Genomic DNA, 56,397 nt, shown 5'->3' on the forward strand with positions numbered 1-56,397 from the left:
CCCGTCCTGCATCCAGTCCCCCAAGTGCGGCAACGGCAACGATCCGCTGCACAAGAGGGGTGCCGTACGCCTCCTCACGGCGCTGCTGCGCGGGGCGCCCGAGGAGGCGGCGAGCGGTCCGGCGGCTCCGGCGCCCTCGGCTCCGCCGGCCCGGCCCTCGCCCTGACCTCGGTGGTGAACGGCCCCGCGGCCGACGCCGCTGTGACGTCGGAGACCGCCCCCACGAGCGCGCACCGCACGAGCCTGCTTCCCTGGGCCCGGGCCACCCGGGCCGCCGTGGCGCACGCCTTGCCGCCCCCGTCGACCCAGTGGTCCGCGGCTGCGAGCGCGGCGAGGTCGGCCGCACCGGCCGCACGGTGCCGGGCCAGCACGACCTCGCCCTGGGCCAGCAGGACGCCGAACACGGCACACATCGCACCGAGCAGACACACGACCCAGACGGTGGCGGAGCCGCGATCCGAACGGGCCGCCGCCAGCCGGGCATTGAGAGCAACCAAGAGCTCCCGGACGCCGGGCGGTTCGAAGCCCCTCACTGCTTCACCCCGACCGTCTCCTCCGCCAACGCCACGGCTTCGTGGCGCAGTTCGAGAGGGAACACGTCCGGGCCCGGAGGATGCGCCACCACCAGGACGTGTACCAGGTCGCCCTGCCGGCTCACCGTGATCCTCGCGCCGTCCGGAGCCGCCTGCCGGGTCATGTCCCGGACCACGCCCGGCGGTTCCTGCCGAGCCGCCGCCCGGGCCCCCGCGCGGGCCGCGTCCACGCACCGGATCTGCGCGGACGCGGCCGACAAGGCCCAGACGAGGGCCATCGCGAAGAGCACCAGGGCGGGCAGCACGACCGCGGTCTCCGCCGTCACGAAGCCCTGGTCCCGGCCACGGCCCGCTCCCCGGCGTCCCATCACGCCGCTACATCCGGACACTGAGCGCCCGTTTCACGATCGCCTGCAGTTCCGCGCTGACCTGCCCGCTCGTCAGCACCTTGTAGAGGACCGCCGCGAAGGCCACCGCGGCGATGATCCCCACCGCGTACTCGGACGTGACCATGCCCGCATCCTTGCGGACCACCGCCCGCAGCCGGCGCACCAGCGCACGCGCCCGGGCTCGTACTCGTACCGCCTTGCTCATATCGACCCCCGTGGGTTCTCGTTGTTGTCTGGTCGTTTGTCTGGTCGTTTGCCTGGTCATTTGCCTGGCCGTTCGTCCGGTCGTTCTCTGTCCGGCCGCGGCCGTTCTCCGGTCCGCCCGTTCATCCGGTCCGTCCGATCCGCCCATGCGGTCCGCCCATGCGGTCCGTCCATCTGGTCCGTCAGTCGTCACCGGATGCCGTGCACCCTCATCTCCCACCCCCTCCCAGCAGCCCTCCCGCCAGCCCGATCACCACGGGCAGCACCCCGACCGCGATGAACGCGGGCAGGAAGCACAACCCCACCGGGGCGGTGACCAGGACGCCCGCGCGGCGCGCCCGCGCCGTCGCCCCTCGGGCCCACTCGGCCCGCGCCTGAGCCGCCAGGCGGCCGACCGGTGCGGCCGCCGGGGCCCCGGAATCGCCGGCCCGTTCAAGGAGCCGCGCCAGTGCTCCCGCGCCGGGGAGCGTGGCGAGCCGCTGCCACGCATCGGCCGGTTCGCCGCCGAGCCGCACCTCGGCCGCGCCCCGCGCCAGCCGCTCCCCGACCGGCCCCGCCAAGGCCTCGCCCACCGCCTGGGCGGCCGACACCGGGCTCGCGCCCGCCGCGATGCACGCCGCCAGCAGGTCGGCCGCCAGCGGGAGCTGACGGGCGGCCACGACAGGGTCGTACTCCTCGGTGCGGCGGTCGCGCTCCTGCCGGGCCCGCCACCGCGCCACTCCGAACCCGGTGACCAGTCCGGCCCCCAGCCCGACGAACCCTCCGATCACCACCCAGCCGGCACACAGCGCCCCGGTGACCGGCAGCCACCGCCGCACGGCGTCCCGCACCTCGGGCCGCCACAGCACTCCACCCGGCACCCGCTCGCGCGACCGCTCCTGCGCCGCGGCCGAACCCGCGCCCGCACCCGCACCCGCCAGGACCGCATCCACCCGCCGCCGCACCCTCCGCTTCCGCCGCGCGGCGACGAGCGTCCGCGCCGTCCACCACAGCGCCAGCACCGCGCACAACATCCCCAGCCTGTGGACAACGCTCACGCTCACGCCGCCTCCGCCCCGCGCACGATCCGCAGCGCCCACCACAGCCCCGCCCCCTCCAGCACGCCACCGGCCACCAGACACGCCAGTCCCGCACCGGTGTGCAGCAGCACGTGCAGCGGGTGAGCGCCGAGCGCGGTGCCCAGCAGCAGTCCGAGGACCGGCAGCCCGGCGAGAAGGACCGCCGTCGACCGGGCGCCCGCCAATTGCGCCCGCAGATCGGCGCGTTGGTCGCGCTCCGCACGCAGTGCCGCCTCCAGCCGATCCAGCCCGGCCGCCAGTCCCGCACCCCGGTCCACGGCCACCCGCCAGCACGCGGCGAGCCCGGACAACCCGTCGGCCCCCGGCTGCCGTGCCGCATCCACGAGCGCGCCCGCGACGTCCCCGCCGAACCGCGCAGCCGCCAGCACCGCCGCCTGCGCCTCGCCGAGCCCGCCGGAGTCACGAGCCGCCCGCAGCAATGCCTCGCCCGGCTGACGCCCGGCGCGCACCTCCCCGGCGAGCGCGCCGCACAGCGCGATCACTCCCTCGCCACGCGCCTCCCGTGCCTGCCCCGCCTCCCGCGCCCGTCGGACCCGACGCAACACCGGCACGCCGGCGGCTCCGGCCACCAGGGGCAGAAGAGATGTCCCGAGCACCGCGATCACCGCACCCACGGCCATCGACCACCACTCCACGGGCAACCGCCGCACCCGCAGCACGAACCGCTCCCAGGGCGGTGGAGCGCCCCGCGCCGCGGCGCCATCGCCCGCGAACAGCAACCGGGCACGGCGGGCCGCCGTGTTCGAGCCGCTCACCATCCAGGCCGCAGTCCCGGCACACACCAGGCCGACACCGACCGCCAGATGACCGATCCCCGTCACACCCCCGCCCGTCATCTGCCCGAGCCCCGTCCCATCGACCGCCACCCGACCGACCCCGCTCACAGCACCTCCACCTCACTGCCCTCGCTTCCGTCCCGGAGCAGCTCCCGCAGCCGCTCCCACCCCCGCTCGCGCGTGAACGCCCGCGGTCCCCACCGCAGCGCGGGCACCGTCACCACGAGCCCCGACGCGTCCCGCTCCAGCACATGCACCTCCGCGATCCGGCGCCGCCCGGTCCGGTCGCGCACGAGGTGGAGGACCACCGACAGCGCGGCCGCCAGCTGGCTGTGCAGCGCGGCCCGGTCCAGGCCCGCCGCCGTGCCGAGCGCTTCCAGCCGGGCGGGCACCTGGGCCGCCGCGTTCGCGTGGAGCGTGCCGCAGCCGCCTTCGTGGCCCGTGTTCAGCGCGGCCAGCAGGGACACCACCTCGGGGCCCCGCACCTCACCGACGACGAGCCGGTCGGGTCTCATGCGCAGCGCCTGCCGCACCAGGTCCTGGAGCTCGACGAGCCCCACGCCCTCCTGGTTCGCCGGCCGCCCTTCCAGACGCACCACATGCGGGTGGTCGGGGCGCAGCTCAGCCGAGTCCTCGGCGAGCACGATCCGCTCGGCCGGCCCCACCACGCCCAGGAGCGCGCTCAGAAGCGTGGTCTTGCCCGAACCGGTTCCGCCACTGATCACATAGGAGAGCCGGGAGGCGATCAGCGCCCGCAGCACCCGGTCCCCGCCCGGTGGCACCGTGCCCGCCGCCATGAGTTCGTCGAGGGTGAACGCCCGGGGCCGTACGACCCGCAGGGACAGGCATGTCGAGCCGACCGCGACCGGCGGCAGCACCGCGTGCAGACGGGTGCCGTCCGGCAGGCGGGCGTCGACCCACGGTCGGGCGTCGTCGAGCCGCCGCCCGGCCACGGCCGCCAGCCGCTGCGCGAGGCGCCGCACGGCCGCCGCGTCCGGGAAGGACACCTCAGTCAGCTCCAGCCCGGCGCCCCGGTCCACCCACACCCGGTCCGGCGCGGACACCAGCACGTCCGTCACGGACGGGTCGGCGAGCAACGGTTCCAGCGGGCCGCTGCCGACCAGTTCGGACCGCAGCTGCCGGGCCGCGCCCAGTACCTCCGCATCCCCGAGCACCCGCCCCTGCTCCCGCAGCGCCTGCGCCACGCGCGCGGGGGTCGGCTCGGCCCCGCTCTCGGCCAGCCACTGCCGCACTCCGTCCAGCAGCCGCGCCCGCTCGCCGGGCCCCACCGCGCCACCGGGCCCCACGTCCGCCCCGGCGCCGGGCCCCGCTGGGCTTGCCACGCCCCAGCCCGTGCTCATACGGGGTCACCCGCCTCGGCCAGCGCCCGCTCCCAGAAGACCGAGCAGAACCGGGCGAGCGGCCCCCGCGCCGCTCCCCCGGGCGGTACGGAACCGTCCGCCGGTGATGTCTCGTACGGCACCTCGCCGACCAGCGGCAGCCCCAGCAGTCGCGCGACCTCCCGGTCGTCCAGTCCGGGCGTGTACGGCCCCCGTACCGCGATCCGCAGGTCACCGAGGACCATGCCGACCGCGGACGCCACCCGCCGCGCGGCCGCGACCCCCCGCAGCTCTCCGGGGACCACCAGGATCCCGACGTCCAACTGCGCGAGCACCTCGGCGACCCCCTCGTCGACACGGCGCGGCAGATCGACGACGACAGCGCCGCCGCGTCGCCGGGCCGCGGCGAGGACCGCGCGGACCGCCTGGGGCGGGACGGCCACGGTGTCGCCACGGTCCCAGCTCAGCACCCGCAGCGCGTGCACCTGCGGCAGGGACTCCTCCAGGGCGCCGCTTCCCACCCGTCCACGGGAGGCGGCGAACGCCGGCCAGCGCAGCCCTTTCGTGGTCTCGCCGCCGAGGAGTACGTCAAGTCCGCCGCCCAGCGGATCCGCGTCCACGAGCAGGGTGCGCCTGCCCTCACGCGCGGAGGTGACGGCGAGGGCGCAGGCGAGCGTGGAAGCGCCGGCCCCACCACGCCCGCCGATGACGCCGACGGTGAGAGCGGGCCGGCCGACGCCCTCGGCCACATCGGCGATGCGGTCCACCAGCCACTGCTCGCCGTCCGGCAGCAGCAGGACGTGGTCGGCGCCGATCTCGACGGCGCGCCGCCAGACTCCGGGATCGTCCTGATCCCGGCCGACCAGCACCACTCCCCGTCTGCGCACGGCCCCGCGCACCCGGCGCGCCGCGTCGTCGCCGACCAGGACCAGGGGTGCCGCCTCCCAGCCGCCCCGCTGCTCGGGCACTCCCGGGTGCACCTCCGCTCTGGCGCCCGCGGCCGCGCACAGGCGCAGCAGGTCGTCGAGGAGCTCGGCGTCCTCGGTGACGATCAGCGGTCCGTTCCGCCGCCCCTCGGCGGCGGCCGGTCCGTCGTGTGTGATGGCTCCCGCCACGGTTTCCAGCCCCCTTCGCTGCTTCCTTCGGGCGCGTCGGCGGGCCTGTTCGGCCCGCGCTTCCCGCCCGGGTGGAGAACCGGCAACCGGCCTCCATATGACCGGCCGATACGAACCGGCCATACGCGCCCGACAAACGGAACCGGCCGTGCACGGACCATGAACTGGCTGCCGTGAACCGGCGGGAAGTCACCGTCGGCCGGACGCGCTGGAATCAAGGTGCAGCGATCCCGGAAATCGTGTGGATCTTGGTCGATAACTGTGGACAACTCGGCGGTTGTGAATATCGCCTTCACCCATACCGGTGAGGGCTGGGAGGCATCCGCACAGCAGCGCCAAGACTACGGAGGGTCACCAGGTAGGGGAGGGCCGATCGCGCGTCGCAGCGCCACACAGGGCCGGAGAACCGCGTCGAAAAACAGAAAAACCCACCCGGACATGCGACGACCCCCGCCGGGGGGGAGAGCGGGGGTCGTCCCCACGGCCGACTCGGGGGGGGGAGGAGTCGGACCGGGTTAGCACGGTCGCGAACGATCCGTGACTTCCATGGTGTACCCGAGAGCCCTCTCAGGCAAACCCACACGCCCCACCTTACGCCGAATGGTGGGCCCCTATGCTCAGGCTCGTGGAAAACCACTCCTTGCCCCGCACAGCGGCCTTCTTTGACCTGGACAAGACGGTCATTGCGAAGTCGAGCACTCTCACCTTCGGCAGGTCCTTCTACCAAGGCGGACTGATCAACCGCAGGGCGGCGTTGCGTACCGCATATGCCCAGTTCGTGTTCCTGGTCGGCGGCGCCGACCACGACCAGATGGAACGGATGCGGGAGTACCTGTCCACGCTGTGCCGCGGCTGGAACGTCCGCCAGGTGAAGGAGATCGTCGCCGAGACACTCCATGACCTGATCGACCCGATCATCTACGACGAGGCCGCGTCCCTCATCGAGGAGCACCACGGCGCCGGGCGCGACGTGGTGATCGTGTCCACGTCGGGCGCCGAGGTCGTCGAGCCGATCGGCGAACTGCTCGGCGCGGACCGGGTGGTGGCGACCCGGATGGTCGTGGGCGACGACGGCTGCTTCACGGGCGAGGTGGAGTACTACGCCTACGGGCCGACGAAGGCGGAGGCCGTCAGGGAACTCGCGGAGTCGGAGGGCTACGACCTGGCGCGCTGCTACGCGTACAGCGACTCGATCACCGACCTGCCGATGCTGGAGGCCGTCGGCCATCCGCACGCCGTGAATCCCGACCGGGCGCTGCGCCGCGAGGCGCTCGCGCGAAGATGGCCGATTCTCGACTTCCACCGCCCGGTGCGACTGAAGCAGCGGCTGTCGGTACCGCCGCGCCCCGCGCTCCTCGCGGTGGCGGCGATAGGCGCGGCGGCGGCCACCGCAGGACTCGTCTGGTACGCGAGCCGACGCCGCGCACCCCTCGTGTGAACCTCCGGACGCCACGGAGAAGCACATTCCCGCCCGATTCACACCTCTTTGAACCTAAAAGTAAAGAACTGCATCAAGGGCTTCCGCTTGTCCGCGCCCTGGAGTACAAAGGGGTTAGCGGCCCGCGAGACCAAAGGACATCCGAAAGGATCACCTTTTAAACGCAATTGGCCACACGGACCGAGCATGAACACCGGGCACCCACGCGACGTCGACCCGTCGATTACGGGCCAGCCGCACCAGGTGACGGGCAAAGTTCCCGACCTGATGGGCGACCATCGAGGACGCTTGGTAACTCGGTGAACATGCCAGCGGCGGTACGAGACTTCGTACCGCCGCAACCATTGCGAAAGGCCCCCGAGGGGGCCTTTCCCCATCTCTAAGCGGCTCCGCGCTGCAGCGCCTCGCAGACTGCCGTCGACTCTCGGACGCCGAGTTCGACCGCCTTCGCGCAGTGGGCGATCCAGGCCGCCATGCCCTCCGGGGTGCCCGACACATAGCCGTCCAGGGCGGCGATGTAGGCGGCCCGCCCCAGTTCCGCGTGGCCCACCTCCGCCGGGCAGATCGCCTTGGGGTCGAGTCCGCTCCCCACCAGGACGATGCGTTGCGCCGCACGGGCGACGAGGCCGTTGTGGGACACGAAGGGACGCAGGGCGAGCAGTTCGCCGTGCACCACGGCGGCCGTCACCAGGGCGGGCGCCGAACTGCCCGCGATGATCAGATCGGACAGCCCCTCGAGGCGGCCGGAGACCTCGGCCGCGTCCGGCAGCGGCAGCTCGACCAGCGACTCGTCGACGCCCTCACCGTCCTGCCGGGGGCGCCCCACGCGCGGGTCGGGGTCCGCCGCCGCCACCAGATGCAGCCGCGCCAGCACCCGCAGGGGTGACTGCCGCCAGATGGACAGCAACTGCCCCGCCTCCGCGGTCAGCCGCAGCGCGGCGCCCACCGTACGGCCGCCGTCGTCACCACCGAAGTCGGTGCGCCGCCGCACCTCCTCCAGAGCCCAGTCGGCGCCGGACAACGCGGCCGAGCCGCGAGCGCCACGCAGCGCCGCCTCGGAGGTGATCTCATTGCTGCGGCGCCGCATGATCCGGTGCCCGTAGACCCGGTCCACGGCCTTGCGCACGGATTCCACGGACTCGGCGACCCCGGGCAGCTCCCCAAGGGCCGCCAGCGGGTCGGCGGACGCACCTTTCGTACTCATGGGTACGACCCTACGCACCCCGAGGCACCTCCTTCGAAGGGGTGGTCTTCTTTCCACAGGTGTGCCACGGACAGCTATCACGACGCTACGCTTCGTGAATATGAAAATTGCTTTCGTAGGGAAGGGCGGCAGCGGCAAGACGACCCTGTCCTCCCTGTTCATCCGCCATCTCGCAGCCGCCGGTGCGCCCGTCATCGCCATCGACGCGGACATCAACCAGCATCTCGGGCCCGCGCTCGGGCTCGACGAGGACGAGGCCGCGGCGCTGCCGGCCATGGGCGAGCGTCTGCCGCTGATCAAGGACTATCTGCGTGGCACCAATCCGCGGATCGCCTGCCCCGAGACGATGATCAAGACCACGCCGCCCGGGGAGGGGTCGCGGCTGCTGCGGGTGCGGGAGGACAACCCGGTCTACGACGCCTGCGCGCGTCCGGTGGATCTCGACGGCGGCACCGTCCGTCTGATGGTCACCGGTCCCTTCACGGACGCCGACCTGGGGGTCGCCTGCTACCACTCCAAGACCGGAGCGGTGGAGCTGTGCCTGAACCACCTGGTGGACGGCCGCGACGAGTACGTGGTGGTCGACATGACGGCGGGCTCGGACTCCTTCGCCTCCGGCATGTTCACCCGCTTCGACATGACGTTCCTGGTCGCCGAGCCGACCCGGAAGGGGGTCTCCGTCTACCGCCAGTACAAGGAGTACGCGCGGGACTACGGGGTCATCCTGAGGGTCGTGGGCAACAAGGTGCAGGGCCGCGACGACATCGACTTCCTCCGCGCCCACGTGAGTGACGACCTGCTCGTGACGGTGGGGCACTCGGACTGGGTGCGGTCCATGGAGAAGGGCCGCCCGCCCCGGTTCGAGTCCCTGGAGGACGCGAGCCGCCGCTCCCTTCACGTGCTCCGGGCGGCCGCCGACGCGACGTACGAACTGCGCGACTGGGAGCGGTACACACGTCAGATGGTGCACTTCCACCGGAAGAACGCGACCAGTTGGGGAAACGAGCGCACGGGTGCGGACCTCGCCGCCCAGATCGACCCGGGCTTCGTGCTCAGTGAGGCCCTGACGGCCGCGGTGTGAGCGACGGCCGCCCCGTCTACCGCTTGGCCGGCGGTGCCCCCGGCACCCCCCTCGGTGCCGGGGCCGGTGACGAGGCCAGGAAGCTCTCCCAGCCCTCGGCCGGGGCCTGCCCCACCTTCAGGGTGCGCAGTTTCTCCAGGACCTGCGGGTCCTGTGCGTCCAGCCAGTCCACGAGTTGGCGGAACGAGACGCAGCGCACCTCGGGCTCGTTGCAGACGCGCTCGACGACCGCCTGGACGGCACGCATGTAGGTGCCGCCGTTCCAGGACTCGAAGTGGTTGCCGATGATCAGGGGCGCGCGGTTTCCGTCGTACGCCCGCCGGAAGCCCTGGTAGAGGCCGTCCCGCATCTGGTCGCCCCACTCCTCGAACTTGTCTGGGTCGCCCTGGGTCTGGGTGCCCGACTGGTTGACCATGAAGTTGTAGTCCATGGTCAGCTGCTCGTAGGTGTGTTCAGGGAACGGCACGAGCTGCATCGACAGGTCCCACAGCCCTTCCTTCTTCTTCGGCCAGACCTGCTCTTCGACGCCGGAGCTGTCGTAGCGGAAACCCAGCTCCCGGGCCGCCTTCATGAAGTTCTGCTGCCCCTCCAGACACGGGGTGCGACCACCGATGAGCTCCTTGTCGTAGTCGAAGGGCAGCGAAGGCTCCTGTTTCAGACCGGAGTTGGTCCTCCAGGACTTCACGAACGCCTTGGCCTGGGCGATCTCCTCCTTCCACTCCTCCACCGACCACTGGCCGACCCCGCCTTCGGGGCCGCAGAAGTGTCCGTTGAAGTGGGTGCCGATCTCGTTGCCCTCGAGCCAGGCCAGCCGCAGTTGCTCAACGGTGTCCTTGATTCCCTTCTCGTCGTTGAAGCCGATGTCCGAGCGGCCCGGCGAGTGCTGCGGCGGCCGGTACAGGTCGCGTTTCTCCTCGGGCAGCATGTACACACCGCTCAGGAAGAACGTCATCGTCGCGTTGTTGGCCCTGGCGACCTCGCGGAAGTGCGAGAAGAGCTTCTGGCTGTCCTCACCGGCCCCGTCCCACGAGAAGACCACGAACTGCGGGGGCTTCCGGCCGGGTTTCAGCCGCTCCGGTCTCGGCAGATGCGGCTGGGCGCCCGTGTAGGCGGTGGAGCCGTCGCCGATCAGGCGGACCGCGCTGCCCGGAGCGCCGGCACCGGAACCGGCCCCCTTCCGCGTGCCCTGCTCGGAACCGGGCCCCTTCCGCGTGCCCTGCTCGGAACCGGGCCCCTTCCGCGCGCCCTGCTCGGAACGGGCCGGTCCGAGGGAACAGCCGGCCAGCGCGGTGGCACAGACGGCGGCCAGGACGACGCCCGTGGCGGCCCTGCGGGAGGGTGTTCCGGTTCTCGAGGTGGCGGTTCTCGAGGTGGCGGTTCTCGGGATGGCGGTTCTCGGGGGGGCGGTCATCTTCCACCCACCTTCTTCCTTCGGTCGGGCCACGCTGAGCAGGTGTGGTGCGACGCGGCAGACACAAACGGAAGCCTGTGCCCCCGCGCGGCCAAATCAAGGTCGCACGGAACACGGAAGGAATTTGTATGACAAGCCGATGAAATAGCCGCTTCACCCTTTTGAGTGATTTACTGCCCCATTTGCTCCTATATCAGATACCTTTCCTTTACTGTCCATTACGATCCATTTACCGAAGCAGTGAGACATCCCGCCGCTTACGCCGTGACCCACGGCCGCGCCCGACCCCTGGCCCCCGCCGGGGCCACCATTCCGCGACCGCGCCGCACCGGAGGAGACGGGACCATGCCCGCCTGCATCCCCGCCCGCGCTGCCGACTCGACTCGGACGAAGCGCGTACACCCGCCCCACAGCCCCCCGCCCGCCCCGCCCCATCGCTTCCGCGTCGTGGGCGCCGATCTGTCCGCCTCCCTCGCCGTCTTCCTGATCGCCCTCCCCCTGTCCCTGGGCATCGCCCTCGCCACCGGCGCCCCGCTCCGGGCCGGCCTCGTCGCAGCGGCCGTCGGCGGAATCGTCGCCGGCCGGTTCGGGGGCTGCCCGCTCCAGGTCAGCGGTCCCGCCGCCGGCCTCACCGTGGTCACCGCCGACCTCATCCACCGCTACGGATGGCGTACGACATGCGCCGTCACCGTCCTCGCCGGCCTCGCCCAACTTGGCCTGGGCTGCCTGCGCGTGGCTCGCACCGCGCTCGCGGTGAGCCCCGCGATCGTGCACGGCATGCTCGCCGGCATCGGCGCCACCATCGCCGTCGCCCAGTTGCACATCGTCCTCGGCGGCACTCCGCAGAGCGCCGTCCTCGACAACCTCCGGGCGCTGCCCGCCCAGTTGGCGCACCTGCACCCGGCGGCCGTGTCGGCGAGCATGCTGACCCTGGCCCTGCTTCTGGCCTGGCCACGGCTTCCCGGACGGACCGGGCACCTGCTGCGCCGCGTCCCGGCCCCGCTCGTCGCCGTGGCGGGCGCCACCGCGACCGCCTCGCTCGCCGGGCTGACCCTGCCCAGGGTCGGCCTGCCGTCCTGGAGCAGCCACGCCCTGGCCGGGCTGCCCGAGGGCCCGGCGCTCGGCATCGCCACCGCCGTCCTCACCATCACGCTGGTGTGCAGCGTGCAGTCCCTGCTCGGCGCCGTCGCCGTGGACAAGCTGGCGGCCCGGCGCCATCCGCACCTCGGCCGCTCCGACCTGGACCGCGAACTGCTCGGACAGGGCGCCGCGAACATCGTCTCGGGAGCGCTCGGCGGACTGCCGATCGCGGGCGTCGCCGTGAGAAGTACGGCGAACGTCAACTCCGGAGCCGTCAGCCGGAACTCCACGATGTTGCATGGCGTTTGGGTGGTAGTGGCCGCGCTGCTGATGGTCCCGGTGCTCGAGCTGATCCCCCTCGCCTCGCTCGCCGCACTGGTGATGGCCGTCGGCATCCAGATGGTGTCCCTGCACCACATCCGCACGGTCACCCGCCACCGAGAGGCGCTGGTGTACGCCGTCACCACACTCGGCGTCGTCCTGCTGGGCGTCCTCCAGGGCGTGGCGCTGGGCGTGGCAGCGGCCGTCGCCGTCGCCCTGCACCGCCTCACCCGCACCTGTATCACCCACGAGCAGCGGAAGGGAGTCCATCACGTACAGGTACGAGGCCAGTTGACGTTCCTCGCGGTTCCCCGGCTCAGCCGGGCACTGCACCTGGTGCCCGCCGGGGCGGAGGCCGTCGTGGAGCTGGACGGGTCGTTCATGGACCACGCGGCGCACGAGTCGCTGCAGGACTGGCAGCGCACCCACCGCGCGCGGGGCGGCACGGTCGCCCTGACCGGCCGGGACGGCTCCCCGGTCGCGATGCCCTCGCTGAGCTCGGATCGGGCCGGCTCGGGCGCGGAGTCCGCCGGGCCGTCGGCATGCCGGTGCCGGCCCTGGACGCCGTGGCGCAACCACCAGTGCGAACGCCCACCGACCGCGCCCGCAGGCGACGGCCCAGAGGCACCGGAGGAGGCCCCCGGACCGAGCGGGCGGCAACTCGCGCACGGCATCAGCGCCTTCCAGCAGAACACCGCCCCGCTGGTCCGCGGGGAGCTGGCCCGTCTCGCGCGTGAGGGGCAGCGGCCGTCGCACCTGTTCCTGACCTGCGCCGATTCCCGGCTCGTCACCTCGATGATCACATCCAGCGGGCCCGGCGACCTCTTCGTCGTCCGCAATGTCGGCAACCTGGTACCGCTGCCCGGCGCGGAGAACGGGGACGACTCGGTGGCGGCCGCCATCGAGTACGCGGTGGACGTGCTCCAGGTGCGCTCCATCACGGTGTGCGGGCACTCCGGGTGCGGCGCGATGCAGGCCCTGCTCACCTCGGACGCGCACGGCGCCCGGACCCCGTTGAGGCGGTGGCTGCGGCACGGCCTGCCCAGCCTGGAGCGGATGGCCGACGACGAGCGGCCGTGGGCCCGGATCGCCGGGCGTGAGCCGGCCGACAGGGTCGAACAACTGTGCCTGACCAATGTGGTGCAGCAGTTGGAGCATCTGCGTGCTCACGAGTCCGTGGCCCGGGCGCTCGGTGAGGGCGCGCTGGAACTGCACGGGATGTACTTCCACGTCGGCGAGGCCCAGGCGTATCTGCTTGCCCCGTCCGAGGGCGGCTGCGACGTCTTCAGCCGAGTGGGCGCGGCCGGGGACCTCCGCCACCCGGCATGACACGACGGTGCTGCGCGGCCCGGGCGGAACCGGCCCGCGCAGTACCGTGACGGCACCCCCTCCGGGCCCACTCCGGGCGAGTGTGAGATACGTCGCCGAACGGGCCCGCCGGGTGAACCGGGAGGGCGACCCGCACGTGACCTGGGGCGTACCGTTCCGGCCACCGACCACAACAGGTCTAAACCAATTTCCGGTCGGCCCTTGTCACCGAGCCCTCCGGTCTGGTGAGCTGTGGCCTGGGACACAACGGACACCCTGGGAAAGGGAGATGTCGTGAGCAACGAAAGCCTGGCCAACCTGCTCAAGGAAGAGCGCAGGTTCGCGCCCCCTGCCGACCTGGCCGCGAACGCCAACGTCACGGCGGAGGCGTACGAACAGGCCAAGGCTGACAGGCTCGGCTTCTGGGCCGAGCAGGCCCGTCGGCTGACCTGGGCCAAGGAGCCTTCCGAGACGCTGGACTGGTCGAACCCGCCGTTCGCCAAGTGGTTCAAGGACGGCACGCTCAACGTCGCGTACAACTGCGTCGACCGGCACGTCGAGGGCGGTCTGGGCGACCGCGTCGCCATCCACTTCGAGGGCGAGCCCGGCGACAGCCGCTCGATCACCTACGCCGAGCTCAAGGACGAGGTCTCCAAGGCCGCGAACGCCCTCCTCGAGCTGGGCGTCCGCAAGGGCGACCGGGTCGCCGTCTACATGCCGATGATCCCCGAGACCGCGATCGCGATGCTGGCCTGCGCCCGCATCGGCGCCGCCCACTCCGTCGTCTTCGGCGGCTTCTCGGCGGACGCGCTCGCCACCCGCATCCAGGACGCCGACGCGCGGGTCGTCATCACCGCCGACGGCGGCTACCGGCGCGGCAAGCCGTCCGCGCTCAAGCCGGCCGTCGACGACGCGGTCGCGCGCGTGGACAACGTCGAGCACGTGCTCGTGGTCCGCCGTACGGGCCAGGAGGTCGCCTGGAGCGAGGGCCGGGACATCTGGTGGCACGAGCTCGTGGACCGGCAGTCCGCCGAGCACACGCCCGAGGCGTTCGACGCGGAGCACCCGCTGTTCATCCTGTACACCTCCGGTACGACGGGTAAGCCGAAGGGCATCCTCCACACCTCCGGCGGCTACCTCACCCAGGTGGCGTACACCCACCACGCCGTCTTCGACCTCAAGCCCGAGACCGATGTGTACTGGTGCACGGCGGACGTCGGCTGGGTCACCGGGCACTCGTACATCGTCTACGGCCCGCTGGCCAACGGCGCGACCCAGGTCATGTACGAGGGCACGCCCGACACCCCGCACCAGGGCCGCTTCTGGGAGATCGTGCAGAAGTACGGGGTCACCATCCTGTACACGGCGCCCACCGCGATCCGTACGTTCATGAAGTGGGGCGACGACATCCCCGCGAAGTTCGACCTGTCCTCGCTCCGGGTGCTGGGTTCCGTCGGCGAGCCGATCAACCCCGAGGCGTGGGTCTGGTACCGCAAGCACATCGGCGGGGACCGCACGCCGGTCGTGGACACCTGGTGGCAGACCGAGACCGGCGGAATCATGATCTCCCCGCTGCCCGGGGTGACCGAGACCAAGCCGGGCTCCGCGCAGCGGCCGCTGCCCGGCATCTCCGCGACCGTCGTCGACGACGAGGCGAACGAGGTGCCGAACGGGGGCGGCGGCTACCTGGTGCTCACCGAGCCGTGGCCGTCGATGCTGCGCACCATCTGGGGCGACGACCAGCGCTTCATCGACACGTACTGGTCGCGGTTCGAGGGCAAGTACTTCGCCGGTGACGGCGCCAAGAAGGACGACGACGGCGACATCTGGCTGCTCGGCCGCGTGGACGACGTGATGCTGGTGTCCGGGCACAACATCTCCACCACCGAGGTGGAGTCGGCCCTCGTCTCGCACCCGTCGGTCGCCGAGGCGGCCGTCGTCGGCGCGACGGACGAGACGACGGGCCAGGCGATCGTCGCCTTCGTGATCCTGCGCGGTACGGCCGCGGAGACCGAGGACCTGGCGGCGGAGCTGCGCAACCACGTCGGCACCACGCTCGGACCGATCGCCAAGCCCAAGCGGATCCTGCCGGTGGCGGAGCTGCCGAAGACCCGCTCCGGGAAGATCATGCGCCGTCTGCTGCGGGACGTGGCCGAGAACCGTCAGCTCGGCGACGTCACGACGCTGACCGACTCGACGGTGATGGACCTGATCCAGGCGAAGCTCCCGGCGGCACCGAGCGAAGACTGAGGTCTCTGCCTACAGGGCGCCCGGCCATACGCCGGGCGCCCTGCTGTCACGCCCCCTACGCGCATCCCACGAGCGCCCGCGTGTAATGATCAGGTAAAATGGTCCATTCAGGGTGTGCCGGGAAGTCTGGTCGGCAAGCGGTCCTCACGTTCGTGACGGCCGTCCGTCCGCCGTACCGACCCGGAGGTCCCCACCGTGGCCGCGTCCCGCACCCGCACCTTTCTCGGACGTCTGTCCCTGCCCGAGCGCACTTTCGTCGCGGACGCGCTGCGCACCGAGACCGTCGGCGGCGTGCTGCTCCTGCTCGCAGCGGTGGCCGCGCTGGTGTGGGCGAACACACCCGGCCTCCACAGCAGCTACGAGAGCATCGGCCACCACCACCTCGGCCCCGCCTCCCTCGGCCTGAACCTGTCCGTCCAGCACTGGGCCGCCGACGGTCTCCTCGCGATCTTCTTCTTCGTCGCCGGTATCGAACTCAAACGGGAACTGGTCGCGGGCGATCTGCGCGACCCCCGCGCCGCCGCCCTGCCGGTGGTCGCCGCACTGTGCGGCATGGCCGCACCCGCCCTCGTCTACGCCCTGACCAACGCGGCCGGCGGCGGATCCCTCGCCGGCTGGGCCGTCCCCACCGCCACCGACATCGCCTTCGCGCTGGCGGTCCTCGCGGTCATCGGAACCTCCCTGCCCTCCGCCCTGCGCGCCTTCCTGCTCACCCTGGCCGTCGTCGACGACCTGTTCGCCATCCTGATCATCGCGGTCTTCTTCACGGACGGCCTGGACTTCGCGGCCCTCGGCGGCGCCGTCGCCGGCCTCGCCGTGTTCTGGGTGCTGCTGCGCCTGGGGGTGCGCGGCTGGTACGTGTACGTGCCGCTCGCGCTGGTGATCTGGGGACTGATGTACAACAGCGGCATCCACGCCACCATCGCCGGTGTGGCCATGGGCCTGATGCTGCGCTGCCACCGCCGGGAAGGTGAGGAGCACTCCCCCGGCGAGCACATCGAACACCTTGTACGCCCCTTGTCGGCCGGACTCGCGGTGCCGCTGTTCGCCTTGTTCAGTGCGGGTGTCGCGGTCTCGGGCGGGGCGCTCGCGGACGTGTTCACCCGGCCGGAGACGCTCGGCGTCGTGCTCGGCCTCGTCGTCGGCAAGGCGGTCGGCATCTTCGGGGGCACCTGGCTGACGGTCCGCTTCACCCGGGCCTCGCTGAGCGAGGGCCTCGCCTGGGCCGACGTGTTCGCGGTCGCCTCCCTGGCCGGTATCGGCTTCACCGTCTCGCTGCTCATCGGCGAACTGGCCTTCGACGGCGATCCGGCGCTCGGGAACGAGGTGAAGGCCGCCGTCCTCACCGGATCGCTGATCGCGGCCGCCGGCGCGGCGGTGCTGCTGAAGATGCGCAACGCCAAGTACCGCGCCCTGTGCGCGGAGGAGGACCGCGACGACGACCTGGACGGCATCCCGGACGTCTACGAGGAGGACGACCCGGGGTACCACCTGCGCATGGCCGAGATCCACGAGCGCAAGGCCGCCGAGCACCGCAGGCTCGCGGCGCTGAAGTCGGCCGGGCGCGGCCCGGACGCCGGCCTGCCTGCCGAAGGCGCTGACGGCGCGCTTGCGGAAGTGGCAGGCAGGGCAAGCGAGGAGAACGAGCGTCCGGCATGATCTGACACATCACCACACTCCGCAGCGTCCGCGGAGCCCGTACGCAGAGAGCAGGGAGATCGCGATGAGCGCACCCGACGGCAGCCCGGTCGGCGCCGAACGCAGCATCGGCCAGCTGTTCGCCTCGGCGACGACCGAATTGTCCGCACTGGTGCACGACGAGATCGCACTGGCCAAGGCGCAGCTCAAACGGGACGTCAAGCGCGGTGCGATGAGCGGCGGCGCGTTCTCGGCCGCGGGCGCGGTCCTGCTGTTCTCGCTGCCGATGCTGAACTTCGCGCTGGCGTACGGCATCCGGACGTGGAGCGGCTGGAACCTGGCAGTCTGCTTCCTGCTCTCCTTCGGCGCGAACGTGGTGGTCGCCGGCCTGCTCGGTCTCATCGGCCTGGTGTTCGCGAAGAAGGCGAAGAAGAGCAAGGGCCCGCAGAAGGTCGCCGCGTCGATGAAGCAGACCGCCGGTGTCCTGCAGAACGCCAAGCCGCACCCGCGTGAGCCCCAGCAGGCCGACAAGGCGGTCGAGCCTGTGGCACGCTCGTCCTCATGACGGACCCCGCCACCCCTTCGGCGCAATCCCCCTCGGTCGTACGACTTGACGTCCCCGGCGGGAAAAAGGTGACACACCGGGACGTAGCAGCCAATGGTGCACGCTTCCACATCGCCGAACTGGGCGACGGACCACTGGTCCTGCTCCTGCACGGCTTCCCGCAGTTCTGGTGGACCTGGCGGCACCAGCTGGTGGCGCTGGCCGACGCGGGCTTCAGGGCCGTGGCGATGGACCTGCGCGGGGTGGGCGGCAGCGACCGTACGCCGCGCGGTTACGACCCCGCGAACCTCGCGCTCGACATCACCGGGGTCGTACGGTCCCTGGGCGAGCCCGACGCCGCGCTCGTCGGCCACGACCTGGGCGGCTACCTGGCCTGGACGGCGGCCGTCATGCGTCCCAAGCTCGTACGGCGGCTCGCCGTCGCCTCGATGCCGCATCCACGGCGCTGGCGCTCGGCGATGCTCGGCGACGTCAAGCAGTCGTCCGCGAGTTCCCACATCTGGGGACTCCAGCGGCCCTGGATCCCCGAGCGCCGGCTCACCGCCGACGGTGCCGCTCTGGTGGGGCAGCTGATCCGGGACTGGTCGGGACCGCGGCTGCCGGACGACGAGGCGGTGGAGGTGTACCGGCGCGCCATGCTCATCCCGTCGACGGCGCACTGCTCCATCGAGCCGTACCGGTGGATGGTGCGCTCCCTGGCCCGGCCCGACGGCATCCAGTTCAACCGCCGTATGAAGCGGCCCGTACGGGTCCCGACCCTGCATCTGCACGGCTCGCTGGACCCGGTGATGCGGACCAGGAGCGCGGCCGGGTCCGGCGAGTACGTCGAGGCGCCGTACCGCTGGCGGCTGTTCGACGGTCTCGGGCACTTCCCGCACGAGGAGGACCCCGCGGCGTTCTCCTCGGAGCTGATCAACTGGCTGAAGGACCCCGAACCCGACCGCTGATCCACCGACCAGCCACCCGGAATCGGCCTGTCGGCCGTAACGCGCACGGACTCGGCCGGTGACCCGGCGCATCCGCCCGGTATCCGGACGAGAACACCTGTTCCACGAACGGCCACATGCCCGCCGCATAGGCCAATTGGGCGGCCCGGAAGCGGTTATCGACCTTGGGGCGGGGGCAGACGTCCGGGTATGGGCTGGACGCACGACTACAGTGACGTAGCACGCAACCGCCGCTCGGCCACCGCGCCGGGCTCCCACCAGAGGGGCACCCCGCAACTGGCGGGCACGGACACCCAGGTGGGGATCCCCCGCATTCTGCGCCGCCGGGCCCGCTGGGTCTCGGTCCGTCTGCGCCACCCGCGCGGCTGAGCCGGCGCCCGTCCACGGCCGCTCCTGGCCCGCCGGGCCTCACAGGGCGCAGCTGTCGCTGTCCACCTGCTGGTTCGCCGCACGCCCCTGGGCGATGTCCTGACGGACCTCGTCCGCCGTCAGCGCGTACCCCGTGTTGGCGTCGTCCAGGGACTTCGCGAACACCACCCCGTAGACCCTGCCGTCGGGGGTGAGCAGCGGGCCGCCGGAGTTGCCCTGGCGGACGGTCGCGTACAGCGAGTACACGTCGCGGCGCACCGTGCCGCGGTGGTAGATGTCGGGGCCGTTGGCCGTGATGCGGCCGCGGACGCGCGCGGGCTGGACGTTGTACGACCCGTTCTCCGGGAAACCCGCGACGATCGCGCCACTGCCTCCGGTCGCGTCCGCGGACGCGAACTTCAGCACCGGGGCGTCCAGGTCGGGCACGTCCAGTACGGCGATGTCGCGCCGCCAGTCGTACAGGACGACCTTGGCGTCGTACTTCCGTCCTTCGCCGCCTATCTGGACGGTGGGCTCGTCAACGCCGCCGACCACGTGCGCGTTGGTCATCACACGGCGGTCGCCGAAGACGAAACCGGTGCCTTCGAGGACCTTGCCGCAGCTCTGCGCCGTGCCCATCACCTTCACGATGGAGCGCTGTGCGCGCACGGCGACCGCGCTCCTGGCGAGGGCCGGGTCGGGCGGCTGGACCTCGTTGATGGGTTCGTTCGCGAACGGGCTGAACACCTGCGGGAAGCCGTTCTGCGCGAGGACCGAGGAGAAGTCCGCGAACCACGTGTCCGCTTGGGCGGGCAAGGCCCGCGACACGCCGAGGAGCACCTTGGAGCCGCGGACCTCGCGGCCGAGCGTCGGCAGCGTCGTACCGGCCAGGGCGGAGCCGATCAGCCAGGCGACCAGGAGCATCGCCATCACGTTGACGAGGGCGCCGCCCGTGGCGTCCAGGGCGCGCGCCGGGGACCAGGTGATGTATCTGCGCAGTTTGTTGCCGAGGTGAGTGGTCAGAGCCTGGCCGACGGAGGCGCAGACGATCACCACGACGACGGCGACGACGGCGACGGTCGTGCTCACCTTGTGGTCGCCCGTCGCCCGGTCCCACAGGAACGGCAGCAGATAGACCGCGACGAGACCGCCGCCCAGGAAGCCGATCACCGACAGGATGCCGACGACGAAGCCCTGGCGGTAGCCGACGACCGCGAACCAGACGGCGGCGACCAGCAACAGGATGTCCAGCACGTTCACTGCTTCAAGCCTCGCCTCGCCTCGTCACGTTCCGGTCGCCGTCGTACGGCCGGGGACACGGCTCGCCGCGCGGCGGCACGCCGCTCCCCGGGAGAACACAGCACGGGGGTCACCTTGTCATGCGCGCCAGTCGAGCGGGACCTGCTTGTCGCGGTCCCAGGGGCGCTCCCAGCCGGCGTAGTGCAGCAGACGGTCGATGACGCCGGCCGTGAAGCCCCAGACGAGGGCTGATTCGACCAGGAATGCCGGACCTCGGTGGCCGCTGGGATGGACCGTGGTGGCTCTGTTGGCCGGATCCGTGAGATCCGCCACGGGCACGGTGAACACCCGCGCCGTCTCGTTCGGATCGACGACACCCACCGGGCTCGGCTCGCGCCACCAGCCGAGGACCGGCGTCACGACGAAGCCGCTGACCGGGATGTAGAGCTTGGGGAGCACGCCGAAGAGCTGCACGCCGGCCGGGTCGAGCCCGGTCTCCTCCTCGGCCTCCCGCAGGGCCGCCCGCAGCGGTCCCTCACCCTTCGGGTCGCCGTCCTCGGGGTCGAGGGCGCCGCCGGGGAACGAGGGCTGCCCGGCGTGCGAGCGCAGCGAACCGGCGCGCTCCATCAGCAGCAGCTCGGGGCCGCGCTCGCCCTCGCCGAAGAGGATCAGCACGGCCGACTGGCGCCCCGCGCCGTTCTCCGGCGGCAGGAAACGGCTGAGTTGGAGGGGTTCGACGGTCCGTGCGGCCCGCACGACCGGGTCGAGCCAGCCCGGCAGGCCCTCCGTGCTCAGCCGCAGCCGCCCGCCGTCCGTGTCGTGCCTGTGGCCCGTGTTGCTCGCGTGCGTCATCGCCACCCCCGTTCTGCCGATCCCAACGCCCGCGGTGCCACGGATCGTTCCGCGCATCCCTCGTGTGGGTGTCGCGCCCCGCGGCCCGTCGCGGCACGTCCCTCCCCCGGGTGGCGTGCCGCACCGCGCACGGCCCTCATCCGGCGCCCAGCGGCGGGGCCGGCTTTCCGCCCGCGTCCAGGTACGCCTGCGGGGGCTTGAGCCGCTGGCCGGGGAAGCCGCCCTTCTCGTACTTCAGCAGCTTCCTCGCCTTCTCCGGGTCGGTCTCGCCCTCGCCGTAGGCCGGGCACAGCGGGGCGATCGGACAGGCGCCGCAGGCCGGCTTGCGCGCGTGGCAGATACGGCGGCCGTGCCAGATCACGTGGTGGGACAGGTCGGTCCAGTCGCCCTTCGGGAAGAGCGCGCCGACGGCCGCCTCGATCTTGTCGGGGTCGGTCTCGTCGGTCCACTGCCAGCGGCGCACCAGCCGCTGGAAGTGCGTGTCGACGGTGATGCCGGGATGGCCGAAGGCGTTGCCCAGCACCACGAAGGCGGTCTTGCGGCCGACACCGGGCAGTTTGACGAGGTCTTCGAGACGGCTCGGGACCTCACCGCCGAACTGCTCCACCAGGGCCTTGGAGAGCCCTATCACCGACTTGGTCTTGGCCCGGAAGAACCCGGTCGGGCGCAGGATCTCCTCGACCTCCTCCGGATTGGCCGCCGCGAGGTCCTCCGGGGTCGGGTACTTGGCGAAGAGCCCCGGGGTGGTCTGGTTCACCCGGAGGTCGGTGGTCTGCGCGGACAGGACCGTCGCGACGATGAGCTGGAAGGGGTTCTCGAAGTCGAGCTCCGGGTGGGCGTACGGGTACACCTCGGCGAGCTCGCGGTTGATACGCCGGGCACGGCGGACGAGGGCGGTGCGCGACTCGCTCGTCGGGGGCTTGGCGGCGACGGTCTTCGCGGGGACGTTCTTGACGGCGACGGTGCCGTCGGCCGCGACGACCTCGGCGTGGGCGGGTTTCCTGGGGGCCCTCTTGGCCGGGGCCTTCTTCGCGGGGGCCTTCTTCGCGGGGGCCGTCTGCTTCGCCGGGGCAGTCTTCTTGGCAGAGGCCGCCTTCTTCGCAGAGGCCGCCTTCTTCGCCGGGGTGGTCTTCTTGGCGGGAGCGGTCTTCTTCGCCGCAGCGGCCTTCTTCGCGGCGGCCGCGGTCTTCCTCGCGGCCGTCTTCGCGGCAGGGCTCTGCTCCGGCGCCTCCTCGGGCGCCGCCTTCGCCGTCTTTGCCGTTTTCCTTCCGCTGCCGGGGCCCTGTTCGCCCATAGCGGAATCGCGACGTGCAACCACCCGTCCAGCCCCCTTGGCCTGTGCTCTCACCGGCGATTTGGACACCCGGCCAGCCTAAGGCCCGGCGCCGACATCCGCCCCGCACCCGGAAGATCAGCATCCAATTGGACCCCTGCCGCGTACCCAGGCCCATCGGTGCGGCATCCTTGTGACAGATCACACTGTTTGGACCGTCCGGCAAAATGGGGAACACGGTCCCCTGGTATCCGGGGGAGCAAGATCCCCTGAGCAGGTCGACAAGGAGAGAACTCGTGGACGACGTTCTGCGGCGCGCCCCGCTCTTCGCGGCGCTCGATGACGAGCAGGCCGCGGAGCTCCGCGCCTCCATGAGTGAGGTGACCCTCGCCCGCGGCGACTCGCTGTTCCACGAGGGCGACCCCGGTGACCGCCTTTACGTGGTCATGGAAGGCAAGGTCAAGCTCCACCGCACGTCCCCCGACGGCCGCGAGAACATGCTGGCGGTCCTCGGCCCCGGTGAGCTGATCGGCGAGCTGTCGCTGTTCGACCCGGGCCCGCGTACGGCGACGGCCACCGCGCTGACCGAGGTCAAGCTGCTGGGCCTGGGCCACGGCGACCTCCAGCCGTGGCTGAACGCGCGGCCCGAGGTGGCCGCGGCGCTGCTGCGCGCCGTCGCCCGGCGGCTGCGCAAGACCAACGACCAGATGTCCGACCTGGTCTTCTCGGACGTGCCGGGCCGTGTGGCCCGCGCCCTGCTGGACCTCTCGCGTCGTTTCGGCGTGCAGTCCGAGGAGGGCATCCACGTGGTGCACGACCTCACGCAGGAGGAGCTGGCCCAGCTGGTCGGCGCGTCCCGCGAGACCGTGAACAAGGCGCTGGCGGACTTCGCCCAGCGCGGGTGGCTCCGCCTGGAGGCGCGGGCCGTGATCCTGCTGGACGTCGAGCGGCTGGCGAAGCGGTCGCGCTGACGCTCGGCCTCGGCCGTACGGCTGTGGGCCCCGTCTCTCGGTGAGGCGGGGCCCGTTGTCGTCGCCCCTGCCGGGGGCTGCCGTCCCGAAGCGCGCACGGTGTCAGAACCCCGCGGCAGGCTCAGATCAGCCCGTGCTCCCTCAGGTAGTCGAGCTGTGCCCGCACCGACAGCTCCGCCGCCGGCCACAGGGAGCGGTCCACGTCCGCGTACACATGGGCGACGACCTCGCTCGGGGTGCGGTGGCCGTTCTCGACCGCCGTCTCGACCTGCGCCAGGCGGTGGGCGCGGTGGGCGAGGTAGTACTCCACGGCGCCCTGGGCGTCCTCCAGGACGGGCCCGTGGCCCGGGAGCACCGTGTGGACGCCGTCGTCGACCGTGAGTGACCTGAGGCGGCGCAGGGAGTCGAGATAGTCCCCCAGGCGGCCGTCGGGGTGCGCCACCACCGTCGTACCGCGGCCGAGGACGGTGTCGCCCGTCAGCACGGCCCGGTCGGCCGGGAGGTGGAAGCACAGGGAGTCGGAGGTGTGGCCCGGCGTCGGCACGACCCTCAGTTCCAGGCCGCCGACCGTGATCACGTCTCCGTGGCCCAGTCCCTCGTCGCCCAGGCGCAGCGCCGGGTCCAGGGCGCGTACCCTCGTGCCCGTCAGCTCGGCGAACCGGGCGGCGCCCTCCGCGTGGTCGGGGTGGCCGTGGGTGAGCAGGGTGAGCACGACCCGCTTCCCGGACTTCTCGGCCGTGTCGATCACGGTGCGCAGGTGGCCCTCGTCGAGCGGTCCGGGGTCGATCACCACCGCCTGCTCGGAGTCGGGTTCGGAGACGATCCAGGTGTTGGTGCCGTCCAGGGTCATCGCCGAGGCGTTGGGCGCGAGGACGTTCACCGCGCGCGTGGTGGCCGGGCCGGAGAGGACCGCGTCGCGCGGCTGGCCGGGGAGCGCTGCGGCGTCCGTCATGCCAGGGCACCTTCCGTCACGTGGGTCGCGTGGGTCATGAGGGCGCTCCGCCCGTCGGGATGTGCTTGGTGAACTCGTCGTGCCCGGGCCAGGACAGCACGATCCGGCCGTCCTCCAGGCGAGCCGTGGCCAGGACGGGGGTCAGGTCGCGGCCCGGCGCGGCCTTCAGCGCCTCGGCGGCGGTCGCGCAGCCTACGAGCTGGCGCAGGGTCGCGATGGTGGGCGGCATCATCAGCAGCTCGCCCTTGTCGTACGCGGCCGCCGCCTCGGCCGGGCGGATCCACACCGTACTGTCGGCCTCCGTGGAGGCGTTGCGGGTGCGCTGTCCCTCGGGGAGCGCGGCCACGAAGAACCAGGTGTCATAGCGGCGGGGCTCGAACTCCGGGGTGATCCAGCGGGTCCAGGCGCCGAGCAGGTCGGAGCGCAGGACCAGCCCCCGGCGCTCGAGGAACTCCGCGAACGACAGGTCGCGGGCGACCAGGGCCGCGCGATCCGCCTCCCAGTCCGCACCCGTGGTGTCGCCGACGACCGTGTCCGGGGCCGGGCCGGCGAGCAGCACGCCCGCCTCCTCGTACGTCTCCCGTACGGCGGCGCAGACGATGGCCTGGGCAGACGTCTCGTCGACGCCGAGGCGCCGAGCCCACCACGCGCGCGTGGGGCCCGCCCAGCCGATCCTCAGGTCGTGGTCGCGCGGGTCGACACCGCCGCCCGGGTAGGCGTACGCGCCTCCGGCGAACGCCATGGAGGCGCGTCTGCGCAGCATGTGGACGGCGGGTGCGCCGCCGTCGTCCCTGAGGAGCATGACGGTGGCCGCGCGCTTCGGGGTGACCGGGGTGAGCGTGCCCTCCGCGAGCGCGCGGATCCGCTCTGGCCACTCCGGGGGAAACCACTGCCCATTCGCCATGGGCGGAGGCTATCCCGTAGTGAGCGGATGTTCGAGAGGCAATGATCGCCGCCGAAGGACGTTTCCGTGCCTCTCCGGGACGTCATCGTCCTCGCGGGGTCAGCGAGGGTCGGTCACGCCTGCGTCAGCTCCACCTGGATCTCCACCTCGACCGGCGCGTCCAGGGGGAGCACCGCCACGCCGACCGCGCTGCGGGCGTGCACGCCCTTGTCGCCGAGGACCTCGCCGAGCAGTTCACTGGCGCCGTTGACGACGCCGGGCTGGCCGGTGAAGTCGGAGGCCGACGCCACGAAGCCGACGACCTTCACCACGCGCGCGACGCGGTCCAGGTCGCCCGCCACGGACTTGACCGCCGCGAGCGCGTTCAGCGCGCACGTGCGGGCCAGCTCCTTGGCCTCCTCGGCGGTGACCTCGGCGCCCACCTTGCCGGTCACCGGCAGCTTGCCCTCCACCATCGGGAGCTGCCCGGAGGTGTACACGTACGGCCCCGACTGCACGGCGGGCTGGTAGGCGGCGAGCGGCGGCACGACCTCCGGCAGGGTCAGGCCCAGTTCGGCGATCCGGGACTCTACCGCGCTCATGCCTGCTTCTCCCGCTTCAGGTAGGCCACCAGCTGCTCGGGGTTGTTCGGCCCGGGCACGACCTGGACGAGCTCCCAGCCGTCCTCGCCCCAGGTGTCCAGGATCTGCTTCGTGGCGTGGACGAGCAGCGGCACGGTGACGTATTCCCACTTGGTCATGGGCCGACTGTAGCCGCTGTGGCCCAAGGGGCACTCGGTCGGCCACCACAGCGCCGACGACCTGGCGGAAAGCCGGGCGGAACGGCCGCCGCGGCCTCCACGCGGAGCCCGCCGGGACGGCGAAGGCGACCGGGTGGGCGGCCGACCGGAACCACGGTTGTCCACAGCCTCCCGCGTAGCTCGCGCGCGAACTGGTTAGGCTCGAGGACGTGAGCAGGCTCCAGGTCGTCAGCGGTAAGGGCGGGACCGGAAAGACCACGGTCGCCGCGGCACTCGCGCTCGCCCTCGCGACGGAGGGCAAACGCACCCTTCTGGTCGAGGTCGAGGGCAGACAGGGCATCGCACAACTCTTCGAGACGGAGGCGCTTCCGTACGAGGAGCGGAAGATCGCCGTCGCGCCGGGCGGCGGCGAGGTGTACGCGCTCGCCATCGACCCCGAGCTGGCCCTGCTGGACTACCTCCAGATGTTCTACAAACTGGGCGGCGCGGGACGGGCCCTGAAGAAGCTCGGCGCCATCGACTTCGCCACCACCATCGCGCCCGGCCTCAGGGACGTGCTGCTGACCGGCAAGGCGTGCGAGGCGGTTCGCAGGAAGGACAGGAGCGGCCGGTTCGCGTACGACTACGTGGTGATGGACGCACCTCCCACCGGCCGCATCACCCGCTTCCTGAACGTGAACGACGAGGTGGCCGGCCTCGCCAAGATCGGCCCGATACACAACCAGGCCCAGGCCGTGATGCGGGTGCTGAAGTCGCCCGAGACGGCTGTGCACCTGGTGACGCTCCTGGAGGAGATGCCCGTCCAGGAGACCGCGGACGGGATCGCCGAACTGCGCGCGGCGAAGCTTCCGGTGGGGCGGATCATCGTGAACATGGTGCGGCCCACGGTCCTGGACCAGGCGGACCTGGACCTCGCGCACGCGGCGCCGCGGACGGCCATCGCCCAGTCCCTCTCGGGTGCCGGGCTCGGCGGCGCGCGGCGCGGCGGACTCGCGGAGCGGCTGGTGGACCCGCTGCTGAAACAGGCGGACGAGTACGCGGAGCGGTTCGGCCTCGAGCGCGAGCAGCGTGCCGTCCTCACGCGGCTGGGCCCGCCCCTGCACGAACTGCCGCTGCTCGCCGAGGGAATGGACCTGGCGGGCCTGTACGAACTGGCCACGGAACTGCGTCAGCAAGGGATCTCATGAACTCGGACCCGGCCCCCACGCACGACGACCAGGCCCCCACACAGGCCGACACGGCATCCACGCACGACGACACCCACGACGACACGGCCGACCGGCACGCCGAGGCGGCCGATCCGGCCCACCATGCGCCGTACGCCCACGACACGGGCTCCACACGCGCGTTGAACCCGGTCCCGGTCCTGGAGATCGACCCGCTCCTGGACGATCCCCAGACCCGCATCGTCGTGTGCTGCGGATCCGGCGGCGTCGGCAAGACGACCACGGCGGCGGCCCTGGGGCTGCGCGCCGCCGAGCGCGGCCGCAAGGTGGTGGTGCTCACCATCGACCCGGCCCGCCGGCTCGCCCAGTCCATGGGCATCGACGCCCTCGACAACACCCCGCGGCGGGTGAAGGGCATCGACGACGCCGCGGGCGGCGAACTGCACGCCATGATGCTCGACATGAAACGCACCTTCGACGAGATCGTCGAGGCGCACGCGGACCCCGAGCGGGCGGCCGCCATCCTGGGCAACCCCTTCTACCAGTCGCTCTCGGCGGGCTTCGCGGGCACGCAGGAGTACATGGCGATGGAGAAGCTGGGGCAGCTGCGGGCGCGGGACGAGTGGGACCTCATCGTCGTCGACACCCCGCCCTCGCGCTCGGCGCTGGACTTCCTGGACGCACCCAAGAGGCTCGGGTCCTTCCTGGACGGCAGGCTGATCCGGGTGCTGATGGCCCCGGCGAAGATGGGCGGCCGCGCGGGGATGAAATTCCTGAACGTCGGCATGTCGATGATGACGGGCGCCCTGGGCAAGCTGCTCGGCGGTCAGCTCCTGAAGGACGTCCAGACGTTCGTGGCCGCCATGGACACCATGTTCGGCGGGTTCCGCACGCGCGCGGACGCCACCTACAAGCTGCTGCAGGCGCCCGGTACGGCGTTCCTGGTGGTGGCGGCTCCGGAGCGGGACGCGCTGCGGGAGGCCGCTTACTTCGTGGAACGCCTGGCCGCCGAGGACATGCCGCTGGCCGGCCTGGTGCTCAACCGGGTGCACGGCAGCGACGCCGCCCAGTTGTCGGCCGAGCGGGCGCTCGCCGCCGCGGAAAATCTTGACGAGTCCCGCATTGTGGATCAGCGGGGCGGGAAAGCTGGACTTCGTAACGCTCCCGACACGTACGGCAGTTCAGAATCCCCCTCTTCCGGAGCGTCTGGCCCCGGCGCGGACTCCCCCACCGCCAAGGACCAGCACCGGAGCGTCGAGCACCTCACCGTGGGTCTGCTGCGACTGCACGCCGAGCGTATGCAATTGCTCTCCCGCGAGCAGCGCACGCGTGACCGTTTCACCGCGCTCCACCCCGAGGTGGCCGTGGCAGAAGTGGCCGCACTGCCCGGCGACGTCCACGACCTCGCGGGGCTACGGGACATCGGTGACCGCCTCGCGGCCAACCAGCCCGGTCGACCCGAGGAGCGCGAGGCGTACGCATGAGGGCCCGACGCCGTCGCCTGCGCGCCGCCTATGCCGGCGCACCGCCGCGGTCGCGCCGCGCCGCCCGTGGCACAGACGCGCGGCCCCGCAGACCATGACACACCCGTCCCTGGCGGTGCCATCCTTGAAGAGGGCCGTCGAACAGGCCCGTCGAAGCACACCTGCGAAGAGACCCAGGTCGGAGTGCAAGGCACGCCGAGGGCACCATGAGGCGTCCGTTGCCCGCCGGCGGCGGGCGCCCGCCTCGGACGGTGGCCGCCCTCAGCTCACCGCCGCGTAGTTCTCGTACGTCTCTTCCTCAACGAGGGGCAGCAGACCCGCCCCGCGCTCGTACTCCGTACGCGCGGTCTCCAGCAGGCGACGCCACGAGGTGACGGTCGGCCGCCTGCGCAGCAGTGCGCGGCGCTCCCGCTCCGTCATGCCACCCCACACGCCGAACTCGACGCGGTTGTCCAGCGCGTCCGCCAGGCATTCCGTGCGTACCGGGCATCCGGTGCACACCGCCTTGGCCCTGTTCTGCGCTGCTCCCTGAACGAACAGTTCATCCGGATCGGTAGTGCGGCAGGCCGCCTGCGCACTCCAGTCGGTTACCCAGCCCATACCGGCGCCGTCCTCTCCCGAATCGAGGCTCCCCCACGGCGGCAGCGGCATATTCACCGCCGCCAGTTGAGGACGTTACGGAAGGAGGGGACAGCGCAACACCCCCTTCGGGCCCAATCTTGAATGGTCCGAACGGACTATGGGTAAACGGCAGATCACCCGTGGGAGTGAGCTGGTAACGAACGCGGCTTTCCGGACAAACCAGGGCAGTTCAGTGACGTCACAACGGACGCCTGGTGACACACAAGGCGAATCCGGGCACGCATCCGCCAAAAAAGTTCGAGGAACACCGGAACGATTCGGGGTCGCCGGACGTACTTGATACGTGGCCCTACTGCTGTGACAGTTGGGAGCAGCTTAGGCCAAGGCCTATACGCGTGTCCGGTGAATGAGAACGTAGGCTGCCCTCATGCCAAAAAAGCGCTCGGGCGGGGGGCAGTCCCCCGTGCAGCAGGCCGCCAAGTTCCTCGGAGTGAGTGTCCTCGCGGGGGCTGTGATGGCCGGCATCGCGCTGCCCGCCGCGGGCGCGCTCGGACTTGTGGCCAAGGGGTCGGTCCAGGGATTCGACGACATCCCGACCAATCTGAAGAGCCCCCAGCTCAGCCAGCGCACCACCATCCTGGACAGCCAGGGCGGCCAGATCGCCACGGTCTACTCGCGCGACCGCACGGTGGTGGACCTCAAGGACATGTCGCCGTACGTGCAGAAGGCGATCGTCGCCATCGAGGACTCGCGGTTCTACCAGCACGGCGCGATCGACCTGAAGGGCGTCCTGCGCGCGCTGAACAAGAACGCACAGAGCGGCGGAGTGGCCCAGGGCGCCTCCACGCTCACCCAGCAGCTGGTGAAGAACTACTTCATCGAGGAGGCCGGCGACGACCCGACCAAGGTCGCCCAGGCCACCCAGCAGACCCTCGGCCGCAAGGTCCGCGAGCTCAAGTTCGCGATCCAGATCGAGGAGAAGCTCGGCAAGAAGAAGATCCTCGAGAACTACCTGAACATCACGTTCTTCGGCCAGCAGGCCTACGGCATCGAGGCCGCCTCCGAGCGCTACTTCTCCAAACATGCCAAGGACCTGAACCTCCAGGAGTCCGCGCTCCTCGCCGGCCTCGTCCAGTCGCCGACGCGCTACGACCCCGTGAACGACGCGGCGGAGGCCAAGCAGCGGCGCAACGTGGTGCTGCAGCGCATGGCCGACCTGCACGACATCTCGCAGGCGGACGCCGACAAGGCCAAGGCGACGGACCTCGGCCTGCACGTGAGCCAGCCGAAGAACGGCTGCATCACGGCCGTCAAGGGAGCCGGCTTCTTCTGCGACTACGTCCGAGAGGTGTTCCTGAACGACCCGATCTTCGGCAAGACCCGGGCGGAGCGGGCGAAGATCTGGAACCAGGGCGGACTGACGATCCGCACCACGCTCGACCCGCAGGCGCAGGACTCGGTGCAGCAGTCCATCAAGGACCACGTCAACAAGAGCGACGAGGTGGCCACGGCCGCGACCATCGTCGAACCGGGCACCGGCAAGATCCTCGCGATGGGCCAGTCCCGTCCGTACGGGTTCGGCAAGGACGAGACCCAGATCAACCTGTCCGTGGACAAGGACATGGGCGGCGGCGCCGGCTACCAGGGCGGTTCGACCTTCAAGCCGATCGTGGCCGCGGCCGCCATCGAGGGCGGCAAGCCGGCCACCCAGGAGTACTCGTCGCCGTACGAGATGGAGTACCCGAGCCCGGTCTCCGCCTGTGACGGCAAGCAGTGGAAGAACACGGACGGCACCAAGCTCACCAACGAGAACGAGACGGAGCACGGCCCGTACCGCATGAAGGAGGCGACCGCCAAGTCGGTCAACACCTACTACGTGCAGCTGATCAGCGACATCGGCATCTGCCCGGTCATAGACACGGCCAAGAAGATGGGCTTCCATCGCGCTGACGGCGTGCCCATCGCCCAGGCCCCGTCGATCGCGCTCGGCACCCAGGAGGTGTCGCCGCTGACCATGGCGGGCGCGTACGCGACCTTCGCCGACCGCGGCATCTACTGCACCCCGGTCGCGATCGAGTCGATCACGCAGACCGTCGGCAACCAGAAGAAGTCCCTGTCGGTCCCGAAGTCGACGTGCTCGCGCGCGATGTCGGAGACCACCGCGGACACGGTCAACACGCTCCTGAAGGGCGTCGTCGAGGACGGCACCGGTACGGAGGCCGGACTCGGCAGCCGTCCCAGCGCCGGCAAGACCGGTACGACCGACTTCCGGTACGCGGCCTGGTTCGTCGGCTACACGCCGAACATGGCGGGTGCGGTCTGGGTCGGCGACCCGGCGCACAAGCGGCAGATGACCCACATCACCATCGGCGGCGTCACCTATGAGAAGGTCTTCGGTGGCCAGGTCCCGGGCCCCATCTGGCGCGACATGATGACGGGCGCGCTGGCGGGCAAGCCGGCCCCGGACTTCAACCTCGTCGACATCCCGGACGACCACAGCGGCGACAAGGGCAACGGCAATGGGAACGGCAACGCCAACGGCGGGCAGCAGACGATCGGTGGACTGATCGGCGGCCTGACCACCGGCGGGGCGGCCGACACCGGCGGCAACACCGGCGGGCAGCTCCCGACGCCCACCTTCTCCTTCCCCGACGGCTTCATCCAGGGCACCGGAAACGGTGGCAACGGAAACGGCACCGGCGGGCGAAGGGGATAGCCCTTCATGACAGCGGGGGCGCACCTCTCGATGAGAGGTGCGCCCCCGTCGGCGTATGCGCCCGCAAGCAGGCGAACCGGTTCAGCCGCTCGCGAGAAGCTGCTTGACCACGGCGGCGACGCGGCCGCCCTCCGCCTGACCGGCCACCTTCGGGTTCACGATCTTCATGACCTGCCCCATGGCGCGCGGGCCCTCGGCGCCCGCCGCCTTCGCCTCCTCCACGGCCTGCGCGACGATCTGCCGCAGTTCGTCGTCGGACAGCTGCTTGGGCAGGTACGCGGCGAGCACCTCGCCCTCCGCCTTCTCCCGCTCGGCCTGTTCGGCGCGACCGCCCTGGGCGAACGCGTCGGCGGCCTCCCGCCGCTTCTTCGCCTCACGGGTGATCACCTTGGTGACCTCCTCGTCGGAGAGCTCGCGCTTCTCCTTGCCCGCGACCTCCTCCTTGGTGATCGCGGCGAGCGTCAGCCGGAGCGTCGAGGAGCGGAGCTCGTCACGCTCCTTGATCGCGGCATTGAGGTCTTCCTGCAGCTTCGACTTGAGCGTGGTCATGCCTCTGATTGTCGCAGGTGCGGTGGGACGGCTGCCCGTACATTTCCGGGGCGCGGCGGGCGACCGGGACCGTCGGTGCCGATCGCAGGTGACGCCGGGTCGGGGTCGTCCACAGGTGAACGCGGGGCGGCCGCCGGTTCTGACACGATGGTCACATGCGCGCACGATACGGAGTACCCCTGGGAATCACGGCGGTTGCCGCCGCCGGACTGCTGTACTCGGCCGGCTTCGAGGCCCGTTCCTTCCGGCTGCGCCGGGTGACGGTCCCGGTGCTGCCCCCGGGGGCGCACCCGCTGCGGGTCCTGCACGTCTCCGACATCCACATGGTGAGCGGGCAGCGCAAGAAGCAGCGCTGGCTGCGATCACTGGCCGGCCTGCGCCCCGACTTCGTGATCAACACCGGGGACAACCTCTCCGACCCCGAGGGTGTGCCGGAGGTGCTGGACGCACTGGGCCCGTTGATGGAGTACCCGGGGGCCTACGTCTTCGGTTCGAACGACTACTACGGCCCCAAGCCCCGCAACCCGGCCCGCTACCTGGTGGAGAAGGTGAGGGGCCACCACGGTCTGAACGGCAACCCGCCGGTGGTCGGCGCCATCCACAACCCCTGGGAGGAGCTGCGCGACAGCTTCGACGCGGCGGGCTGGCTGAACCTGACGAACACCCGGGGCACCCTGAAGATCGAGGGCCTGGAGATCGAGCTGACGGGCGTGGACGACCCGCACATCAAGCGCGACCGGTACGCGCGCGTGGCGGGCGGCCCCTCCTCCTCGGCGGACTTCTCGATGGGCGTGGTCCACGCGCCGTATCTGCGCAGCCTGGACGCGTTCACGGCGGACGGCTATCCGCTGATCCTGGCCGGCCACACCCACGGCGGCCAGGTGTGCATCCCCTTCTACGGCGCCCTGGTCACCAACTGCGACCTGGACACGGACCGGGTGAAGGGCCTGTCGCGGCACACGGCGGAGGGCCGCACGTCGTACCTGCACGTGTCGGCGGGCTGCGGCGCGAGCCGCTACACGCCGGTACGGTTCGCGTGTCCCCCGGAGGCGACGCTGCTGACGCTGGTGGAGAGGGAGGCATCGCCCGGGGCGTAACCCGAGCCATACCCCACCCGGATCATCCCGTATCGCCCCTTCCGTCCCATCCGCTTAGCGTGAGGGCATGATCGCGCCGATACCCAAGGAGATCCCGGACCTCCCCCCGGTGCCGGGCAAGCCGACGCTGGCACCGTCCATCGTCCCCGCCGCAGCCGTGGTCGCCCCCGTACGCCGCCCCGCAGCGGCCCGCTACCGTCTGCTGGTGGCGCTGACGGCCGCGGCGGCGGTGGCCATGGACCTGGCCCTCGGCAGCCCCACCCGGGTCCTGAGCTACTTCACCATCCAGGCCAACGTGCTGCTGGCCCTGACCTTCACCCTGTCGGCCTGGCGGGCCCGAACGGCCCGCCACCCGCTGCCGCCACTGATCACAGGTGGCACGCTGTTCTACGCCCTGATCGCGAGCCTGGTCTACCACGTGCTCCTGGTGCACGAGCCGGGCCCCTTCTCGATGACGGACCGGCCCACGATCTGGTCCGCACTCGCCAACCAGGTGCTGCACACGGTCACCCCGATCGCGGCCCTTCTGGACTGGCTGCTCCTGACCCGCCCGGCCCCCCTGGGCCTGCAGCACGCCACGCGCTGGCTCCTCTACCCCCTGGCGTACCTGATCTTCACCCTTGTCCGCGGGGCACTCCTCCCACCGACCGCGGACGCGCGCTACCTGTACCCGTTCCTGGACGTCGCCCACCTCGGCTACAAGAGCACCCTCGCCAACGCACTCCTGCTCGGCCTGGCCTTCTTCGGCCTGGCCCTCCTCCTGGCCCTCGCCGACCACATCCGCCGGGACCCGACGCGCCGCCGCCGGAAAACCGGATTTCGTCTCCGGCCACCAGTGGGCTAAAGTAAACGTCGTCGCCGCGACAGCAGCGACGCCGGGGTGTAGCGCAGCTTGGCAGCGCGCTTCGTTCGGGACGAAGAGGTCGTGGGTTCAAATCCCGCCACCCCGACGCTGGTCAGAGGGCAGTGTGCGAATTGGCACACTGCCCTCTTTCGTGCTCGGGGGCCAAACAGGGGGCCAAACGAAGTTGATCAGGCCACCGCGTCGCCCTCTTGGCAGTCTTCCGCGTCCTCCCGTTCCTGATCTTCGCCGAAGATGTCGTCCATCGCTTCGGCGCCCTTCGTGATCACGGGTCGGAGCTGTTTGCGGTAGACCGCCTCTGTAGTCGCCTGACTACTGTGACCGACCAGGAGCGCGATTGATTCCGCTCTTGCGTTCCGGACTGAAGCACCTGGTCTCTTGCGCGCTGATCGCCAAACGCAACGGCGTCTTATTTGAACTTTGGCTAGGCGCGGGTGACGCTGACGCCGCCGACCAGGCCCCAGGCGTCGATCCGGACCGTCGGGCCATCCGGCTCGCTCGGGCCATCGTCCTTCACTCCGCCCAGGCGCAGCCCGTGGACCTCCACCCGGACGTCGCGGCGGACCTTGAGGCTGACGCCGCCGATCAGGCTCAACTTGGTGATGCGCAGTTCGGTGCCGTCCGGGATGTCGATGTCCGTCAGATCGACGTCGGCACCACCGATGAGGGAAGTGGTGACGGTCCTCTCGTGGAGGGTGGCTCCTGCCAGGCGATGACCGCCGATCAGGCTCACCTTGATGTCGGTCTTCCGTGGGTTCTCCCCGTTGCTCTTCGTCATGGGAAGTACCGTACGGACGTCGGCCCGCGCGCCCCAGTGCTCTGCATCCGGTATTGCATATGACAGGTGTCATGCCGGAGCGGACACCGAACCTGAGTGGAACGCAGCGGGCGTTTCTGGCCGAAGCGGCAGCAACCGGCCCTCCAGCAGCATGGGCCTGGGTGACGGGGAACGGTCACATCGCGAAAATGGCCCGAGCAGCTCCCACGTTCCCTCAAGAGTCGGTGGGCACCCACTGACGCACACCGTGGTCGTTCGTGCCGTACCAGTAGTGGGGCAGGCCCTTGATGCTGCTGGTGCGGAAGGGGTGGCCGTGGTCGTCGATGCGGACCGTGCCGGTGCGGCCCTGGGATGACCAGTCGAGTTCCAGGTACCAGCGGCAGTCGTAGGTCTCGGTCGTCGCGGTGACCTGCAGCACCTCCGGGTCCTCGGCGGAGACGCGGTAGGGGAACTGCACCGCGGGGACGGGCTTTCCGCTGTCGTTGCCGGGGCGCGCGTGGGCGATCGGGCGGTCGACGTCCAGGTTCACGGAGAAGTTGCGGGGCGGCAGATCACTGCCGCAGCCCTGGCCCATGGCGTACGCGTTGCCGGTGACCGGCGTACCGCGGCTGACAATGCGGACCCGGAGGGCCGCGAGGACCACGGCCGTGGACGACTTCCCCTGCACCGAGATCTGCACCATCGTCTGCCGCCCAGGTACCGCCTGCTGCGTCGCTGCCCACACTCCGGCGTCCTGCTCTACCGGCGGCGGGGGCACCTGGGCCGGCTCCTTCCCGATGACGTAGTCGTGCCCGCAACCGCCGTCCCAGATCTGCGAGTCGGCGGTCCACGCGAGCGGCACACCGGTTGGCACGGGGGCGTCGCTCTTCGTCTCAGCCGACGATCCACCCTTCGACCCGGGGCTCCCCGAAGCCCGTACTCCTGTGGAGGGCGACGCCGAAGAACGGCTGCCGGTGGGGCTGGCCGCAGTGGCCGAGGGGTGGTGTGACGTACCGGTTCCTGTCGTACGGGACTGACCGGGGGCCTTGGCGGAGTTGTCGTGAGACCGGTCGGCCGACAGCGCCGACATACTGCCCAGCGTCACCAGCAGTACGGTCGCCGTGGCTTTGCCGACGACGGTACGGCGACGGCGGTACCAGGGCCGTCCAGTTGAGCGGACCGCATTCCACTGGGCCGTCGACTCGCGACTGCCCGGTCCGGGAGCGTCGGGAGCAGCCAGTGCGGCGTCGGGGGCGCCCGCATCGAGTCGCGGTGGTGAACCGCTCGTGCCGTCCCCGTCACCACCGATGCCGTCGGCGCCACCACCCACACTGCGCGTGCTGCCACCCGCACGCCCCGCTGTCCGGCTGTCCGGACCCGAAGCCCGCTCGTCCCCTGTCGGCTTCAGTGCCCCTTCGGTCTTTGTCGGCTCCGCTGCCTCCTCACCCGCCCTCGGCCGCTGTCGTGCCGTCACCGCGAGCAGCCACAGGCGGTGCAGATCGAGGCGTTCCTCCGGTGTTGCTCCGCAGAAGGCGGCCAACCGCTCCACCGGGGCGTAGTCCTGCGGGACCGTCTCGCCCGCGCAGTAGCGGTGCAGCGTGGAGGTGTTCATGCTGAGACGGCGGGCCAGGGAGCCGTAGCTCCGGTCCGTGCGGTCCTTCAGCCGGCGCAGCAGCGCCGCGAACTGCTCGACGTCGTCCTCAGTCGACACCGCTCCCCCAACTTCCCACGCGTCCCCGTATCTCAGGCGGTCCATATACCTGCACGTCAGGTGGGCTGGGATGGTTCCACCCTCACCGGGCGGGCGTCCGGCGTTGCGCGGAGCCGTCGTGACGGCTGATGCTCTTGGTGTCGCACCGACCAGGACCGGACCGATCAACGGCGGCGGGCGACAAATGACACTCATGCACTCATCCACGGAGGACACCCATGCCCCAGCGCACCCGAGCAGGCCCGCCCCTCGCACTCGCCGTCACGGACTCGCCCCGGCACGACGCTCGCCACACTGGCAAACGTCGCGGCCAAGGCGTCGGCTTCCTCACGGCGGCCCATCTCCCGTCGTATCCAAGCTCGTCCTGAACGGTCGGCAAGGTCACCGCCTGCGTACCGGAGGCGGTGGAACGGGACCGCTGTCTACGCATGGCGCTGGGCGGCGACGGCCCGGACCTGGCACCGGGAGCTCCGTACCGAACTCGACAGGAGCGACCGTCCGTCAGGTCAGGGTGCAGTTGTCCAGGACGGCTGTGGCGAAGGGGCGCTTCTCGCGGCTGAGCAACGACATCAAGTCCTGTGCGCACACATCGAGAAGGCCGGCCCGGAGACCGAGGCCACGCTGCAGGACTACGGCACGCTGCCTGTCGAGGAGAGCGGGCACGGATACGGCGTGCACACGGTGACCTCCTGGGGCGTCTTTGACACCCGTCCGGCGACTTCCGGCATGCGCCGCCGGTGAAGGCCTTCAAGAAGACGGCCGTCACGGGCCGTGGGACAAGCTCCGCTGACCGCATGACGGGGGCCGCCCTCCGCCACGGGGGTGGGGAGGGCGGCCAATCGACCACTGACAGGGTCATTCGGCGCGATTCAGCAGGACTTGTTGTCGTCGATCGCGCCCCGAGCCGCGGCAGGGGGAGGGGAATGGGCCCGCGCAGCAGCAGATGTTCATGACTCTGGGGCAGCGCCCGCCGACCCGAAAAGGCGATAGCCACACGACGGCCCCGGCACGAAGACACCGGGCCGAGAGCAACCACATATGGAACAGAAAAGGAAGATGCGCATGAACAGGAAGTCCCCCGCACACCGCCGTCCGGGCCGCCGCGCGGCCGTCGCCGCCGGCCTCGTCCTGGCTGTCGGACTCGGCGTGTCGACACAGGTGTCGGCACAGGCGTCCGTCCATGCCCCCGCAAAGTCGTCCGCCGCCGCACCGCAGTCCGTCAGCGGCACGAGCGGCCAAGTGGTGACCCGGGTCGCCGACTTCTACGGCGCGTACATCGACGCGATCGGCGACTACACGGACCCGGACGCCACGCTGGAGACGGTGCTCCGCAAGCACTACCTGACGCCCGACTTCGCCAAGCGACTGGCGGCCTGGGAGAAGAAGCACGGGGCGGACGGTGTCCTGCGCGCCCAAAACGTCCCGCGGAAGTGGACGGTGACCGACAACGGCGCCGTGGGTAACGGCCATGAGGTCGTCGTCACCCTGACCTTCGGCGGCGGGGAGACGACGCAGAAGATCAAGCTTTTCGTGCTGGTGGAGCGGCACAACCACATCGTCGACATCGGCACCACGAGCAACCGCTGACAGCGGAGCCGCTCCGCCCGGTCTGTCAGGGTCAACCTCACGACGGACGAGACCATACCCATCTGGCGAGCAACCTACTGGTATGTAAGGGACAAGCACTTCACATCAAACGCCTTCACCATCCTTGCCGACGTGGGCGGCATCCTGGCGATCAAGTCAGGCATAGCGGCTACGTTGCAACCACTGTTCGGTGGGGGTTGGTGACGGAGCTAGCTGACATCCACGTCTGACATCCACGTCTGACATCCACGTCTGACATCCACGTCTGACATCAACGGCAGCAGACGTAGGCACCCCGTGGAGACCGTTCGTGGCCCGCCCCCGCATGAGCCGCCAGGAAGTCCCTACCTGGTGATCGAACTCCTAAAGCGGTGCTCAGTCGGCGGTGGACTATTCGAGGACTGGTTGCGTTTGAGTCGTCACATGCAGGGCCGTGACCTGCCGCGTTGCCCGGGTCCCAAGGGGCCTCCGCAGCCGTTGCAGTACAGCAGAGAAGTGCAACAACCCCACCGACCGGCGCCAACCGCCCATGTCTCTCACCGTCAGGCTGACCAGCCCAGCAGACCTCGGCCGCCTAGCCCGTAGTTCGCATCAAGAGGGCCTGAAAGCGAGTAACGCCAACGGCCCCGGGGGGTATCCCTGGGGCCGTCGGAGGGTGCTCATCGACGACCAAGGCTGACAGCCGTCCCTGACCGGCTCCTCCCGCGCGGGTCGTCCGCGCGGGAGGAGCGGGGTTGGCGGCCTGGTTTCAGCGGCGGGCCGGACGGCCCGTAGCGGCGGAGGATCAGTAGAGGTCGGAGAAGATGTTCCACCCACTGCCGATGCGGACCCGCGAGAGCAGCGAGCCGGAGGCGGTGAAGTCGTACCGCCACAGCACACCGGAGGTGTCACGGGCGACGACCGAGTTGAGCCCGTGACCGTCCACGTCGCCGACGCCGACCATCGCCGTGTAGATCTGGTAGCCCGTCCCGATCTTCACCCGCGAGTTGAAGCCGCCCTTGCCGTTGCCCAGGTAGCGCCAGAGCCCGCCCGCGGTGTCGACCGCCAGCAGGTCGCCGTTGCCGTCGCCGTTCACGTCGCCGACGCCGACGATCCGGGTGTAGGTGTTCCAGCCCCCGCCGAGCGCGACCCGGGAACCGAAGCCGCCCCTGCCCGTACCCGGGTACATCCACAGCTCGCCCGAAGCATCGCGGGCGATCAGGTCGTCGTGGCCGTCCCGGTTCAGGTCACCGACCGAGACCAGCCGGTGGTAAATGTTCCAGCCCCCGCCGAGCGCCCTCGGCGAGGTGTTGTTGAGGACGCCGCCCGCCGCCTGGTTCGGGTAGTACTCCAACTCGCCGCCGCTGGTCCGGACGAGGATGTCGTTGAAGCCGTCGCCGTTGAGGTCGCCGAAGGGCACGACCGCGTTGAGCTGACCGGAGCCGGTACCGAGGTTCCAGTAGCTCGACGCGACCGGGCTGGAGTAGCCGCCATGGCCGTTGCCCTCGTAGTCCATGCCCTCGCCGTGGCCGTACCCGAAGGCGGACTGCTTCAGCACGCCGAGCAGCGTGGACCGGCCGGTGTACCCGTAGGAGTGGAAGGGCATCCGGCCGTCGAAGACCTCAGTCGTGCCGGCGGCCACCTGCGTCGGAGCGGCGCCGGGCGCGTCCGCGGGGACGGCCAGCAGCTGCCAGTCGTAGGAGCCGTTGAAGGCGGCCGTCTTGGTCTGGAGGATGCCGTTCCAGCTCGTCAAGCCGTAAGCGGCGGTCGGGCCACCGGTGTAGCTGTAGACGACCTGTCCGGTGGTCGCCCGGCGGATCACCAACTGCCAGCTCGCGAGCGGACGGCTGGCCTCGAAGCGGAAGTTCCACGCCTGGCCGGGCGTGATGGAGTTGTTCCAGGCCCCCGCGTTGGCCGCGACCGGGGACGCGGGCACACCCGTGGTCAGCACGTGGACGATGTTGTCCGAGCCCGTGTAGGCAACGTCACCACTGGTGCGGTCCACGGTCCAGTCGATGTCCCGGTCGTCGCTCGCCCCGGCGGCCTGCGAGAAAGTGGCCAGCACAGAGGTCGCGCCGACGGAGTCCGCGTGCACGTCCGTCAGCCGCAGCTCACCGCTTGCCGCGTCGTGACGCACCAGATAGCCGTCACCCAGCAGCACCGGGCCGGCGTCGACGCTGAACTTCACGTTGGTGGCCAGGTCGTAGACCCCGGCCGGGCCGCTGCTGCCGCAGCTCCAGTAGAGCCAGTGTTGCGCCACTTGCACGTCGCTGGGCGTGCAGGACGCCCCGGTGCTGATGGTCCGCTGGAGGGTGGGCGCGCTGCCCAGCCCCGTGTGGGGCGTGCTGGCCTGGATCTGGCCGGGCGCGGTGGCCCGCCAGAGCGTGCCCATCCACAGTGTCGCCCCGCTCGCCGGCCCCAGAGGAATCATCGCGCTCTGACCTGGTTCCCAGAGGTACTGGGAGCCGGCCGAGTCGATGAGCACGAACTCGCTGTCGGCGTCCACGACGCGGGTGTCGGGCGAGGAGAAGTTCTCTCGGGTGAGGCCGCTGATGAACACCTGGGCGGAGGTCGCTGTGGTGGTCGTGTACACCGGCCCATAGGCGTTGCCGTCCGTCTCGCGCACGCAGAAGGCGTCCACCGCGCAGGGACCGGCTTGGAGCGGCCGGCCGCCGTCGCTCAGGTAGCCGGTCGTCGTCTTGCCGATGTTGCTGCCGGAGCCGGTCAGCGGTGTGGTGGCCATCGCGAAGCGTGTGGCGGCGTTGAGCTGCGGAACGGTGAGGACCTGGCGCACCTGACCGTGCGCCATCGACAGCGTCGCGGTGGTCTCGGCCGGGGGCGGCAACTGCCGCACGGCGGTGACGTTCACGCTTCCGTCCGATGCCGCGGTGAGCCGCTGCACGGCCTGGCTGGTGCTGGTGCTGCCTCCGACGACGAGAGCGCCCCCGGGGCCCTGAGGCAAATAGCCGGGAACCCTGGCACTGGGAGCCGACTCGGTCACCGTGGCGTCGAGCTGGGTGGCCGGGCCGCCCGCGATCGGGACGGAGTTGAGCACAAGCGCGCCCGACGAGACCCGGGTCATCATGACGACCTGCTGGCCGACGACGTCGTAGTCGAGCAGCATGCCGGAACCGGCCGGTGCCGGGACCTGCGTCGGTGTGCCTGTGCTCCCCGCGAGGGCGTCGGCGACCGTGACCAGCGAGATGCCGCCGCTCGAGGGCCAGGTCAGGTAGTCGCCGTGGATGGTGGGGGCCACGGCGCTGCGCGGGGTGACGGCCGTCACCGCGGTTGCCGCGCCCGTGTCCAGTCGCACGAGGTAGAACGCGCTGGTGCCGGAGACGCCCGGCTTCGGGGTGCTGCGGATCGTCACGTAGTCGCCGGCGCTCTGGTACCCGACGGCGTCGATGATGTAGTCGCTGCTCGACGGCAGGCCGGTCATGGCGACCTCGGTGAACGTGCCGTCCGCGTTGAGCTGGAGCAGATGGACACCGCCGGTCGCCCGCACCAGGGCGCGGGTCCCGTTCGCTCCGACGCCGACGACGGTGTGCAGCAAGGTGCCGCCGAGGGAGGAGAGGTCGTATCTGACCCAGCTGCCGGCCACGGTCGGGTCACCGACGCCCAGCGTCGCGCCGTTCTGGTAGGCGACGTGGTCGCCACCGGCGGAGAAGAAGTTCGCGTTCGTCAGCGGCACGGCGGTCAGCTGCGGCTGCGAGGTGTCCGTCCCGGACGCGTAGTCGGTCCAGGTGTAGCCCGGCAGCCCCTGCTCCTGGTGCAGGAAGCCACTCGCACCCGCCACCAGCGGCATGTCCCCCCGGAACGCTGCGAGCTGCGGCGCGGGCAGCGTCGTGGCCTCGGTCGGCGTGCCGCTCGTCGCCGCCAGCGCGTGCCTGGGAACCGCACCGGCTATCGCCGCGGCGACCACAAGCGCCGCCGACCCGGATCTGAGCCTCCGTCGAAAAGTCATTTCCCCACCCCATCGTCCTGCAAGAAGAACCAGCGGGCTCCGGTCGCGGCGACGCGGGCCGCGGTCACGGAGTAGGCCGCGAGCTTAAGCCATCAGCGGGCGGCGGCTGGCGGGGATGACGGAGGTGGACAACGGTGCTCCTGGGTGGGGGCTTGGTCCGACAACGCGTGGCGACGTTCAGCACCGGTGGTGTTCGCGGAGCAGGGGCGCAGGACCGCAGCGGCTACAGCCACTGAGATGGCCGAGACGGCGACGGCGGCCGGGAGCGCGGTGAGGACCGAGGCGATCACCGGCCTGACCGGCTGCAAGGCCGGGATCCGCGTCGACGCGAAGGAACTGCGCGAGGGCGTCCGCCACACTACCCGATCACGACCTCCTCGAGGAGCAGTACAAGGAGGCCTGGCTGGACGCGATCACCATGTACGGCGGCAGATACCTGGTCGGCTCCCGCTGGGTGGTCAGCCCACCGGAGGAGATAAATCCCCCGGCGCAGCCAAATGGGTGGGTCAATTCATGACCGCTCGCGTACAGCACTCTTCCACATGTCGCCATCGTCCCCGGTAAGCGTGTTGGGCGGCGCCGTCGCGGGTCACCCTTGTTAATCTGCGGGCCGCAGGAATCGTCCACAAAGGATCGAACGCGCCGGCCGACGGACAAGAATTCCTCAGCCGAGTTCTGGCGTATCCCGGTCGAAAGGATACGGGCCATGCATGACTATTCTCGTCGCGGACTGCTGAAGGCGACGGCGGTCGCCGGCGCCGGCGCGGTCGTAGTACCAGGCATTACGGCTGCGGAGCCCGCGGCCGCGAGTGCCGCGGTCAAGCGGCCCGAAAGCCGGAAATGCCCGCCGGCGCAGCTGACCGGCCGCATCGTCCGGCCCGACGACCCCACGTACACGGATGCGCGCCTCGGCTGGGACCAGCTCTTCTCGCACTATCCGCTGGTCGTCGTCTTCGCCCAGAACACTCAGGACGTCGTCAACGCCCTCACCTGGGCGCGGCAGAACGACGTCGCGCTGCGGGTGCGCAGCGGCCGCCACAGCCTTGAGGGCTGGTCGAACGTGGACAACGGCCTCGTGATCGACATCAGCGAGTTGAAGTCGGTCCACATCGACGGCGCCTCTCGTATCGCGAAGGTCGGCGCCGGGCTCAACCAGTTGGAAGCGGTGACCACGCTCGCCAAGCAGGGCTTCGCGGTGACGACGGGAACGGAGGGCAGCGTAGGCCTGGCCGGTGCGACGCTCGGCGGCGGCTTCGGCTTCCTCACCCGGTGGCTCGGCATGGCCTGCGACAGCCTTGTGGGGGCCGAGGTCGTCGTCCCGTCGGGCACCGAGTGCGCCAAGGTGGTCACCGCGGATCTGAGGAACAACTCGGACCTGCTCTGGGCGCTCCGCGGGGCCGGAAACGGCAACTTCGGGGTCGTCACGTCTCTCACCTACAAAGTGACTCCGCTGAAGAGCGTCACGTATCTGCAAGCGACGTGGGACGGCATCGGGGACCTGCCGGGGGTCTTTGACACCTGGCAGCGTACGGCACCGTCCGCCGACAACCGGCTCGGAACCCAGCTTGAGATCCACAGAAAGCAGATCCTGCTGTTCGCGGTTCTCGCGGAAGGAACGCCGGCTGAGACACAGCAGCTGCTGGCCCCGATCCTGTCGGTCGGCAGCCCCCATGTCACGACACAGGTCGGCAACTGGGGCGACGTGTATGCGGGATTCCAGATTCCCACCGCGGACGAACCCGCGAACTGGAAATTCTTCTCGCAGTTCACCAGAAAGCCGTTCCCGAGCGAAGCGATCAGCGTGATCGCCTCGTTCATGCAAAAGGCCCCGACGGATGACAGCAACTTTTTCACCCAGGCCTTCGGCGGGGCGGTCAGGAAGAGCCCGCGCGGCGGCACCGCGTTCCCGCATCGCGACGCGCTTTTCTACTCCGAGCCGGGCGCCGGCTGGGGGACTCGTGGCACCCAACCCGGCGTCTGCGACCCGCTCACCCCGCAGGCCCAGGCCTGGATCGCCGAGTTCAGCCAGGCGCTGCGGCCCTATGTGAACGGCGCCTACGTCAATGTGCCGAACATCGGAATGCAGGAGTGGGAGACCGCCTACTGGGGAGACAACTTCGACCGACTGCGCGAGATCAAGGCGAAGTACGACCCGTACAACGTCTTCCAGTACGAGCAGAGCATCCCGCCCGCGACACGCGATCACGGCCGCGGGTGACCTGGTGACGCACCTCGGTCGGCCCGCGGTGCGCCGTCGAAGCGGCGCTTCAGCCGGGCAGGCGAAGGCCCCGACCCCGTGCGGGTCGGGGCCTTCGGCCGTGGAGTCTCCCCTTGGGGGAATACCGCCATCGCTTGTGGCGGGGACCCGATTCGGCAAGGGGAGGCTGACGTGGACCACACCGCGCCAGGGTTCAAGGCCCGGTGCTGAGACGTCAGCACCGGGCCTGATCCGCTGTGCGGCGGCATGAAGGAGCGCCACGGTCGGCTGAACGACCGTGCGCCGTTGTGAGTTCCTCGGGGGCGTGGTCGCTACCGAGTCGAGTCATCCCTCGACAGCCCGTCGAATACGCCGGGAGGGAGTGAACGCGTACAGGTCGAGGATGCCGGGCGGGTCGGCCAGGCCGGGGCCGCCTGCGGTGATCCAGGTGGCGATGTCGGCGGCGGCGTCCGCATCGTTGAGCAGCCCCAGCCACACGGGCCGACCGCCGGCCGCCCGTCCCGTGGCGGAGGGCTGGACGACCATCACGTTGCCGTGCTCGCAGGCGTCCAGGCATCCGGTCACCCGGACCTGTGCGGTGTCGGCGAGTGCCTGCCGCAGCCGGGCGAGTTGCTCGGCATGGTCCAGGCCAGGGATCTTCGAGGTGCCGCAGCAGCAGCCACGGCAGACGGTGACCGTGCACCGGGCCGGCTGCGCCGCTGCGGCGGGGCCTGTCGTGCGGACGCGGCGGCTCACTGGTCGATCCCCCCTCGGACGCGGCGCCAGGCGCCGTCGGCCAGCAGGCGCAGGCCGTTGAGGCCGACGATGACGGTGGAGCCCTCGTGTCCGGCGACGCCCAGAGGCAGCGGCAGGGTGCCGGCGAGGTCCCAGAGGACCAGGCCGGTGATGAAGACGGCGGCGATCACCAGGTTCTGCACCACCAGGCGGCGGGCCCGGCGGGAGAGCGCGATCACGGTGGGGATGGTGGCGAGTTCGTCGCGGACGACGACCGCGTCGGCGGTCTCCAGGGCCAGGTCGGATCCGGCCCGGCCCATGGCGATGCCGGTGTGGGCGGCGGCCAGCGCGGGAGCGTCGTTGACGCCGTCGCCCACCACGAGCACCTTCCGTCCGGCCTGCTCCAGCTCCTGCACCGCGGCGACCTTGTCGTGCGGCAGCAGACCGGCGCGCACATCCGTGATGCCGACTTCCGCGGCAAGCCGGGCGGCGGCGCGCGGGTTGTCGCCGGTGACCAGCACCGGGGCGGTGCCGCTCAGGCGGCCCAGCGCGGCGGTGGTGGCGGCGGCCTCCTCGCGCAGCCGGTCGGCGATGCCCATCACTCCCACCGGCGTACCGTCAGCCGTGATCAGAACCGCGGTGCGGCCCTCCTCTTCCAGGCCTGCGGCGACCGTTGCGGCCGGGTGAGTGCTGCCGTCCACAAGGACTGCGGGGCTGCCGTCCAGCAGGCGAGCGGGGCTGCCGACCGCGATCGTGCGGCCGGCCACCGTCGCGGCGACGCCGGTGCCCGGAGCGGAGACGAAGTCATCGGCGGGCGGAATGTCCAGACCACGGGTGCGGGCGGCGTCCACGACGGCGCGGGCCAGCGGGTGCTCGCTGGGGTGCTCGGCGGCCGCCGCCAGCCGCAGAAGCTCCTGCTCGCTCAGGCCGGAGCCGGCCAGCGGGCGGATGTCGGTGACGCGTGGGGTGCCCTCGGTCAGGGTGCCCGTCTTGTCCAGCGCGACGGCGTCCACCTGGCCGAGGCGTTCCATGACGACGGCCGACTTCACCAGCACGCCGTGGCGGCCGGCGGTGGCGATCGCGGACAGCAGTGGCGGCATGGTGGCCAGTACCACCGCGCACGGCGAGGCGACGATCATGAAGGTCATCGCGCGCAGCAGCGTGGACCGCAGGTCGGCGCCGAACAGCAGCGGCAGCACGAACAACGCCACCGTGGCCGCGACCATGCCCAGGGAGTAACGCTGTTCGACCTTCTCGATGAACAGCTGGGTCGGTGCCTTGGTCTCGGACGCCTCCTCGACCAGGGCGACGATCCGTGCGATCACGGAGTCGGACGGGTCCCGTTCCACCTTCACCCGCAGCGCGCCGGTGCCGTTCAGGGTGCCGGCGAACACCTCGTCCCCGGGTTCCTTGGCCACCGGCAGCGGCTCGCCCGTGATGGTGGCCTGGTCGACCTCACTGGCCCCGTCCAGCACCCGCCCATCGGCACCGATCCGCTCACCCGGCCGGACCAGGATCGTGTCACCGACGTGCAGTTGCCCGGAGGGCACGGTCTCCTCATCGCCGTCATCCATCAGACGGGTGGCGGTGGGGGGAGCCAGGTCGAGCAGACCGCGCACCGAGTCCGCGGTCCGGGCGGTGGCGATCGCCTCCAGCGCACCGGAGGTGGCGAAGATGACGATCAGCAGCGCCCCGTCCAGCACCTGCCCGATCGCCGCAGCACCGAGCGCGGCGACGACCATGAGCAGGTCCACGTCCAGGGTCTTCTCCTTCAGCGCCCGCAGGCCTGCCCAACCCGGTTCCCAACCACCGGTGACGTAGACGGCCGCGAACAACGGTCCCCACGACCACGCGGGTGCCCCGGTCAGGTACAGCGGCAGCGCGATCAGGAACAGTGCCAGCGCGGTCGCCGCCCACCGGGCCTCCGGAAGCGTGAAGACACGGGTGCGCCGCCGTGGCACCACCGCCTCGCGGACCGCGCCGGTCGGCGCCGGGCGGGTGAGAGTGGAAGACATCGACACGGGGTCCTTCACGGATCGGGGGCGGGACACAGTCCGACCCCACCACCGTAGCAGGAATGAATGAAGAATCATTCATGCGTTCATGGGAGGTGCCCCGTACCATGTGCACATGGGTCATGGAGCCGCACCGCCAGCCGGAAGCGTCCCGCGCGGACACCTGGACGCCGCCAGCGCGGCGAAGGTCGCCACTACCCTCCAGGCACTGGCGACCCCCTCACGGCTGCTCATCCTCGCCCGCCTGCGCCAAGGCCCCCTGCCCGCGACCGAGCTGGCCGCCGAGGTCGGCATGGAACAGTCCGCCTGCTCCCACCAGCTGCGCCTGCTGCGCAACCTCGGCCTCGTCGTCGGCACCCGAAAGGGCCGCTCAGTGGTGTACTCCCTCTACGACAACCACGTCGCCGAACTCCTCGACCAGGCCGTCTATCACGTCGAGCACCTCCGCCTCGGCCTGAGCGACACCGCCGTCACCGGCACGGAGCCGGAGGGGGAAGAGGCGCCCGTCGCGAGCGTCTGACCGACCCCGAGCGACAGCCGTGACGGCCGGACCGGTCATCGCGCTCTCGCCGTTGCCGGAGTGGATCGGGACGACCCCCGCCGCCCGTCCGCCCAGCGGCCACCGGACGCAACCGCACGCCGGCGTCGATGCCGGTGCCGCGCCGGGTGCAGGGCGATGGCGCCCCCGGAGGCGTGCACCAGGTGACGGCCGACGGGCCGACGGGCCGACGGGCCGACGGGCCGACGGGCCGACGGAGCATCATGCGGCAACCGTCCGGGGCCGGGTTCGCGGTCAGCCTGGCCGCCGGGTGACCGCGTCCCTTGCCGGGTGGGCGGCGGTCCTGCGCTCCTGCACCTGGGAGTAGGCCATGAGTGCGAACAGGATCGCGATGAGGACAGCCGAGGAGCCCGCGGTACCGAGATCCATGCCGCCCTTGGTGACCGGTTTGGTGAGGAAGTCACCGGCGGTGGCGCCCAGCGGGCGGGTGAGGACGAAGGCGATCCAGAACAGCAGCACGTTGGGCACCGCGGGCACCTTCATCAATACGGCGAGCACGGCGAGGATCCCGGTCACGAGCAGCGCGCCGCCGGCGTAGCCGAGGCCGGAGCTGTCGGACAGGAAGTCGCCCATCGAGGTGCCGAGGGTGTTCGACACGAGGATCGCCGACCAGAACAGGGCCTCGCCCTTGAAGGTGACGATGTCGCGGATCTGGAACGTCACGCCGCTCAGCTGCCAGACGAGGAAGATCACCAGAAGGATCGAGATGAGGATCGCCGCTCCGAGGGGGTAGCCGAGGCCGAGGCCCTGCGGGCCCCAGCCGAGCGAAGTCGCGCCCTTCGAAAGGTACTTGGCGCTGGCGTCACGGTTCATGAAGTCGGACATCGTGGTGCCGGCCATGCTGGTCGTCAGGATCACGGTCCAGTAGAAGAACGGGTTGTAGCGGCTGGACCGCAGCTGCACCACCAGCGTCACCAAGAAGATCAGGAACAGCGCGATCGTGGTGAGGAAGTAGCCCAGCTTCAGGGTCTGCGCGAAGAGGTCGCCCGCCGTCTCACCCAGGGTCGTCGCGGCGATCTTCATGATCCAGAAGGCCGCCGTCACCTCGGGCAGCTTCTTCATGACCGACCTGGCCGCACTCGACGTGCCCGCCATGTCGAGGTCGGTGCGGACCTCCGGTTCGTCCAAGTCACCTTCTCCTGTCCGGTCGAACGCCAGGGCGCCCGCCCCGGAACCGGGACGAGCGCCTTGTGACGAGCCGACCGCCGACGGCGGCCGAGAACTCCGACCGTGGCACAGAGAGCCTGGACACATCCTGAAGACGGACCGGACGGCAGGTCAGTCCGCGTGTCGGGCGACCGCCTCCGGCTCGGTGACGTCCTTGCGTGTCACACCCGGGTACACCTACAGGGCAGCGCCCCGAACGCGTGCGTGCGAAACAAGGCGTACGACTCCCGTCGCGACCGCGCCTACCTGCGCAGACGCGGAACCAAGGCGACCATCCCGGCCCCGACGGACCGCGTCCGCAACGATTGGCTGTGACCAGCACGGAGACGAGATGTCCTAGCCGTCGATGTCGAGCGCCGTGCCGTACAGGCGGTCCACCTTCAACCGGATGACCACCCGGCGCTCGGCAACCAGCTGCTCCAGGAACGCACCTTCATCTTCTGGCTTCGCGGCTTGCGGGATCATCTCGAGCAGTTCCCGCCCGACGGCGTCGCCGGGAACGGTCGTACTCTCGGAGACCTCCGCCTCGCCTTCAGCGACGGCGAACGACCACGCGTCGCCGCCCTGCACATGAAGCGCCGCACGCGGGTTGCGCCGCAGATGCCCGACCTTGACCCGGTCGGCCGTCGTCGAGAACCGCACCATGCGGGCGTCGGGGTCCCAGTTGAACAGCATGGTGGTCAGGTGGGGGTGGCCACTGCGCTTAACGGTGGCCAGTGTGCCGAACTGCTGCTTGCCGAGAAGACTGGAGAGGGCTTCGTCGGACAGAGGGCGGGGTGCTGGTCCTTGAGTCATGACGTGTTCAATGTGCGTGGCCGCCCAACAATTTCATGGCCACAGGCCCAACATGAAACAGCCGTGAAGATCCCCGATCAAGGGGGCGTGAGGCACTCGAGTGAGCGTGACGAGGGCGAGCCGCACAGGGCCTACGGACGAGCGGCGAGGCGAGGGGTGCTGACCGCAGGAGCAACAGCCCTGGCGGTGAGGGGGATCGAGCGCTCGCGGCTGGGAACTGTGGGTGGATGGGTGCTCTTCTCGCGCTGGCCTCGGCGGTCTGCTACGGCGTCGTCGACTTCGCCGGCGGACTGCTGTCCCGCCGGATTCACTTCACCGTGGTCACCTTCCTCGGGCAGGTCGGCGGTCTGCTGTTCGCGGTGGTGGCCGCGGCTGTGGTGCCTGCCGAGACGGTTCGGCCCTCGGATGTGGTCTGGGGCGCCCTTTCGGGGGCGGGCAGCGGCACCGCCATGCACTTCCTCAACCGCGGTCTGAGCCGCGGAGCCATGAGCGTCGTGGTCCCGGTGAGCGCCGTGACCGGGGTCGCCCTGTCCGTGCTGAGCGGTGTGTTCCTCCTGGGCGACCAGCCCACAGGGGCGGCCTGGCTGGGGATCTGCCTCACCCTGCCTGCCCTGTGGCTCGTCTCCGGCGGCTCTCGCCCCGGTCGCGGGGAGGACGGGAAGGAGGCGTCGGTGGACGGACTGATCGCGAGTTCGGGGGTGGCCCTGCAGTACATCGGCCTCGCTCAGGCCGCCCCGGCGAGCGGTCTGTGGCCCGTGGCCGCTGGGCGTCTCGCCGCCGTCCTGCTCCTGTCACCGAGCGCCTGGCGGCAGGCTCCCCGGTTTCGGCAGCCCGTGCGGGGACTGGGTGAGTCGGTCCTCGTCGGGGCGGGTGCGAGCTTCGGCCTCGTCCTCTATCTCTGGGCGGCGCATCGGCAGATGATGGCCATCGCCGTCGTCCTGGCCTCCCTGTATCCGGCGATTCCCACCCTCCTCGGGCTTACGGTCCTGCACGAGCGGGCCACTCGGACGCAGGTTGTCGGTCTGGTGGGCTCGGCCGTCGCCATCGTTCTGCTCACCCTGGGGTGAGGCGGATTCACGCCCGGCGCAGCACCACGAGCACGACCAGCAGCACGGTGGCGCCGGCGCTCGTGCCGTGTGCCACCACGGCCGCGAGGGGGAAGTGCCGTTCGGCGGTGGCGCCGCCGTGGGAGTGCCGTCCGGAGCTGGGCAGCCAGCGCAGCAGCATCATGAAGCCGAAGGCGGCCACGACCAGCACGACCGCGCACGCCGTCCAGGCCGAGGCCCCGGTACCGCCCACGAGGTACACGGTCCAGGCCGCGAGACCGGCCACGGCGAGTGTCACATGGCCCAGGACCAGCCACAGCGGCAGTCGCGTCACGCCGGCCGTGCGTTGCCGCAGTCCGCCGTGACGGATCCACACGGTGGCGAGGTAACCGCCCAAACCGGCGGTCAGCAGCCAGGCGCACAGCACGAAGACCCGCATACGCTCCCCCTCTTCGCCGGTCCGGGCACGGCATGCGTGCCTCAGGACATCGCACCGAAGAGGGGCAGCCCGGACATCCATCCACTTGTTCACCCTTTGGGGTGAATCAGGGCTTGCGTGCGACCGAGAAGGGCGCGACTGCGCAAGGAGCCGGGGGCACACGACCGGGCAGGGCGAACGACCGGCCAGGGCACCCGCCCGTGAGGCGCTCGCCCGTGAAGCGACCGCCCTACGCCAGACCGGATGCGCCGAACTGAGCCGTGGCCAGGACCGTCCCGTCGGACGCCGTCAGCCGGGCGCCCGCCAGTGTCGAGGCATCGACGGGGGCGGGGCCGGCCCAGTAGCCGTAGCCCTTGTGCAGGGTCAACTCGCCGACGCGGACCGTGCTGCCGTCGTGCCGCACCAGCAGGCAGGACACCTTGCCGTCGTACGGCGTCCCGGCGTCGGCCAGATCGACGGACATGTAGAGCCAGCCCGCGGGCCCGGGGTGGGCGTAGACCTCGCCCGCCGACTTCCCGAAAGCCCGGGCCGAGACCAGTGCGGCCCTCAGCATGCCCGTGGGTGCCCCGGCGGGGTTGGAGGGTCCGGCCGTGAGCTCCTCGATCGCCGTGCCGACCGCCCAGCCGCCGAACCCGAAGGCGAGGGCGAGCGCGGCCGCGGAGGAGGCGACCCGCAGCCGTACCCGGCGTCCGCGCCGGCCCTGACGCGGGATGCCCGCCTCACGGACGCGCCCTTCGTACGCCGGCGTGCCATGCGCCTGCGCGCCGTTCGTCCGCACGCCTTCGACCTGTACGCCCTCGACCTGCGCACCCCGGGCCTGCTCTTCCTCTGCCTGCGCACCCTGCGCCCGCGCCCCCTGCCCCTGTGCGCTGCGTGTCAGCGCCCGCGCCACCCGGGTCTCGAACCCGACCGGCGGCTCAGCGCACGGCAGCAGTCCGATCAGCCGGTCGCCGACGAGGGTGAGCTGCGCGACGTACTCCCGGCAGTCCGCGCACCGGTCCAGATGGGCGACCGCCCCGGCGCGTTCCCGGCCGGGAAGCACGCCGAGGGCCAGCTCGGGGCCGATCTCCCGCAGCTTCTCGCAGGCCACGTCACTGGGCATGGTCGCTCCCCTGGGGAGGGGCGAGAGTGGAGCGCAACTTGCCCATCGCCGTCCTGATGCGTGTCTTGGCGGTACCCAGCGGGATGTGCTCCCAGTCGGCGATCTGCTGGGCCGTCATGCCGTAGATGCCCGCCATCACCAGGGCACGGCCCTGCTCGCGCGGGAGCTGCGCCACCGCGGCCCGCAGCCGCGAGGACGCCTCGTCGGCCAGGGCGTAGTGCTCGGGTGTCTCGCTGACGACGCCCAGGACCGCCTCGAGGTCGTCGGGTGCCAGCGGCTCCGGCCGCCGGGACCGGACGGCGTCGATGGCGAGGTTGTGGGCGATGGTCGTGAGCCAGGTCGTCACCGAACCCCGGCGGGAGTCGTAGATCTGCGCATGGCGCCACGCCCGTTCGAACGTCTGCTGGGCGATGTCCTCGGCGAGCTGCGGGTCCCCGGTGACGGCGACGGCGACACCGAAGACCTTGTGCTGGAACCTCCGTACGAAGGTGACGGCGAGTTCCTGATCGCCGGTGGCCAGCCCGGACAGCAGAGCTTCGTCCGGGAGACGGCCCACGGGGAACCGGAACCTCTGCACACCTGTATATACGGCCCGGTCACGCCGAGGGATTGCCCGGCCGCGCCAGGGAACTGCCCGCCCGTCACGGAAGGTCATGGCCGCCTCCGGGACAGAAGCGGAAGCCGGGGGGCGGTGCCGACGGCTCTGGTGGAGTTCATGGCGACTCCGGCTGGGCTTGTACGGCGTCCCCGGATCACCACCCGCAGGTGACACCTGCCTCATATGGGATCCGATTGCCTCATATGGGATCCAATCCAACAAGTCCATCCTAATCGCCCATCACTTTGGGTGAAATCGAGGTGCTCGGCCGGCACGGTCTTGACCTCCCGGCCACCGGGCACCTGACGCACCGGAAGGGGCTGAGGGACGGTCCGGCAGCCCGTCCGAGCGGCGACGCTTGCCGTGTCAGCGACCCTCAATGGGCGTATTGTCCCGATATGGCCATGGGTGGCGACGACGGGCCGCAGGACACGGCTCCGGCGCTGGGCGAGGCCCCCGACGAACTGGACGATGCCCTGGACACTGTCCTGGCCTCGACGGTGCGCCGTACCGGAGCCTCCGTGGGCGCTCTCTACCTGAACGAGGAGACGGAGCCGGTGCTGCGGCTGGTGGCCGTGTGCGGCATGCCTCTGGAGTTCACCGCCCCATGGCGGCGGCTGCCGCTCACCGCTCCCGTCCCGGTCGCCGACGCGATCCGCGAGGAACAACTGGTGTGGATCGGGGACCAGAGCGACATGGTCCGCCGGTACCCGCGTGTCGCCGCGGTCCTGCCCTACAGGTTCCCGCTCGCCGCGCACGCCGTGACCGGAATGCGACGCTGCTGGGGCGGACTGGTGCTGATGTGGCCCGCCGACCACGACCGAAGGCCCACCTCCCGCGAACGCCACCACATCACCTCCAGCGCCCGCCGTCTGGGCCGTCTCCTGGACCACGCGTCACGCCCACCCACGCTGCCCGACCAGCCGCGCCTGGTCTCCCTCGACACCCCGCGCCACCCCGCCTACACCGGTCTCGTCGCCGTCGACTACGCCGAACGCCTCCCCGAGGGCGCCGTGGCCCTCGACCTCGAGGGCAGGATCACCTTCATCAACAAGGCCGCCGCCCGCCTGCTCGGCCGCGACGGCGGCCGGCTACTGGGGACCCGGCCCTGGCAGTCGCTGCCGTGGATGGACGACCCCGTGTTCGAGGACCACTACCGCACAGCCGTGGTCAGCCGCGCCGCCGTGTCGTTCACGGCCCGGCGCCCCCCGGACCAGTGGCTGACCTTCGAGTTGTACCCGGACGCCAGCGGCATCAGCGCCCGTATCACCCCCGCCGGGGAGCAGCCCACGCCGAGTACCCGCCCCCGACCGGTCACGTTGACCCCGACCGGCCGTCTGTACCAGCTCATCCATCTCGCCGCCGCGCTGACGGAGACGGTGAGCGTGCGCGACCTGTTCGAGATGGTCGCGGAGCAGATCCTGCCCGCCTTCCGCGCCCAGGGCCTGCTGCTGTCGGCCGTCGACGCGGGCCGCCTGAAGATCGTCGGCTCGTACGGCTACCCGCCCGAGGTCGTCGAACGCCTCGACGGGCTCCCACTGGACACCGACCTCACCCCCGCCGGTCACATCCTCGCCACCGGCACTCCCGGTTTCTTCGCCAGCCCCTCCGAACTGGCCGGCAACCACCCGGAGGCGCCCCTGATGAGCGGCAAACAGGCCTGGGCCTTCCTCCCCCTGATGGTCACGGGACGACCGGTGGGCTGCTGCGTCCTCTCCTACGTCCGGCCCCACACGTTCTCCGCCGACGAGCGCGCCGTACTGACCTCACTGGCAGGGCTGATGGCACAGGCTCTGGACCGCGCCCGGCTCTACGACGCCCAGCACGGCCTCGTGCACGACCTCCAGCAGGTGCTCCTGCCGCGCGTTCTGCCCGCCGTGCCCGGACTCGACGTGGCCGCCCGCTACCTGCCCGCGACCCGCGGGGTCGAGGTCGGCGGCGACTTCTACGACCTGCTGCGCCTCGACGCCACCACCGCGGCGGCCGTCATCGGCGACGTGGAGGGCCACAGCATGGCCGCGGCCGCCCTCATGGGCCAGGTGCGGACCGCCATCCACGCCCACGCCACCGCCGGCGCACCCCCGGACCAGGTCCTGGCCTGCACCAACCGGCTCCTGACCGATCTGAACTCCGACCTGCTCGTGTCCTGCCTCTACGCCCATCTCGACCTGGCCCGCCGGGAGATCGCCCTCGCCAGCGCCGGTCACCTTCCGCCACTGCTGTGCCAGGGCCCCGACGACGTCCGCCTGCTGGAGGTCGAGCCCGGGCCACTGCTCGGTGTCGACGTCGACTTCGACTACCCCGTCACCCGCGTGCCGCTCCCCGCCGACACCCTGCTGGCCTTCTACACCGACGGCCTCGTCGAAGTCCCCGGCACCGACACCAACCGGACCACCGCGGCCCTGGCCCGGTATCTGGCCGACGTGCGCGACCATGCGCTGGAGGAGCTGATCGACGACCTGGTCCGCCACGTCCGGCCCACCGGCCGGCACCGGGACGACATCGCCGTCCTGCTGCTGCGCGCGCCGTGACGTGCCGGGCACGGTGATCGGTTCAGGTGCCGGCCCGGTCGGTTCAGGTACCGGCCCGGTCGGTTCAGGTACCGGCCCGGTCATCGGCTCGGGTACGGTCGTCGGCTCGGGTGCCGGCCGCCGGTCACTCCTCGTCCGTGGCCTCCACCGGACGGGCCCGGCCCGGTTCCGGCGGCTCCGCGCGCTGTGCGCGGATGTCCAGGACGTCACCGATGAACAGGTCGTAGACCAGGACCCCGACGACACCGCCGACGAGAGGGCCGACGATCGGGATCCACCAGTAGTCGCTGAAGGAGCCGGGCAGCGTGCCGGGCAGCGCGAGGCTCTGCCAGCCCACCATCCAGGTGAACAGGCGCGGTCCGAAGTCCCGGGCGGGGTTGATGGCGTATCCGGCGTTCGCGCCGTACGACATGCCGATGGCGACGACCGCGAGGCCGATCACGAAGGGCCCGAGGTTGGCCCGCACCCCCGTGTTGCGCAGGTCGACGACCGCCACGACGAACATGACCAGGAAGGCCGTACCGACGATCTGGTCCACGAGCGGGCCCCAGGTGCCGCCGTGGAAGAACGGCGCGGGGAACGTACCGAAGATCGAGAAGCTGGCGAGGGTGTGCCCGTTCGTCTTCGGGCCGGTCATGGCGTGGTCGAAGGTGTTGATCGCATCGTGGTAGACGGCGTACACCAGCGCCGCCCCGACGAACGCGCCGGCCAGCTGCGCGAACCAGTACGGGACGACCCGGGCCCAGGGGAACCGGCGGCGCATCGCGAACGCCAGCGTGACCGCCGGATTGATGTGGGCGCC

Annotated in this window: 50 protein-coding genes, 1 tRNA gene and 1 pseudogene (2 of these 52 running past the window's edge); 21 read left to right on the plus strand and 31 right to left on the minus strand. The window is 71.0% G+C overall.

Annotation, left to right across the window (positions count from 1 at the left end; genetic code table 11):
• Positions 1–166 carry the end of a DEAD/DEAH box helicase gene (locus ACFYZE_RS04000; protein ID WP_388988198.1) on the plus strand. 2,345 nt of this gene lie to the left of the window's left edge, so 166 of the gene's 2,511 nt are visible here — the last part of the coding sequence; the start codon falls outside the window, past its left edge; the stop codon is at positions 164–166.
• On the opposite strand, the gene ACFYZE_RS04005 is transcribed toward ACFYZE_RS04000, so the two are convergent.
• From ACFYZE_RS04005 to ssd, 7 genes are all read right to left on the minus strand, one after another.
• Entirely contained in the window at positions 75–497 is a 423-nt protein-coding gene (locus ACFYZE_RS04005; protein ID WP_388988201.1) for an Rv3654c family TadE-like protein, read from the minus strand. The genes ACFYZE_RS04000 and ACFYZE_RS04005 overlap by 92 nt on opposite strands.
• A 32-nt stretch (positions 498–529) precedes the next feature.
• On the minus strand, positions 530–901 hold the full coding sequence (locus ACFYZE_RS04010; RefSeq protein WP_388988204.1) for a TadE family type IV pilus minor pilin: 372 nt from the start codon (positions 899–901) through the stop codon (positions 530–532).
• A 7-nt stretch (positions 902–908) separates the two neighbouring features.
• Positions 909–1,127 carry a DUF4244 domain-containing protein gene (locus ACFYZE_RS04015; RefSeq protein WP_388988207.1) on the minus strand — a complete coding sequence of 73 codons (219 nt, stop codon included), beginning with the start codon at positions 1,125–1,127 and terminating at the stop codon, positions 909–911.
• Positions 1,128–1,335: 208 nt separating this feature from the next.
• A complete protein-coding gene (locus ACFYZE_RS04020) occupies positions 1,336–2,169 on the minus strand; it encodes a type II secretion system F family protein (RefSeq protein ID WP_388988210.1) in 834 nt (277 codons plus the stop codon).
• Positions 2,166–3,041: a type II secretion system F family protein gene (locus tag ACFYZE_RS04025; protein ID WP_388989513.1), complete on the minus strand. Its 876-nt coding sequence runs from the start codon at positions 3,039–3,041 to the stop codon at positions 2,166–2,168. Before ACFYZE_RS04025 ends, ACFYZE_RS04020 begins: the two co-directional genes overlap by 4 nt.
• A 44-nt stretch (positions 3,042–3,085) precedes the next feature.
• Positions 3,086–4,342, minus strand: coding sequence for a TadA family conjugal transfer-associated ATPase (locus tag ACFYZE_RS04030; protein WP_388988214.1), 1,257 nt, complete (start codon positions 4,340–4,342; stop codon positions 3,086–3,088).
• Positions 4,339–5,436, minus strand: coding sequence for a septum site-determining protein Ssd (gene ssd / locus ACFYZE_RS04035; RefSeq protein WP_388988217.1), 1,098 nt, complete (start codon positions 5,434–5,436; stop codon positions 4,339–4,341). The genes ACFYZE_RS04030 and ssd overlap by 4 nt, the downstream gene beginning before the upstream one ends.
• A gap of 613 nt (positions 5,437–6,049) precedes the next feature.
• Here ssd and ACFYZE_RS04040 point away from each other — a divergent pair.
• Positions 6,050–6,874, plus strand: a complete 825-nt coding sequence (locus tag ACFYZE_RS04040) for an HAD family hydrolase (protein WP_388988220.1) — start codon at positions 6,050–6,052, stop codon at positions 6,872–6,874.
• A 379-nt stretch (positions 6,875–7,253) separates the two neighbouring features.
• Here ACFYZE_RS04040 and ACFYZE_RS04045 read toward each other — a convergent pair whose 3' ends face one another.
• Positions 7,254–8,078, minus strand: a complete 825-nt coding sequence (locus ACFYZE_RS04045; RefSeq protein ID WP_388988222.1) for an oxidoreductase — start codon at positions 8,076–8,078, stop codon at positions 7,254–7,256.
• A 100-nt stretch (positions 8,079–8,178) separates the two neighbouring features.
• Here ACFYZE_RS04045 and ACFYZE_RS04050 point away from each other — a divergent pair, with 100 nt between their 5' ends.
• Positions 8,179–9,159: an ATP-binding protein gene (locus ACFYZE_RS04050; RefSeq protein WP_388988224.1), complete on the plus strand. Its 981-nt coding sequence runs from the start codon at positions 8,179–8,181 to the stop codon at positions 9,157–9,159.
• Positions 9,160–9,175: 16 nt separating this feature from the next.
• Here the strand turns inward: ACFYZE_RS04050 and ACFYZE_RS04055 are convergent, their stop codons facing one another.
• Positions 9,176–10,570, minus strand: a complete 1,395-nt coding sequence (locus ACFYZE_RS04055; RefSeq protein ID WP_388988227.1) for a hypothetical protein — start codon at positions 10,568–10,570, stop codon at positions 9,176–9,178.
• 345 nt (positions 10,571–10,915) lie between these two features.
• On the opposite strand from ACFYZE_RS04055, the gene ACFYZE_RS04060 reads away from it, so the two are divergent.
• The 6 genes from ACFYZE_RS04060 (at position 10,916) to ACFYZE_RS04085 (ending at position 19,048) form a co-directional block, all read left to right on the plus strand.
• Complete coding sequence (locus ACFYZE_RS04060) at positions 10,916–13,300, plus strand: SulP family inorganic anion transporter (protein ID WP_388988230.1); 2,385 nt, start codon at positions 10,916–10,918, stop codon at positions 13,298–13,300.
• Between the two features lie 273 nt (positions 13,301–13,573).
• Entirely contained in the window at positions 13,574–15,529 is a 1,956-nt protein-coding gene (gene acs, locus ACFYZE_RS04065) for an acetate--CoA ligase (RefSeq protein WP_388988232.1), read from the plus strand.
• 195 nt (positions 15,530–15,724) lie between these two features.
• On the plus strand, positions 15,725–17,188 hold the full coding sequence (gene nhaA / locus ACFYZE_RS04070; RefSeq protein ID WP_388988235.1) for a Na+/H+ antiporter NhaA: 1,464 nt from the start codon (positions 15,725–15,727) through the stop codon (positions 17,186–17,188).
• Between the two features lie 64 nt (positions 17,189–17,252).
• A complete protein-coding gene (locus tag ACFYZE_RS04075; RefSeq protein WP_263231160.1) occupies positions 17,253–17,732 on the plus strand; it encodes a phage holin family protein in 480 nt (159 codons plus the stop codon).
• Positions 17,729–18,679: an alpha/beta fold hydrolase gene (locus ACFYZE_RS04080; RefSeq protein ID WP_388988238.1), complete on the plus strand. Its 951-nt coding sequence runs from the start codon at positions 17,729–17,731 to the stop codon at positions 18,677–18,679. The genes ACFYZE_RS04075 and ACFYZE_RS04080 overlap by 4 nt, the downstream gene beginning before the upstream one ends.
• A 189-nt stretch (positions 18,680–18,868) precedes the next feature.
• Positions 18,869–19,048: a hypothetical protein gene (locus ACFYZE_RS04085; RefSeq protein ID WP_103837946.1), complete on the plus strand. Its 180-nt coding sequence runs from the start codon at positions 18,869–18,871 to the stop codon at positions 19,046–19,048.
• Between the two features lie 39 nt (positions 19,049–19,087).
• Here the strand turns inward: ACFYZE_RS04085 and ACFYZE_RS04090 are convergent, their stop codons facing one another.
• The 3 genes from ACFYZE_RS04090 to nth form a co-directional block, all read right to left on the minus strand.
• A complete protein-coding gene (locus ACFYZE_RS04090) occupies positions 19,088–20,287 on the minus strand; it encodes a MarP family serine protease (protein WP_388988241.1) in 1,200 nt (399 codons plus the stop codon).
• 117 nt (positions 20,288–20,404) lie between these two features.
• Complete coding sequence (locus ACFYZE_RS04095) at positions 20,405–21,118, minus strand: NUDIX hydrolase (RefSeq protein WP_388988244.1); 714 nt, start codon at positions 21,116–21,118, stop codon at positions 20,405–20,407.
• Between the two features lie 136 nt (positions 21,119–21,254).
• Positions 21,255–22,412 (minus strand): endonuclease III, encoded by a 1,158-nt coding sequence (nth, locus tag ACFYZE_RS04100; RefSeq protein ID WP_388988247.1) that lies wholly within the window; start codon positions 22,410–22,412, stop codon positions 21,255–21,257.
• Positions 22,413–22,687: 275 nt separating this feature from the next.
• Here nth and ACFYZE_RS04105 point away from each other — a divergent pair, with 275 nt between their 5' ends.
• Positions 22,688–23,362: a Crp/Fnr family transcriptional regulator gene (locus ACFYZE_RS04105; RefSeq protein WP_103837943.1), complete on the plus strand. Its 675-nt coding sequence runs from the start codon at positions 22,688–22,690 to the stop codon at positions 23,360–23,362.
• A gap of 121 nt (positions 23,363–23,483) precedes the next feature.
• Here the strand turns inward: ACFYZE_RS04105 and ACFYZE_RS04110 are convergent, their stop codons facing one another.
• The 4 genes from ACFYZE_RS04110 to ACFYZE_RS04125 form a co-directional block, all read right to left on the minus strand.
• Positions 23,484–24,314 (minus strand): MBL fold metallo-hydrolase, encoded by an 831-nt coding sequence (locus ACFYZE_RS04110; protein ID WP_388988250.1) that lies wholly within the window; start codon positions 24,312–24,314, stop codon positions 23,484–23,486.
• 34 nt (positions 24,315–24,348) lie between these two features.
• Positions 24,349–25,218 carry an NUDIX hydrolase gene (locus ACFYZE_RS04115; protein WP_388988253.1) on the minus strand — a complete coding sequence of 290 codons (870 nt, stop codon included), beginning with the start codon at positions 25,216–25,218 and terminating at the stop codon, positions 24,349–24,351.
• Between the two features lie 113 nt (positions 25,219–25,331).
• Positions 25,332–25,799 carry a RidA family protein gene (locus ACFYZE_RS04120; RefSeq protein WP_388988256.1) on the minus strand — a complete coding sequence of 156 codons (468 nt, stop codon included), beginning with the start codon at positions 25,797–25,799 and terminating at the stop codon, positions 25,332–25,334.
• Entirely contained in the window at positions 25,796–25,957 is a 162-nt protein-coding gene (locus ACFYZE_RS04125; protein WP_003981536.1) for a DUF4177 domain-containing protein, read from the minus strand. The genes ACFYZE_RS04120 and ACFYZE_RS04125 overlap by 4 nt, the downstream gene beginning before the upstream one ends.
• Before the next feature lie 209 nt (positions 25,958–26,166).
• Here ACFYZE_RS04125 and ACFYZE_RS04130 point away from each other — a divergent pair, with 209 nt between their 5' ends.
• Together ACFYZE_RS04130 and ACFYZE_RS04135 are read left to right on the plus strand one after the other, a co-directional pair.
• A complete protein-coding gene (locus ACFYZE_RS04130) occupies positions 26,167–27,144 on the plus strand; it encodes an ArsA-related P-loop ATPase (RefSeq protein WP_388988259.1) in 978 nt (325 codons plus the stop codon).
• Positions 27,141–28,607 (plus strand): ArsA family ATPase, encoded by a 1,467-nt coding sequence (locus ACFYZE_RS04135; protein WP_388988262.1) that lies wholly within the window; start codon positions 27,141–27,143, stop codon positions 28,605–28,607. Before ACFYZE_RS04130 ends, ACFYZE_RS04135 begins: the two co-directional genes overlap by 4 nt.
• Positions 28,608–28,868: 261 nt before the next feature.
• Here the strand turns inward: ACFYZE_RS04135 and ACFYZE_RS04140 are convergent, their stop codons facing one another.
• Positions 28,869–29,207, minus strand: a complete 339-nt coding sequence (locus tag ACFYZE_RS04140) for a WhiB family transcriptional regulator (RefSeq protein ID WP_388988265.1) — start codon at positions 29,205–29,207, stop codon at positions 28,869–28,871.
• A gap of 409 nt (positions 29,208–29,616) precedes the next feature.
• Here ACFYZE_RS04140 and ACFYZE_RS04145 point away from each other — a divergent pair, with 409 nt between their 5' ends.
• Entirely contained in the window at positions 29,617–31,905 is a 2,289-nt protein-coding gene (locus tag ACFYZE_RS04145; protein ID WP_388988268.1) for a transglycosylase domain-containing protein, read from the plus strand.
• Between the two features lie 81 nt (positions 31,906–31,986).
• Here ACFYZE_RS04145 and ACFYZE_RS04150 read toward each other — a convergent pair whose 3' ends face one another.
• Positions 31,987–32,454, minus strand: a complete 468-nt coding sequence (locus ACFYZE_RS04150) for a GatB/YqeY domain-containing protein (protein ID WP_103837934.1) — start codon at positions 32,452–32,454, stop codon at positions 31,987–31,989.
• 155 nt (positions 32,455–32,609) lie between these two features.
• Between ACFYZE_RS04150 and ACFYZE_RS04155 the strand changes: the two genes are divergently transcribed.
• From ACFYZE_RS04155 to ACFYZE_RS04165, 3 genes are all read left to right on the plus strand, one after another.
• Complete coding sequence (locus tag ACFYZE_RS04155) at positions 32,610–33,551, plus strand: metallophosphoesterase (RefSeq protein WP_388988272.1); 942 nt, start codon at positions 32,610–32,612, stop codon at positions 33,549–33,551.
• 67 nt (positions 33,552–33,618) lie between these two features.
• On the plus strand, positions 33,619–34,395 hold the full coding sequence (locus tag ACFYZE_RS04160; protein ID WP_388988275.1) for a Pr6Pr family membrane protein: 777 nt from the start codon (positions 33,619–33,621) through the stop codon (positions 34,393–34,395).
• Between the two features lie 32 nt (positions 34,396–34,427).
• Positions 34,428–34,501, plus strand: a tRNA-Pro gene (locus tag ACFYZE_RS04165).
• A gap of 336 nt (positions 34,502–34,837) precedes the next feature.
• Here the strand turns inward: ACFYZE_RS04165 and ACFYZE_RS04170 are convergent.
• The 3 genes from ACFYZE_RS04170 to ACFYZE_RS04180 all read right to left on the minus strand — a co-directional run bounded on the left by ACFYZE_RS04170 (position 34,838) and on the right by ACFYZE_RS04180 (position 37,559).
• A complete protein-coding gene (locus ACFYZE_RS04170; protein WP_388988278.1) occupies positions 34,838–35,191 on the minus strand; it encodes a hypothetical protein in 354 nt (117 codons plus the stop codon).
• Positions 35,192–35,405: 214 nt separating this feature from the next.
• The gene (locus ACFYZE_RS04175) at positions 35,406–36,926 is read right to left on the minus strand and encodes a helix-turn-helix domain-containing protein (protein WP_388988281.1); all 1,521 of its coding nucleotides are present in this window, start codon (positions 36,924–36,926) and stop codon (positions 35,406–35,408) included.
• A 456-nt stretch (positions 36,927–37,382) separates the two neighbouring features.
• The gene (locus ACFYZE_RS04180; protein ID WP_388988284.1) at positions 37,383–37,559 is read right to left on the minus strand and encodes a hypothetical protein; all 177 of its coding nucleotides are present in this window, start codon (positions 37,557–37,559) and stop codon (positions 37,383–37,385) included.
• Positions 37,560–37,943: 384 nt separating this feature from the next.
• Between ACFYZE_RS04180 and ACFYZE_RS04185 the strand changes: the two genes are divergently transcribed.
• Complete coding sequence (locus ACFYZE_RS04185; protein ID WP_388988287.1) at positions 37,944–38,468, plus strand: hypothetical protein; 525 nt, start codon at positions 37,944–37,946, stop codon at positions 38,466–38,468.
• A gap of 784 nt (positions 38,469–39,252) precedes the next feature.
• On the opposite strand, the gene ACFYZE_RS04190 is transcribed toward ACFYZE_RS04185, so the two are convergent.
• Positions 39,253–42,411 carry an FG-GAP-like repeat-containing protein gene (locus ACFYZE_RS04190; protein ID WP_388988290.1) on the minus strand — a complete coding sequence of 1,053 codons (3,159 nt, stop codon included), beginning with the start codon at positions 42,409–42,411 and terminating at the stop codon, positions 39,253–39,255.
• Positions 42,412–42,588: 177 nt separating this feature from the next.
• A pseudogene (locus tag ACFYZE_RS04195) lies at positions 42,589–42,689 on the minus strand (SpdD protein); the annotation flags it as partial.
• Positions 42,690–43,006: 317 nt separating this feature from the next.
• On the opposite strand from ACFYZE_RS04195, the gene ACFYZE_RS04200 reads away from it, so the two are divergent.
• Positions 43,007–44,629 carry an FAD-binding oxidoreductase gene (locus ACFYZE_RS04200; protein ID WP_388988293.1) on the plus strand — a complete coding sequence of 541 codons (1,623 nt, stop codon included), beginning with the start codon at positions 43,007–43,009 and terminating at the stop codon, positions 44,627–44,629.
• A 324-nt stretch (positions 44,630–44,953) separates the two neighbouring features.
• Here ACFYZE_RS04200 and ACFYZE_RS04205 read toward each other — a convergent pair whose 3' ends face one another.
• Both ACFYZE_RS04205 and ACFYZE_RS04210 read right to left on the minus strand, forming a co-directional pair.
• Complete coding sequence (locus tag ACFYZE_RS04205) at positions 44,954–45,364, minus strand: (2Fe-2S) ferredoxin domain-containing protein (protein WP_388988296.1); 411 nt, start codon at positions 45,362–45,364, stop codon at positions 44,954–44,956.
• Positions 45,361–47,358 (minus strand): heavy metal translocating P-type ATPase, encoded by a 1,998-nt coding sequence (locus ACFYZE_RS04210; RefSeq protein WP_388988299.1) that lies wholly within the window; start codon positions 47,356–47,358, stop codon positions 45,361–45,363. The genes ACFYZE_RS04205 and ACFYZE_RS04210 overlap by 4 nt, the downstream gene beginning before the upstream one ends.
• A gap of 115 nt (positions 47,359–47,473) precedes the next feature.
• Between ACFYZE_RS04210 and ACFYZE_RS04215 the strand changes: the two genes are divergently transcribed.
• Positions 47,474–47,878 (plus strand): ArsR/SmtB family transcription factor, encoded by a 405-nt coding sequence (locus tag ACFYZE_RS04215; protein ID WP_388988302.1) that lies wholly within the window; start codon positions 47,474–47,476, stop codon positions 47,876–47,878.
• Between the two features lie 273 nt (positions 47,879–48,151).
• Here ACFYZE_RS04215 and ACFYZE_RS04220 read toward each other — a convergent pair whose 3' ends face one another.
• The gene (locus ACFYZE_RS04220) at positions 48,152–49,045 is read right to left on the minus strand and encodes a hypothetical protein (RefSeq protein WP_388988305.1); all 894 of its coding nucleotides are present in this window, start codon (positions 49,043–49,045) and stop codon (positions 48,152–48,154) included.
• 375 nt (positions 49,046–49,420) lie between these two features.
• Positions 49,421–49,879, minus strand: coding sequence for a pyridoxamine 5'-phosphate oxidase family protein (locus tag ACFYZE_RS04225; protein ID WP_388988308.1), 459 nt, complete (start codon positions 49,877–49,879; stop codon positions 49,421–49,423).
• Between the two features lie 227 nt (positions 49,880–50,106).
• Between ACFYZE_RS04225 and ACFYZE_RS04230 the strand changes: the two genes are divergently transcribed.
• On the plus strand, positions 50,107–50,946 hold the full coding sequence (locus ACFYZE_RS04230) for an EamA family transporter (protein ID WP_388988311.1): 840 nt from the start codon (positions 50,107–50,109) through the stop codon (positions 50,944–50,946).
• A gap of 7 nt (positions 50,947–50,953) precedes the next feature.
• On the opposite strand, the gene ACFYZE_RS04235 is transcribed toward ACFYZE_RS04230, so the two are convergent.
• The 3 genes from ACFYZE_RS04235 to ACFYZE_RS04245 all read right to left on the minus strand — a co-directional run bounded on the left by ACFYZE_RS04235 (position 50,954) and on the right by ACFYZE_RS04245 (position 53,043).
• Positions 50,954–51,364 (minus strand): hypothetical protein, encoded by a 411-nt coding sequence (locus ACFYZE_RS04235; RefSeq protein WP_388988313.1) that lies wholly within the window; start codon positions 51,362–51,364, stop codon positions 50,954–50,956.
• Between the two features lie 229 nt (positions 51,365–51,593).
• A complete protein-coding gene (locus tag ACFYZE_RS04240) occupies positions 51,594–52,466 on the minus strand; it encodes a hypothetical protein (RefSeq protein ID WP_388988316.1) in 873 nt (290 codons plus the stop codon).
• Positions 52,456–53,043 carry an RNA polymerase sigma factor gene (locus ACFYZE_RS04245; protein WP_388988318.1) on the minus strand — a complete coding sequence of 196 codons (588 nt, stop codon included), beginning with the start codon at positions 53,041–53,043 and terminating at the stop codon, positions 52,456–52,458. The genes ACFYZE_RS04240 and ACFYZE_RS04245 overlap by 11 nt, the downstream gene beginning before the upstream one ends.
• Before the next feature lie 425 nt (positions 53,044–53,468).
• On the opposite strand from ACFYZE_RS04245, the gene ACFYZE_RS04250 reads away from it, so the two are divergent.
• Positions 53,469–55,595, plus strand: a complete 2,127-nt coding sequence (locus ACFYZE_RS04250) for a SpoIIE family protein phosphatase (RefSeq protein ID WP_388989516.1) — start codon at positions 53,469–53,471, stop codon at positions 55,593–55,595.
• Between the two features lie 124 nt (positions 55,596–55,719).
• Here the strand turns inward: ACFYZE_RS04250 and ACFYZE_RS04255 are convergent, their stop codons facing one another.
• On the minus strand, positions 55,720–56,397 hold the 3' portion of the coding sequence (locus ACFYZE_RS04255; protein WP_388988321.1) for an MIP/aquaporin family protein. Its footprint extends 270 nt past the window's final position; only the last 678 of its 948 coding nucleotides appear in the window; its start codon lies beyond the right edge, outside the window; it ends in the stop codon at positions 55,720–55,722.

The sequence above is a fragment of the Streptomyces sp. NPDC001796 genome (assembly GCF_042892355.1).
Classification (GTDB): domain Bacteria; phylum Actinomycetota; class Actinomycetes; order Streptomycetales; family Streptomycetaceae; genus Streptomyces.

Bases quoted from the DNA above. Each gene is read 5' to 3' on its own strand.
- ACFYZE_RS04010 (WP_388988204.1), bottom strand. From the start codon at position 901: ATGGGACGCCGGGGAGCGGGCCGTGGCCGGGACCAGGGCTTCGTGACG.
- ACFYZE_RS04015 (WP_388988207.1), bottom strand. From the start codon at position 1,127: ATGAGCAAGGCGGTACGAGTACGAGCCCGGGCGCGTGCGCTGGTGCGC.
- ACFYZE_RS04025 (WP_388989513.1), bottom strand. From the start codon at position 3,041: ATGACGGGCGGGGGTGTGACGGGGATCGGTCATCTGGCGGTCGGTGTC.
- ACFYZE_RS04030 (WP_388988214.1), bottom strand. From the start codon at position 4,342: ATGAGCACGGGCTGGGGCGTGGCAAGCCCAGCGGGGCCCGGCGCCGGG.
- ACFYZE_RS04040 (WP_388988220.1), top strand. From the start codon at position 6,050: ATGCTCAGGCTCGTGGAAAACCACTCCTTGCCCCGCACAGCGGCCTTC.
- ACFYZE_RS04045 (WP_388988222.1), bottom strand. From the start codon at position 8,078: ATGAGTACGAAAGGTGCGTCCGCCGACCCGCTGGCGGCCCTTGGGGAG.
- ACFYZE_RS04050 (WP_388988224.1), top strand. From the start codon at position 8,179: ATGAAAATTGCTTTCGTAGGGAAGGGCGGCAGCGGCAAGACGACCCTG.
- ACFYZE_RS04055 (WP_388988227.1), bottom strand. From the start codon at position 10,570: ATGACCGCCCCCCCGAGAACCGCCATCCCGAGAACCGCCACCTCGAGA.
- ACFYZE_RS04060 (WP_388988230.1), top strand. From the start codon at position 10,916: ATGCCCGCCTGCATCCCCGCCCGCGCTGCCGACTCGACTCGGACGAAG.
- ACFYZE_RS04075 (WP_263231160.1), top strand. From the start codon at position 17,253: ATGAGCGCACCCGACGGCAGCCCGGTCGGCGCCGAACGCAGCATCGGC.
- ACFYZE_RS04080 (WP_388988238.1), top strand. From the start codon at position 17,729: ATGACGGACCCCGCCACCCCTTCGGCGCAATCCCCCTCGGTCGTACGA.
- ACFYZE_RS04085 (WP_103837946.1), top strand. From the start codon at position 18,869: ATGGGCTGGACGCACGACTACAGTGACGTAGCACGCAACCGCCGCTCG.
- ACFYZE_RS04095 (WP_388988244.1), bottom strand. From the start codon at position 21,118: ATGACGCACGCGAGCAACACGGGCCACAGGCACGACACGGACGGCGGG.
- nth (WP_388988247.1), bottom strand. From the start codon at position 22,412: ATGGGCGAACAGGGCCCCGGCAGCGGAAGGAAAACGGCAAAGACGGCG.
- ACFYZE_RS04110 (WP_388988250.1), bottom strand. From the start codon at position 24,314: ATGACGGACGCCGCAGCGCTCCCCGGCCAGCCGCGCGACGCGGTCCTC.
- ACFYZE_RS04115 (WP_388988253.1), bottom strand. From the start codon at position 25,218: ATGGCGAATGGGCAGTGGTTTCCCCCGGAGTGGCCAGAGCGGATCCGC.
- ACFYZE_RS04120 (WP_388988256.1), bottom strand. From the start codon at position 25,799: ATGAGCGCGGTAGAGTCCCGGATCGCCGAACTGGGCCTGACCCTGCCG.
- ACFYZE_RS04125 (WP_003981536.1), bottom strand. From the start codon at position 25,957: ATGACCAAGTGGGAATACGTCACCGTGCCGCTGCTCGTCCACGCCACG.
- ACFYZE_RS04135 (WP_388988262.1), top strand. From the start codon at position 27,141: ATGAACTCGGACCCGGCCCCCACGCACGACGACCAGGCCCCCACACAG.
- ACFYZE_RS04140 (WP_388988265.1), bottom strand. From the start codon at position 29,207: ATGGGCTGGGTAACCGACTGGAGTGCGCAGGCGGCCTGCCGCACTACC.
- ACFYZE_RS04145 (WP_388988268.1), top strand. From the start codon at position 29,617: ATGCCAAAAAAGCGCTCGGGCGGGGGGCAGTCCCCCGTGCAGCAGGCC.
- ACFYZE_RS04150 (WP_103837934.1), bottom strand. From the start codon at position 32,454: ATGACCACGCTCAAGTCGAAGCTGCAGGAAGACCTCAATGCCGCGATC.
- ACFYZE_RS04155 (WP_388988272.1), top strand. From the start codon at position 32,610: ATGCGCGCACGATACGGAGTACCCCTGGGAATCACGGCGGTTGCCGCC.
- ACFYZE_RS04160 (WP_388988275.1), top strand. From the start codon at position 33,619: ATGATCGCGCCGATACCCAAGGAGATCCCGGACCTCCCCCCGGTGCCG.
- ACFYZE_RS04170 (WP_388988278.1), bottom strand. From the start codon at position 35,191: ATGACGAAGAGCAACGGGGAGAACCCACGGAAGACCGACATCAAGGTG.
- ACFYZE_RS04175 (WP_388988281.1), bottom strand. From the start codon at position 36,926: ATGGACCGCCTGAGATACGGGGACGCGTGGGAAGTTGGGGGAGCGGTG.
- ACFYZE_RS04185 (WP_388988287.1), top strand. From the start codon at position 37,944: ATGAACAGGAAGTCCCCCGCACACCGCCGTCCGGGCCGCCGCGCGGCC.
- ACFYZE_RS04190 (WP_388988290.1), bottom strand. From the start codon at position 42,411: ATGACTTTTCGACGGAGGCTCAGATCCGGGTCGGCGGCGCTTGTGGTC.
- ACFYZE_RS04210 (WP_388988299.1), bottom strand. From the start codon at position 47,358: ATGTCTTCCACTCTCACCCGCCCGGCGCCGACCGGCGCGGTCCGCGAG.
- ACFYZE_RS04215 (WP_388988302.1), top strand. From the start codon at position 47,474: ATGGGTCATGGAGCCGCACCGCCAGCCGGAAGCGTCCCGCGCGGACAC.
- ACFYZE_RS04225 (WP_388988308.1), bottom strand. From the start codon at position 49,879: ATGACTCAAGGACCAGCACCCCGCCCTCTGTCCGACGAAGCCCTCTCC.
- ACFYZE_RS04230 (WP_388988311.1), top strand. From the start codon at position 50,107: ATGGGTGCTCTTCTCGCGCTGGCCTCGGCGGTCTGCTACGGCGTCGTC.
- ACFYZE_RS04235 (WP_388988313.1), bottom strand. From the start codon at position 51,364: ATGCGGGTCTTCGTGCTGTGCGCCTGGCTGCTGACCGCCGGTTTGGGC.
- ACFYZE_RS04240 (WP_388988316.1), bottom strand. From the start codon at position 52,466: ATGCCCAGTGACGTGGCCTGCGAGAAGCTGCGGGAGATCGGCCCCGAG.
- ACFYZE_RS04250 (WP_388989516.1), top strand. From the start codon at position 53,469: ATGGGTGGCGACGACGGGCCGCAGGACACGGCTCCGGCGCTGGGCGAG.